Source organism: Dysgonomonadaceae bacterium zrk40, assembly GCA_016916535.1.
GTDB lineage: Bacteria > Bacteroidota > Bacteroidia > Bacteroidales > Dysgonomonadaceae > Proteiniphilum.
Window position 1 is genome coordinate 403,700 of sequence record CP070276.1, and the last position, 57,671, is coordinate 461,370.

The window sequence follows — 57,671 nt, forward strand, 5'->3', positions numbered from 1 at the left end:
ACAGCTGGAGACCTTCGAGGCGGGCGTTCTCTTCGCACAAACGGAAGGGATCATCCCAGCACCGGAGTCAACCCACGCCATCGCAGCTGCCATCCGCGAAGCCAACCAGGCAAAGGAGGAAGGCAAGCAGAAGGTGATCCTCTTCAACCTCTCCGGCCACGGACTGGTCGATATGGCCGCTTACGACCAATACCTATCAGGCGACCTCACCAACCACGAGGTGTCGGATCAGGATATTACCCGGTTTCTGAAAGAAATCTGACCGGTGATCAGCAACACGGCCGCTTGTTAAAAAACGGGGAATATGTGGCAAAGAGGTGAAAAAAAGACCGGAATATTTGGTTATTCCACTCCTGTTTCTTATCTTTGACCTACAAGTTGAATGAGTAATTGCCGCATTGGTCGATTGGGAAACTCATCAATTACATTTTAGAAACCGAGTCACGTTTTTGGTGTCAATGGCGGGCCGCAGCCCTCGGGATTCATCTTCGGATGAACAGCGGATTACAAAGATACCGAAACACTCAAATCCTGTCACAAGGAGTTTCGTCTTATTCCACCGATGCGGCTTCTTATAGAAAGCAGATCTGCAGCAGATAACACTATCGTGCAGACTGCTTTTCACTTTTTATGGGTCGTTCTATGCCAAACATCAGAAAATATGGGGAACTGTTTCTGGTCTTTTTCAAGATCGGCGCTTTCACCTTTGGTGGCGGCTATGCCATGATCCCACTCATCCGGAACCAGGTGGTAAAGAAAAAAAGATGGCTCAACGACGATGAATTCATGGATATGCTCGCCATTGCCCAGTCCATCCCGGGTCCCATTGCACTTAACACCGCCCTCTTCGTGGGCAACAAGCGGCTGGGCTTTAAAGGAAGTCTTTTCAGTGCCGCCGGCATCATCCTCCCCTCCTTCATCTTCATCCTGTTCATCGCCATCCTCTTCTCACAGTTCAGCGACAACCCCTTCGTGGAACGCATCTTCAAGGGTATTCGTCCCGCCGTGGTGGCACTCATCGCCGCCCCTTTACTGGGACTGGGACGCTCGGCAGGAGTGAGCAAAAAGAACATATGGATACCGGTGGTAGTGGCTCTTGCCGTTTGGCTGCTGAAGATCTCACCGGTATGGATCATCCTGGCGGCCATCCTGATGGGGATCACACACCTCGTTTATCTTAAAAAAGTGATGAAGAAATAAATGGAATTGATTGATCTTTATATCGCCCTCTTTCTCTCCTTCTTCAAGATCGGACTCTTTGGCTTCGGTGGCGGCTATGCCATGTTGCCGCTGATTCAGCAGGAGGTGGTAGATCTGCACGGATGGATCACTGTGTCCGATTTCACCAATATCGTGGCCATCTCACAAACCACACCGGGACCCATTGCCTTCAACTCGGCCACCTATATCGGCTACTCTGCCGTTACAGAGATGGGATTTGCGACCGGCTATGGAGTGGTGGGATCTGCAATTGCCACCCTGGCGGTAAGCCTTCCATCACTCGTATTGATGACATTGGTTAGCACCTTCTTCTTTCGACTGAAGAACAATGCCTGGATGCAGGCATCCCTTTCGGTGCTGAAACCGGCCATCATCGGGCTGATAGCCTCAGCAGCACTGATGCTGATGAACGGCTACAATTTCATCGATTACAAGAGCTGGATCATCTTTGGTGTGGTGTTGGCAGCCTCGCTGAAGAAGGTGGACCCCATCTTACTGATTCTGCTCTCCGGTGTGGCCGGACTGCTCCTCTATTCCGCTTAGCTTCGCATCCTCTTTCTTCGTTCTCCTGCCACCACGGATCAGCAACACCAACAGCAGCAGAAAGAAAAGAGCAACCAGGGACCAGAACCATATCTCCTGATAAAAGGGATCCCTGCTGTAGTCGATGCTGATGTCGAGGGAAGAAGCGATTCCCACCTCTGCTCCCCGCAACAGGAGCGTGCAACCGAAAAAGAACAATGTCAACAGGAGATGTCTCATGGCAGAAGTGATTTCTGATAGGCTAGCCGTGGGGAACCGTCGCTCACATAGATGATACCGCAATAGGTGAACCCTTGTGATGCGATGATCTGCTGCATCACCCGGTTGTCGCGATGGGTATCAACCCGAATGTTGGGGCATTGGCTGAAGCTCCATTCAAAACAGGCACGCGTGACCCCTTTCTCTTTGCCGGAAGAAGCGATGCGGTGCAACGTGCCGTAAGGCTCATCGTTGAGCCATGAACCCTCAAAGATCTGTTGATAGGTAGGATCATCACCCAAAATGAAACAGAAGGTACCGACAACCACACCCCGTTCGTTCAGGCAAACGAAACTGTGCCCGGAGGCAATCTCCTCACGGATAAACGCTTCGGAAGGATAATGATCGCCCCACTGAGTGGGATTGCCATGCTGCTGCATGAAAGCACGCGCGGCGGCGTAAACCTCCATGACTTCGGCCAACTGTTCTACTTTTGTATGACGTATCTCAGTGATCATCTAAAAGAGATTGCAATGCTGTTACACCTATTCACCTTTTGCGCTATCGCTTTTTTTGGCAGCAGTTGCTTTGGCTGTCGTACTCTTTTTTGCAGTACTCTTCTTGGTGGTGCTCTTTTTCGCACTACTCTTTTTTGTACTGCTTTTCTTAGCGCTGCTTTTGCCGGCCGCGGCTGTCGTGGCGGCTTTCTTTGCTGAAGCACCCCTGCGCCCCCTGCCGGTGGCCTTCCCTTCCTTGTCGGCCTCCTCAATGATCGTACGGCACTCCTCGAGGGTCAGCTCCTCCGGTTTCACACCTTTCGGAATCTTGTAGTTCCCCTTCTGATAGGTGATGTAAGGACCGTACCGCCCGTTAAGCACCTGCAAATCAGGCTCCTCTTCAAAACTGAGGATGAGTTTCTCCCGGTCTTTCTGCTCTTTGGCTTCAATCAAGACGATCGCCTCTTCCAGTTCAATCTCCAACGGATCAACACCCTTGGGCAGTGAGACAAACTTATTGTTGTGGCGGATATAGGGTCCGAAACGGCCCACGCCTACAACCACATCCTTTTCCCGGAAAGCACCCAGGGTGCGCGGCAGCTCAAACAGCTTCAGTGTCTCCTCCAGGGTGATGGTCTCGATCGATTGTGTCTTCTGCAGGGAGGCAAACTGCGGCTTCTCCTCGTCGTCGGTCGTGCCGATCTGAGCCATGGCACCGTAGCGCCCTATCTTCACCGACACCTGTTTACCTGTCTTGGGGTCTGTTCCCAGTACCCGTTCTCCCGCCTTGTGTTCCATACGCATCTGTGCCGTCTCCTCCACGATAGGGTGAAACAGCTTGTAGAAGGCAGCGATCTGTTCGTTCCACTGCACCTTTCCTTCGGCAATCTCGTCGAACTCCTTCTCCACCTTCGCGGTGAAGTTGTAGTCGATCACCGAGGGGAAGTACTCCACCAGGAAGTCGTTCACCACCATCCCGATGTCGGTGGGCACCAGCTTGTTCTTGTCGGCACCGGTAATCTCCTTTTTCACCGTGTCCTTAATGGCCCCCTTTTTGAGGGTGAGCACATTGTAGCTTCGCTCCTGCCCCTCCACGCTCCCTTTCTCCACATACTCGCGGTTGACGATGGTGGAGATGGTAGGGGCATAGGTAGAGGGACGACCGATGCCCAGCTCCTCCATCTTGCGTACCAGGGCAGCCTCGGTATAGCGCGGCGGTCGTTGTGTGAAACGCTCCGTGGCGGTGGTCTCCGTCATCTCAAGCTGTTCACCCTGATGCATCGGGGGCAGGATACCCTCCTCCTTCTCGCCGTTCTCATCGTCGGTACCCTCGAGGTAAACACGCAGGAAACCATCGAACTTGATCACCTCACCGTTGGCCGTGAAACGTCCCTCTGCATTGGAGATGCCGATGTTTACCGTGGTGCGCTCCAGCTCGGCATCTGCCATCTGAGAGGCGATGGTACGCTTCCAGATCAGCTCATAGAGCTTTTTCTCCTGGGAGGTACCCGACACCTCATGCTCACTCAGGTAAGTGGGTCGAATTGCCTCGTGCGCCTCCTGGGCACCCTTCGACTTGGTCGTATATTGACGTACCTTGTGGTACTTTTCACCGTAAAGATCATGAATCTCGGTCTTGGCTGTACCGATGGCAAGCCCTGAAAGGTTGACACTGTCGGTACGCATGTAGGTGATCTTACCCGCTTCATAGAGCCGCTGGGCCACCATCATGGTCTGTCCCACCGAGAAGCCCAGTTTGCGCGATGCCTCCTGTTGCAGGGTGGAGGTGGTGAAGGGCGCTGCGGGCGTTTTCTTCGCCGGCTTCGTCACCACCTCATCGATGGTGAAGGTTGATGCTTTCAACTGCTCTAGCAGGGCCAGTGCCTCCTCCTTGCTCTTGAGACGCTTGTTGTACTCAGCTCGGATCTGGTACTGCTGCCCCTCCTCCTCCTTGGTGAAGAGGGCTACGACACGATAGGCAGCTTCAGAGGTGAACTGCTGTATCTCACGCTCCCGCTCCACGATGAGCCGCACCGCGACCGACTGCACGCGACCGGCCGAAAGGGCTGGCTTGATCTTGCGCCAGAGCACCGGAGAGAGTTCAAAGCCTACGATGCGGTCCAGCACACGTCGTGCCTGCTGTGCATCCACCAGGTGCTGGTCAATCTTCCTTGGATGCTGAATCGCTTCCTGGATGGCATTTTTGGTGATCTCATGAAAAACAATCCGTTTGGTCTGCTCCTCCTTCAGCTCCAGGGCATCGAAGAGATGCCATGAGATGGCCTCCCCCTCGCGGTCCTCATCGGAGGCGAGCCATACCGTCTCGGCCTTCTTAGCCGCGGCCTTGAGCTCTGTTACCACCTTCTTTTTGTCGGCAGGAATCTCATACACGGGTATGAAGCCGTTCTCGATGTCGATGCTGAAATCCTTTTTCTTCAGATCACGGATGTGTCCGTAGCTCGACATCACATGAAAATCCTTTCCGAGAAACTTTTCGATTGTTTTTGCTTTGGCGGGTGACTCTACTATGACCAGGTTTTTTTCCATTCAGATGCTGTTTCTTTCAATATCAATGTGCAATGGTTGCTCATTTCGGGTGCAAAAGTAGTAATTTTGCCACAGGAACAACACTTTTTTTTATAATTTCCTTGTTTATTAAGGCTTTTTGATGGATCAGACCACACCTATATTGCTGTTGTTCCACAGTTTGTTCTATCCCTGCTCAGGTGATGAAACCTCCACCCCGTGCAGTAGGGAGAGTTGTTCCCGCAAACGGGCGGAGAGTGACAGGCGAATGGAAAGATCCATACGGCAGCTCTCCCTGAAATCCTGTGTCCATCGGACCGAGTCAAACTGTTTCAACACACGCATCACATCATTCAGCAACGGATATTCAAATGAGAGTGTTATAAGATCATCCACTGTTTTCTCCACGATCACTGCATTGGCTATTGCATCAGTTGCCGCCTCCTTGTATGCCCTAATCAATCCACCGGTGCCCAGCAGCGTACCACCAAAATAACGCACCACCAGGATCAGCACATCGGTCAGTTCTGCCGAATTGATCTGCCCCAGAATCGGCTTACCGGCCGTACCTGACGGCTCGCCGTCGTCGTTAGCACGAAACTCATCCCGCTCCCACCCCAGCATGTAAGCCCAGCAGACATGGCGTGCATCGTAATATTTCTTGCGATGCTCCTCAACGATCTCCTTCACCTCCTCAGCGCTCTTCACCGGAACAATGTGCGAGATAAACTTGCTCTTCTTCTCGGTGAGATACCCCTCTGCCGGATATTCAATGGTTTTGTAACTATCCTCCATACCCCAAAATTAGTAAAAAGGGTTGGAAAGGTTCTGAGATCTTCACAAAAAACTGATACAACAACCCTTCATTCGGTAAAACATTTGGTATAATCATTTTATCGCCTAATTTTTGTATGTGATGAAATAAACAAAACGGACACAATAATTACATATTTAAGACATATATTCAATATTTAATCTTTATTATTATTTATTATATTAATATTGATATGATATACCGTTCTGTTTAATATGTTTGTAGAATACTTTCAATTTTTTTTTATTCTATTCTTATACTTTTAATTTCAAAGCAATGGACTACACATCACGAGGCATTGTTAGAAAACCTCCAAAAAAAGATTGGATTTGCCTCCTAACTTTTAAAAAAACATATACCCCTCTCCTTCATCTAATATCTCAATGCTCAATTCCATGGAAAGGGAGAATGGCGCAATACTTCGTAAATTTTGCAGCAAGTCTATTTCAAAGTGCTCTTTATCGCGTTTGATCAAATGTATCACTCAAAATATTTGTGATATTTTGAGCAAGAACTAATCATGAAGGATATGATTAACGGTAAGTTTTATCAATGAAAAAAAGTAACAAGAAAAAGCGGACTCAGAACCCGCCAACTAAATGCTTGAAATCCAAAAAGATTGACAGCTAAAAAAAGCCTTCCCTCGCCAGGAAAGCGAAAACTACCAAAATGAAAGCAAGCTCACAGGAAGTATCACTAAACTAACAAAGAAAGGCGCTGCAAAGATAACAAAAACACGGTAAATTCAAACACCCACGGGTTTGGGTATAGTTAATTTTCCGGATGCCTCCGAAAGTGAAGAATAGTAACAATTATGGTGGTGCAGTTTTAACTGTATTAAAATAGAATATTATTCCATCATTTATAAAGTATAATATCATATAATGTATGAAAAAGTTTAATATAAAGAAAACGATTCTGATTGCAGCATTATCATTAATTGCTTTTGCTGCAAATGCATTTTATGTTACAACTTCATGTGGTGCAACCTATAACGTAATAGGATGTGAAACTATGGAAGATGTAATAGAGACGGTAGATGCATTGGAAAGTCTTTGCCCATAAGTTTATAAGAAAGAAGGATAAGATCCGTATATCTGGATCTTGTCCTTCTGCTTTAAGTTAAATTGTAAAATTAAAATTTATCTTGTTATGCATGAAAAAAAATTTTATCTTGTTATTGCTGTATTGGTTGTGACAAATCTGATGTCTCAAAGAGTTTTCTCTCAAACGGTAATTGATAAAGCGGTATACCGATGCCAATACAAAAATACAACATTGAAAGATACGCTTGATGCGAATTATTTCACTACAGACTTCATGAATTTGGATATAGGTGAAAACTCGGTTGTTTTTTACAGTTCGCGGAAAAAAGAAAAGGATGCATATAAAAGAAAAATGCAGGAAAGCGGGACTTTCGATATGAACAAGATTAAAGAATCTCCCAAAGGAGTGAATAACTACAAAGTGTATACGAATTATCCAAATGGAAAGATAACGTACCAGGATGAACTGGTTGGACGAAGAAACAACTATTATTACGAAGAAGATTTATTGCCCATCCAATGGACTATCACATCTGAAAAGAAATTGATCTTGAAATATAATTGCCAGAAAGCCACCTGTACTTACATGGGTCGAAATTACGAAGCTTGGTTTACAACTGAAATCCCAATTAAGTATGGACCCTATAAATTTAGAGGTTTACCAGGCCTAATCCTGAAGTTACACGATACAAATAATCATTATGTTTTTGAAGCTACAGGATTTGAAAAACTATTGACTCCTGAAGATATCATATACGACGTTAAAGGGTTCCACAAAATATCGAAAAAAGATTTTCTTAAAATTCAATATTCCTTCGTAACAGATCCTCTCAATTTTATAGCCCAAAGTCTTGGCGTTAAAATTGAAGGCATTTCTACGCCGGGGGAGAGAAGCAAGGAAGGTATTCGATCAGATGCCTATCTACCAATAGAGTTAAGTAAATAATATTTTATCTATGCCTAAATATTGGGTGCTACTCCTCCTTTTCTGTTTATCCTTTCTGAATGTATGTTTGTCCCAAACAGTTAATATTGAAGGACGGATTATTGATTCTAACACTAAAATAGGGATTAGCGGGGCATCCGTCTATATTCTTGACTTAAACGATGCAATAATAGATTATGTTTATTCTGATGAAAATGGGACTTTTAGCATTGAATTGAATAAGAAAAGCATTGTGGATGGGCATAGCATCGTATTCTCTTATCTTGGCTACATGGAGCAAAAGAACCTGTTACGTATCTTTAAATCAAATACCATTATTGAATTAACACCCACGGAAATACCATTGCCGGAAGTAGAAATAATATCGCACCCCATAAAGGAGCAGGGAGATACGCTAATCTATAACGTGGCCCGGTTTAAAATGGCTCAAGATAGGAGTATCGCCGATGTTTTACGCAACATGCCGGGTATCCGGGTCACAGATGAAGGTACTATTTATTATCAGGGAGAGCCCATCAACAAATTTTATATTGAAGGTGTAGACTTGCTTGATGAAAAATATAAACTCGCCTCCAATAATTTAAAAGCTGATTACGTGGAATATGTGCAGGTATTGCAACAGCATGAACCGGTAAAGAGCCTGAGGGGTAAAACATTTGGTGAACAGGCGGCGATAAATTTGGTGCTTAATGAAGGGGCAAAACAGCGATGGCTATTCTCGGTTGATTTTGGTGTTGGGCTGCCACTTACCCTTTGGGACAATAGGCTCATGGCTATGTCTTTTGGGAAAAGTGCTCAAAATCTAAGCATGTATAAAAACAACAGCACCGGAGAGGATATAGCATCCGAGCTATCTTCTCCGGCAACTATTTCCGAGATTATCATAGATGCACGAATGCCAAAAGTGGAGAGAGGACTGTTTCAACCGAGCATGATATCCTCTCTCCCTATGGATAAGAAAAAATATCAATTGAATGCCTCGCACCTTATCACATCCAACCAGATCTGGAAGCTTTCTGAAGACAAAAATTTAAGATATCAAATCAGTTACTTGAAAAACAAAGAAAGGCAACAGTTGGATTCGGAAGTGTCGGCTGTTCTGGATGTTGATTCTACATTGATTATTCAGGAATTAAAAAAGAGTAATAGTTACCAAAACAAGCTGGAGGGTGAGCTTTCTTACACCCACAATGCTGACAACTTTTATTTGAGTAATAAATTGTCTTCCAATATCATTTGGGCTGAACAACACAATCGAATTGTTACACATCAATATGACATTGAAGAAAAATATAATCTACCTCAACAATTGTTGCGAAACGATTTTAGGATAGTTATTCCTCGAAAAAAAGGACGTCTGGAAGCGACCTCACTTACTCAGCTCGCTACTTTATCACACTTTGCATCGTTTCAGATAGGAGATGCATCTAAAACGCATCCTTATACACAAGAATATGCATTAAAAAATATGACTACTTCCAATCAGGTATCATATACCTTTCAACTTAACAAATATCAGATAAAAAATAATATAGGAGTTGATTTTACCTCCCAGAGGTTAAACTCTCTCTCACATCCACCGGCATTAATAGATATCCTGGATCATGAAAACGATGCGGCTTTCAAAAATATCACTTCATATGTTGAGACGCAAATGGGATACAAATCCGATAAGTTGGATTATTACTTCAATTTATTACTAAAACATTCATCTGTAACGATACAAAATAAGGATTCGTTGCAAAACGGGTACACTTTCGTTCATTTTCTTCCTTCTGCCGGGTTAAAATATTATCCCTCTAATTGGTTGACGCTATCCTTAAAGGGACAAGTGACGGATAATATTGCAGACATTCGAACATTATATCCTCAAACAATATTTATCAATTATAGGATCCTGAACTCTTTCACCGGAAAACCAACACAAAGTCTTTCTCATAAATATGTATTATCTTTGATATACAGAAACCCTGTAAAAGGTTTTTTCATGGAAGGGTCAGCAGGGTATTCCATCATGAAACGTCATTTAATAAATAAAACATTCTTTATAGATGACCTTTTCCAACAAAACGAGTCACTGTTCACGAAAAATAATATTTATTCTCCCATACTGGGAATAAGTGGATCTAAAATGTTTGGCTGGTGGAACACGAAACTCTTTTTGAATGGGTTTTATAAAGAAAGTGAGTATACATATATAGTACAAAACCGGCAAACTGATTTTTCCAGTAAATCCTATTCGATAAATTTAGGTGTGACAATACAACCCCGAAAATGGTTCAATAATGAATATGAACTGAGATATATCAATAATATGCTTGCAGGGAACGATACAGGAAATAATAATTTTTCAACATCCTATTTTCAACACTCGCTATCCACTTACTTTTTTCCTTGCACCAATATACAAGTTGGTATAAAACAGGACCTTTTTCGCACGAAAAAGGTAAATTACTATTTCGCTAATTTTAATGTTTTATATAGATTTAAAAAGATGGATATCAGCTTGGAAATAAGAAATTTAACAAACCAGACGCATTATGTTTTTGAGAATGTCGTAGATTTCTATAAATCGCGCATTACACGTACCATGAGACCCCGGGAGATTATGATAAAAATGAATTTAAACTTCTAAGTTCTTTATCGGTAATAGTTTCACACCTGTTTCGATTGTAGGGAACGCCGGTCCATGGAAATTTTCAGGGCTCCCCGGATTGATAATGAGCATCCAAGACACCAAAGGGCATTACACTTTTGAAATAAGCGGCCTGGAAAATACCAGAGAACCCATAGAATATATTGAATACGGCGCCCGAAAATATACCCGTACCGACCGGATAACCTTTTTGCGCACCAACGCCAAAGCATCCAATATTGGCTGGGTTCGATATTTGGAGGCAAATTCACCCAAAAAAAATGAATCGGACTTTATACCGGCGAGCGGTGGTGCGAGATATAATTTCTTGGAAAGAGATTTTTAAACAAGTTGGTTATGAGACGTATTACCGACCTCTTTTTGTTTTTTTATGCTGTTATCTACTTCTTTAAAATCGCAAACTATGGATATAAAAGGATAGGTTAGGGATGATGCGGGCAATTTGTCGAGCGTGGTAATCACAATCACCTCTGAAGATGAAAGTGATGTGATTACCTATGCCATAACAGATAATTCAGGTAATTTCTTCCTGAAAAACGTGGATATGGCAAATGCACACTTTATTCGTGCCCGCTTGATGGGATACGCAACGCAAACAATACTGCTGGACGAGAATAAAACCGATTATTCTTTTCTTTTGGTTGAGGAGTCAATCCAATTGAATGAAGTGTTGATAAAATCAGCCAGGATATCGGGTGTGGGAGATACTACACGCTATCTTGCATCCTCATTTGCTAAAGAAAACGACATCACACTTGGCGACATCATTAAACGTATGCCCGGGTTCCACGTTCTTCGAAATGGAGTTTTCGCCTATCAGCGCAAAATCTATTGAATAAAAAAAGTTTTGTTTTCTTTCTTATACAGACATGATGTCGATAGAGCGGAGATATCAAATTCGACCATTTTCACTGTTATTTTCTGGGATAACATCATTTTAAGTGTGTCCTGATGAGGGTGCTGGCGGTGTAGCGTATCACCGAGAAAAGAAGACAGTGGTGAACCAAAAAGGGGGTTTCGATCGACACCCCCTTTTTGAATTATCGGTTTCCTCTTTTAAGGAACAGAATTGATCTTTTCACCGCTCTATAAGTGAATCATGAAGATTTTACCCGCACTTGGAAGCACCGCAGTTGCGGCATTTCAGACACCCCTCCTCGTAGACCAGCGACTCGTGCCCGCAAACGGGGCACTTCTGTCCCTTGGCTTCGGTTTCGTTGGGCAGATATTTTTTCAGTGCCCGCTCCACACCGTTCTTCCAGGTGTTGATGGTCTCGCTGTCCAGCTCAAGACCCGACACCAGCTTGATCACCTGGTCGATGGGCATGCCGTAGCGCAACACTCCTGAGATCAGTTTGGCATAATTCCAGAACTCCGGGTTGAACTTTCCGTCCAGCCCCTCGATGGTCACCTTGTAGCCCCGCCGGTTCTGGAACTGGAAGTCGTAATGCTTCCTTCCGTCGTTGTCGTAAGCCTTGATGATCTTGCCGGTGGTGACATTCTTAGGGATCATGATGCCATCATCCTCGTCGTTGATACCGGTAAAGATCTCATAGGGACGGCCGTTGAGCAATCCGATGAAGGCGATCCACTTCTCCTTGTTATTCTGGAACTTGATCACATCGGCCTCAAGTTCGATGGGTCGCGAGGTGACGATCTGGGGCATCTCGTAACAGTCGTCATCCTTCTCCTTGCCCTTCTCCTCTTTCTCCTCCTTGTCGTTCGCGATCAGCACCCCGGCGCGAGAGCCGTCACGGTATACGGTACATCCCTTGCAGCCGCTCTTCCAGGCTTCCATGTAGAGCTCGCCCACCAGCTCTTCCGTCACATCGGCAGGCAGGTTGATGGTGACGCTGATGGAGTGGTCCACCCACTTCTGCACCCGTCCCTGCATCTGCACCTTCTGCAGCCAGTCCACATCGTTCGAGGTGGCCTTGTAGTAGGGCGACTTCTCCACCATCTCCTCCACCTCCTGCTTGCTGTAGCGCCTGGTGGTGGAGTAACCGTTTGCTTCCATCCAGGTGACAAACTTGTGGTGGAACACGGTGTACTCCTCCCAGGAGTCGCCGTTCACATCCACGAAATCTATCTTCACATCCTTGTCGCTGGGGTTCACCTTGCGACGGCGCGTGTAGACCGGCAGGAAGACCGGCTCGATGCCGGAGGTGGTCTGCGACATCAGGCTGGTGGTGCCGGTGGGGGCGATGGTGAGACAGGCGATGTTGCGTCTGCCATACTTCATCATGTCTTCATACAGCTGATTGTCTGCCTCTTTCAGGCGAAGTATGAAAGGATTGTTTTTCTCCCTTTCAGCATCGAAGATCTCGAAGGCCCCCCTTTCGCGGGCCATCTCCACCGACGAACGGTAGGCGTTGAGCGCCACGGCGCGATGCACCTGCTCCGAGAAATCGTTCCCCTCGTCGCTGCCGTAACGAATGCCCAGTGCAGCCAGCATATCCCCCTCGGCAGTGATGCCCACGCCGGTACGGCGTCCTTGCAGGGTCTTTTTCCTTATCTTCAGCCAGAGGTTGCGTTCTGATGTTTTTACCTCTTCCGACTCGGGATCGGAATCGATCTTGTTCAGGATCAGTTCAATCTTCTCCGACTCCAGGTCGATGATGTCATCCATGATGCGCTGTGCCAGCTGCACATGCTTGCCAAAAAGCTCGAAATCGAACCGGGCATCTTCACGGAAGGGATTCACCACGTAGGAGTAGAGGTTGATTGCAAGCAGGCGGCAGCTGTCGTAGGGACAGAGCGGAATCTCACCGCAGGGGTTGGTAGAGACGGTCTTGAAGCCCAGGTCGGCATAACAGTCGGGCACCGATTCACGGATGATTGTATCCCAGAAGAGTACCCCCGGCTCGGCAGATCGCCAGGCGTTGTGGATGATCTTGTCCCACAATCCCTTCGCGTCAATGGTCTTCTCGTATTTCGGCTTGTCGGCATCGATGGGGTACTTCTGCAAATAAGGCTTGCCTGTGGCAGCCGCCTCCATGAAGTCATCATCGATCTTCACCGAGATGTTGGCACCGGTCACCTTCCCCTGCTCCAGCTTGGCATCGATAAAGTTCTCCGAGTCGGGGTGCTTGATCGAGACGCTGAGCATCAGTGCCCCGCGGCGACCATCCTGTGCAACCTCACGTGTGGAGTTGGAGTAACGCTCCATGAAGGGTACCAGCCCCGTGGAGGTGAGGGCCGAGTTCTTCACAGGCGATCCCTTGGGGCGGATGTGCGAGAGGTCATGCCCCACCCCGCCGCGGCGCTTCATGAGCTGCACCTGCTCCTCATCCACACGGATGATCGCTCCGTAGGAGTCGGCATTGCCATCCATCCCAATCACGAAGCAGTTGGAGAGTGATGCCACCTGGAAGTCGTTACCGATGCCGGTCATGGGGCTCCCCTGCGGAATGATATATTGGAAACGGTCGAACAGGTCGAACAGCTCCTGCTCACTCAGTGGATTGGCGTATTTCTGTTCGATGCGTGCCACCTCACTCGCCAGGCGGTGGTGCATATCAGCAGGGGTCTTCTCGTAGATCTCCCCCTGGCTGTCTTTCAGCGCGTACTTGCTCACCCATACCTTGGCGGCTAGCTCATCGCCCTTAAAATATTCCAACGAGGCCTGGTAAGCTTCGTCGAAAGTGTATCTCTTTTTTTTCATCAGCTGGTTGATTTTTGAATGTATACTGTAATATGATGATGTTTATGCTTTCCCAATTTCACAACAGATTCGGACAAAATTGTCAACGGCATCAGTTTGGTTATGCAAGTTTACAGAAACATTACAACTTTGCAAAATTATTCCACGTTTATTTATCAACAATTCAAAAAGTTTTCCACTTTATTTTTTATCTATTTGATTTTCTGTGTTTTAATTTTCTATATACGACAAAAAGTTTTCCACTTTGTCAAACTCTACTGTTTTTCAATTAGATAAACCGGCTCATTCCATCACAGTTATTGCAAGACAAATAACACAGTACCCGCCGGTCGTGACGACCGGCGGGTACTGTATTGTCCCGATTTTTGTCGCCTTTTTGTGCAACTCCATGACATGACATGGCAGGGTAATGGGAGCCTCTAGCCTTATTGTACCCTTATTGCACCCTTATACCCACTCCAATAATTATTGGAGTGGGTATAAGGGTGCAATTAACTTAGAATACAGGATGAGCTTCCCAAAACAGGCGAAAAACCAGCAAAGAGTTATTGCTTTATCCCACTCAACTGCATGAACGAGATGAATGAAATGTAGGAAATGTAGGAAATGTAGGAGTTTTACGAAAAAAAATGGATGAACAAGAACCCTCAATCAAAATTTTTGACCGCGCCCATAAAGAGGATGGCACCGGTGGAGTGTTCCCGGATCAGGTAGATGAAGGGACGATTGGCATGAAAGGTAACTTCCCGTGATGGCCCGACAGAGGTCAATTCTACCCCTACAACCGTGACGGCTGCCGCCTCAGTGCCCTCCTCGTCGGTGCTGATGTAGGTGAACTGATCGACGAATGAGATGAAAGCCTCCAGATCCGACATGCGGGAAAAATCTGCCTGACCGGGTGCGAAGGCAACCCCCATACCCATATCGGTCAGCAGGTCGTTCAGACGGATGTTGTATTCGGTCTTGAAGCGTGGCAGGTGCAGGTTCACCGTTGCCCTTCTCAGGCCACTGTTCAGGGTGCTCCAGGCGGAACCCTCGCGCAGCATGTGATTGATGTCAGTCAGTTTCTTTCCGGCTTTGGGCAGCAGCACCAGCATGCTGAAGGCCTGGTTGCCGTAGGGCAGCTCCACCATCTGCATCGTCTCATTTTCGGAATAATTGAACTCTGCCTTCTGCTGCATCATGTCCACCTGCTTCACACGTCCTTCCTCATAGGTGAAGGATGCTTTTTGGGTCTGCTTCTTGTCGAACTGAGAAGTCCAGATCCCCTTGAAGTAGATGGCATTCAGCAGGTACATCAGAGCCATAGGGTCGGTTTCATCCAGCACGTGGTCAATAAGTTGCTGCGTGTTGTCGGCAGCCCATTGGTTGATGCGCCCCACCGTGGCGGGATCGGCGAAGTCGACAGCCTCCACCGTGGAATGGAAGTAATCACGGTTGGCGGCGACAAAGGCCGGCTTGATCACGATATGTTTGTTGGTCCAGATGGAGTTGGCGATGGAGAGTTTGGTGGAGGGATCGGTCGCCAGCAACGCTTCACGCAGCTTGCTGTAGTAACTGTTGATCGCCTCTTCATCGTTAAAGGGTGTCAGTTTCAGTGTCTCCGTCATGGCAGCCTCCGTCTCGCCTTCAGCACCGTTGCGGGTCATGGCAAGCGCCATGCTCAGGCTAAGGGGAGAGATCATGAAGTTACGGTCCTGACCTATCTTCTCCGCGTCATAAACACGGGTAAAAAAATCGAATGTAAACTGCTGGTCCGCCTCCAACATTTCCACCTCTTCGCCGCGGAGCGATATCTCAATGGGATCGGGGAGCTCTCCGTTGTCGGGCAACTTTTCATTCTTATCGCACGAAGAGGAAGCAAAAAGCAGAATGGTCAACAGCGCAGATAGCAGTAAAGTGATATTTCGATTCATAAATACTAATATTTAGTCATGTTTCTTCATTGGAACGGTAGTCCACACATCTGATAAGATGATGCAGGGTGTATAAAAGTTGCACCGCTCTCATTAAAAAAAGTTATAATCTCCCATTTTCTTCAGAAAAAGTACAATTCCGGCTCATTTTCATCTCCACCTTCTCACATGAGCAAATTAATGTTTATTTTTGTAGGTTCAAGAGTTATCCATCAAAAAAAAGGTTTGCCGAAATGAGAAAATGGCGTATTGAAGATTCAGAAGAGTTGTACAACATCAACGGTTGGGGAAACGGTTACTTCTCCATCAACGACAAGGGACATGTACAGGTGACACCTCACAAGAAAGAGGGGGGCAGCGTGGACATCAGTGAGCTGATGCGCGAGCTTTACCTGCGTGATGTATCGTCGCCCGTGCTGCTGCGCTTCCCACAGATCCTGGACAACCGGATTGAGAAGATCTCCAACAGCTTTGCCATCGCCTCAAAAGAGTATGAATATGCCGCACAGCATTACATCGTCTATCCCATCAAGGTGAATCAGATGCGCCAGGTGGTTGAGGAGATCGTCTCCAGCGGCAAGCGCTTCAACATAGGCCTGGAGGCCGGCTCCAAGCCTGAGCTGCACGCCGTGCTCGCCATCAACACCGAAACAAACTCCTTCATCATCTGCAACGGATACAAGGATGAGAGCTACATCGAGCTAGCGCTGCTGGCACAGAAGATGGGCAAGCAGGTCTTCATCGTGGTGGAGAAGCTCAACGAGCTGGAGCTGACCATCAAAATCGCCAAGCGGCTCAAGGTAAAGCCCAACATCGGCATCCGCGTGAAGCTGGCCAGCAGTGGCAGCGGCAAGTGGGAGGAGTCGGGCGGCGACGGCAGCAAGTTCGGTCTCAACTCGAGCGAGCTGCTGGAAGCGCTGGAAGTGCTCAAGGCAAACAACCTCAGCGAATGCTTCCGACTGATTCACTTCCACATCGGCAGCCAGATCACCAAGATACGCCGCATCAAGACCGCCCTGCGGGAGGCGGCGCAGTTCTACGTGCAGCTGCACGCCATGGGCTTCAAGATTGAGTTCGTGGACATCGGCGGCGGACTGGGGGTCGACTATGACGGCACCCGTTCCTCCTTCACCGAGAACAGCATCAACTACTCCATCCAGGAGTATGTGAACGACTCGGTCTTTACCTTCGTCGACGCGGCCAACAAGAACGAGATTCCCCACCCCAACATCATCACCGAGTCGGGTCGCGCCCTCACGGCGCACCACTCCATACTGGTGTTCGAGGTGCTGGAGACCGCCACCCTCCCCGAGTGGGCCGAGGAGCTGGACATCCAGGAGGATGACCATGAGCTGGTGAAGGAGCTCTACAACATCTGGGAGTCGCTCACCCAGGCGCGCATGCTGGAGGCATGGCACGATGCACAGCAGATCCGGGAGGAATCGCTCGACCTCTTTAGCCTCGGCATGCTCGACCTGAAGACACGGGCACAGGTGGAACAGCTCTATTTCTCCATCGCCCGTGAGATTAACAGCACCAGCAACCGGGCCAAGCATGCCCCTGAGGAGCTGCGCCAGCTGGCTACCCTCCTCCCCGACAAATATTTCTGTAACTTCTCGCTCTTCCAGTCACTTCCCGACTCGTGGGCCATCGACCAGGTCTTCCCGATCATCCCCATCCACCGGCTGGATGAACGACCCGCCAAGACTGCCACGCTGCAGGACATCACCTGCGACTCCGACGGTAAGATTGCCAACTTCGCCTCGCAGGATGGTTTCCGCAACACCTATCTGCCGGTGCACCCCCTCAAGAAGGATGAACCCTATTACATCGGTGTCTTCCTGGTGGGTGCCTACCAGGAGATCCTGGGCGATCTGCACAACCTGTTCGGAGACACCAACGTGGTGCATGTCTCCACCAGTGAAGCGGGATATAAGATTGACCAAGTGATCGACGGCGAGTCGGTCGCCGAGGTGCTGGAGTATGCCCAATACAACGCCAAGAAGTTGGTACGAACTGTGGAAACCTGGGTGATGAGCTCGGTGAAGCAGGGCAGGATCTCAGTGGAGGAAGGAAAAGAATTTCTCTCCAACTACCGCTCCGGACTCTACGGTTACACCTACCTCGAATAAAACGTTAATAGGTTGGTATGTTCGTAAGTTGACAGGTTGGTAGATTGGCAGGTTAGTAGGTTGGGAAGTTCTTTGTTCATGGTTCATGGTTGAGGTTCTTGGTTTGGGGTTAGATGCCCAAAAGCGTTTGCTGATTACGAGCGAATATTTATCCGCTCAACTGAAAACTGAAAACTGACAACTAAACCTGACAACCCCCCGGCTCCTCAAAGAGCTCCAGTTCGATGGTGGCATGCTGTACCCCCATCTGATTGAGCGTGCCGCGTATGCGCTGCTTCAACTGCTGTTGCTCCTTCATCGTCATCTCCCCATTGACCACCACGTGGAGGGTGAGCACGTTGTACTCACCGTCGACTGACCAGGCGTGCAGGTGTTCCGCCCGGCGGACACCCTCCAGTGCGGCAACGGCTTGGGCTGCCGCTGCCAAGTCGAGTTTCTCGGGACTCCCCTGCAGGATGATGCGGAAGCTCTGCCGCATGTTGCGATAGACATTGAACAGGATGAAAAGCGTGATCGCCACCGAAAGCAGCGGATCAATCACCGGGAGATCCACGAAATGCATCACCAGGGCTCCGATGAGCACAGCCACCCATCCCAGCACATCCTCCAGCAGGTGCAGCGAGACCACACGCTCATTGAGGGAGTGCCCGCGACGCAGGCGCAACACCGCCAGACCATTGATGATCACCCCCAGCACTGCCAGCAGGATCATCCCCCCCGTATCAGGCTGCTCCGGATGCAACAGCCGCGGCACGGCGTTGAACAGGATCACCACACTGCCCACCAGCAGGATCAGGGAGTTGACGATCGCCCCCAGCAGCGAGAAACGCTTGTATCCGTAGGTATAGGCTTTGTCACCCGGCTTCTTCGAAAGCTTCTGAAAGTACCATGAGAGACCCAGCGTGACGCTGTCACCCAGGTCATGTACCGCATCGGAGAGGATTGCCATGCTGTTTGTCAGCATCCCCCCTACAAACTCGATGATGGTGAAGAGGAGGTTCAGGAAAAAAGCCACCTTGATGTTCTTCACATCGTTGTGCCGGTGATGGTGTTTGTGCATAAGTCCATTGCTGTTTAGTTATAAACAGAGGCAGAAAAAGATTGTTCATTGCAACCGATTCGACTGAAATGTCTATATTTGTACTCTTTGGAAACTTTAAAAGCCGGTCATATGAAACAGCTGAACTGGTGGCTGCCGCTGGCAGCCTTACTGATTACATTCACCTCGTGCCACGACACGAACAAACCGATCAAGACATTGAAACAATCTGACTTCCCCGCACCTCCCATGGCAGAGGTGAGGCCCGACACGTTCGTCCGGTTCGGACAGACGCGCATCGACAACTATTTCTGGTTGAAAGACAAGAACGATCCCGCGGTCATCGACTACCTCCGGGCGGAGAACAGCTACACCGACACGGTGATGGCCTCCACAAAGGAGCTCCAGGAGACCCTTTACAACGAGATCCTGGGCCGCATCAAGGAGGATGACGAGAGCTACCCCTCCTTCAGCGATGGCTACTACTATTACAGCCGCACCGAGAAGGGGAAACAGTATCGTACCTACTGTCGCCGCAAGGGGTCGATGGAAGCTCCGGAAGAGGTGATGTTCGACCTCAACGCGATGGCCGAAGGGAAGACAGCCTTCATCTTCGGCGGCTACTCGGTGAGTCCCGACAACAGCAAGGTGGCCTACCTCTTCAACGAGACCGGCTCCTATGCCGAGTATGTGATGAAGATCAGGGATCTGGCAAGCGGAGAGGAGATCGGCTTCACCGTGATCGGTGCCGCCTCGGTGGCCTGGGCCAACGACAACAACACCCTCTTCTACAGCACCATCGACGAAACGCTGCGTTCCAACCGCATCTACCGCCGTGCACTCGACGAGCGGGAAGCCACACCAGTCTACGAGGAGAGCGACACCCGCTTCTCCACCTATGTTTCCGGCAGCAAGACGAAGGAGTATATCTTTATCGGCAGCGCCAGCTCCACCACCTCCGAGGAGCGTTTCATACGTGCCGACAGGCCGCTGGATCCCTTCACCCTCTTCCTGCCCCGTGAGCAAGGCGTAGAGTACTCGGTTCACGCCCACAAGGATCAATTCTACGTACGATACAAGGACAAGGAGAAGCTAAACGGCATGATCTATGCGGTACCCCTTGAGGCGCATGCCGACAAAGTAGCGTGGAAAGAGGTGATGCCCCATCGCGACGATGCCCGCATCGAAGGAATCGATGTGCTGAAAGAACACCTTCTGGTGGAACGGCGCATCAACGGGCTGAGCGAGATCAGCATCACCCCCCTCACCGGTGGGGAGGCTACCACCATCTCCTTCCCCGAGCCGGTCTACACCGCCTCATTGAGCGGGAACCCGGAGTATGATGCCACCACCTTCCGTTACTCCTACACCTCCCTGAACAGACCCACCACCCTCTACGAATACAACATCACGAGCGGTGAGACGGTGAAGCTCAAGGAGCAGGAGATCCCCTCCGGCTTCAACCCTGACGACTATGTGGTGGAACGTCTCTGGGCTGAGGCTCCCGACGGTGTGAAGGTGCCGATGGCCATCGTCTACCGCAAGGGCCTGAAAAGGGATGGCAGCAACCCGGCACTGCTTTACTCCTACGGCAGCTATGGGCACAGCTCCGACGTCTACTTCAGCGCCGCCTTCTACAGCCTCATTGACCGCGGCTTCGTCTTCGGCATCGCTCAGATCCGCGGCGGCAGCGACCTGGGTGAACAGTGGTACGAAGATGGCAAGCTGATGAAGAAGAAAAACAGCTTCACCGACTTCATCGCCTGCAGCGAGAAGCTGATCAACGACGGCTACACCTCTTCCGACAGGCTTGCAGCCATGGGCGGCAGCGCCGGGGGACTGCTGATGGGAGCCGTGGTCAACATGCGGCCCGACCTCTACCAGACCATCGTGGCACAGGTGCCCTTCGTGGATGTGGTGACCACCATGCTCGACGAGACGCTGCCCCTCACCACGGGTGAGTATGAGGAGTGGGGCAACCCCAACGAGGAGGAGTCATTCAACTACATGCTCTCCTACTCGCCCTACGACAACGTGGAGGCGAAGGAGTACCCCAACATGCTGATTACCGGGGGCATCAACGACTCGCAGGTGCTTTTTCACGAGCCGTCCAAGTGGACCGCCAAGCTGCGTTCCCTGAAAACCGACCACAACATCCTGCTGCTGCACATGAACATGGACTCTGGGCACGGCGGTGCCACAGGTCGTTACGACGGAATCAAGGACACTGCCTTCGAGTTCGCCTTCATCCTGGATAGGGTTGGCATCAACGAGTAAACAACCACCCATGAAGAGACTCCCCCTGCACTGGCAGATCATCATCGGCATGGCAACAGGCATCCTTTTCGGGCTGCTGATGACCAACTTTGCATGGGGAGCGACCTTTGTGGGCGACTGGATCGCACCCTTTGGCACCATCTTCATCCGCCTGCTGAAGCTGATCGCCATCCCCCTCATCTTCACCTCGCTGGTGAAGGGGATCGCCGACCTGAAGGATATCACAAGCTTCCGGCACATCGGCGTGCGCACCATCCTGATCTACATGGGTACCACCGTGGCAGCCATCACCATCGGCCTGCTGCTGGTCAACACGATCCGTCCCGGCAGTGGCGTGTCGCCCGAGACCATCGAGGAGCTTACAAGCACCTACGCGCAGGATGCCTCCCTCACCTCGAACATACAAACGGCGACCCAGCAACAGCAGGGACCCCTCTCCTTCCTGGTGGAGATGGTGCCCGAGAACATCTTCGCCGCCCTTGGCAACAACGGGCTGATGCTGCAGGTGATTGTCTTCTCCATTCTCTTCGGCATCTGCATGCTGCTGATTGAACCGAAGAAAGCCAAGCCGGTGAGTCGGTTGATCGACGGGCTCAATGAGATTGTCCTCAAGATGGTGGACCTGATCATGTTCATCGCCCCCTACGCCGTTTTTGCCCTGCTGGCGCAGATCATCGTCAGCTCAGGAAACGTGGAGATCCTGCAGAAGCTGCTGATGTACGGCCTCACCGTGGTGACTGGTCTGACAGTGATGATTGCGCTCTACCTGCTCATCATCTATCTCACCTCCGGCCGCTCTCCCCGCTGGTTCCTGGGCGGCATTGCCCCGGCACAACTGCTCGCCTTCTCCACCAGCTCCAGCGCTGCCACCCTGCCGGTCACCATGGAACGGGTAACCGACCACCTGGGGGTCGACAATGAGGTCTCCAGCTTCGTACTGCCGGTGGGGGCCACCATCAACATGGACGGCACCAGCCTCTATCAGGCGGTGGCAGCGGTCTTCATCGCCCAGGCGCTCCACTTCCCCCTGGAGTTCACCGACCAGCTCACCATCATCCTCACCGCCCTGCTGGCCTCCATCGGCTCTGCCGCGGTGCCCGGTGCCGGCATGGTGATGCTGGTGATTGTCCTCGAGTCGATCGGCTTCCCGGCCGACAAGCTGGCCATCGGGCTGGCACTCATCTTCGCCATCGACCGGCCGCTTGACATGCTGCGCACCGTGGTGAACGTCACCGGCGACTCGATGGTGTCGGTGGTGGTGGCCAAGTCGATGGGCAAGCTCAAATAACCGACATTGATATGTACCAACCACCTAACATCAGAATCCTATGAAAACAACAGGCACGAAGATCACCATGATGCTGTTGCTGACACTGCTCCTCGCCAGCGGCATCTATTCCTGCAAAAACAAAAGCCTCTCCAAAACAGGTCAGGATAGAACAGCCTCCGAAAACTACCTCAACTTCTGTGCCGGATGCCACGGCGACAACCTCGAGAAATTTGCCGCAGGCAAATGGATGGAAGAGAAAGGTACCACTTCCATTGAGAAAAGCATCAAGGAGGGGATCACCGCCATGGGTATGCCTGCCTTTGCCAACACCTTCAACAATGATGAGCTGAAGGCGCTGGCGCGCTATGTGAAGAACGGCATCCCGGCCGACCGCACGCAGTTGAAACCGGCACTGACAGCCGATGGCATCGTGACCTCCGAGCTGCACGACTTCGTGATCGACACGGTGGTCACCGGCCTCGAGGTGCCCTGGGGACTTGCTTTCCTTCCCGACGGACGCCTGCTTATATCCGAACGAAGTGGAACACTCCACACCTTCGCCAACGGCGTGCTCTCGGCACCCATCGGGGGGCTGCCCCCCATCATGGCAGGGGGACAGGGTGGACTGCTCGACCTGGCTCTCCATCCCGATTACAACGACAACAAATGGATCTACTTCTCCTACTCGGCACTGGACACCACCAGCAGCGAGCGGGTCGGCGCCACCGGCATCATGCGTGCACGCCTGCAGGGTGATCGTCTCACCGACCAGCAACTGCTCTTCACCGGCAGCCCTGCCACCAACAGGAGTCACCACTGGGGCTGCAAGCTGGCCTTCGATGGCAAGGGACATCTCTTCTTTGGCGTGGGTGAACGGGGGCAACACTTCGATTTTCCGCAAGCACTGGATAACACCAACGGCAAGATTCACCGTATCAACGACGACGGCACCATCCCTGCCGACAACCCCTTTGTTGAGATTCCCGCCGCCATCGCCTCCATCTACAGCTACGGGCACCGCAACCCGCAGGGGAACGTGGTGCACCCCGTTACGGGTGAGCTGTGGGAGAGCGAACACGGTCCCATGGGGGGCGATGAGATCAACCTGATACGCCCGGGCTTGAATTATGGCTGGCCTGAGGTATCCTACGGCATCAACTACGACGGTACCATCCTTACCGAGGACAGCGTACGGGAAGGGATGGAGCAGCCCAAATATCAGTGGACACCCTCCATGGCACCCTGCGGCATGGCCTTCGTCACCGGAGACCGCTTTGAGCGTTGGCGCAACAACCTGCTGGTCGGCTCGCTCCGCTTCGACTATGTGGAACGGGTGGTGCTGGAAGGCGAGCGTGTGGTACACACCGAAAAGCTGGCAGAGGGTATCGGCAGGGTGAGGAATGTGGTGATGGGGCCCGACGGCTTGGTCTACATCGGACTTGAAGAACCGGGCATGATTGTACGCTTGGTGCCGGTGGAACAGAAATAGAACGATGAGGAGAGAAGGTTCCCTGCTGCTGATATCTCTTGTTGTTGCGATGAATACCCTGTCGCAGGAACGCAGGTACCAGGAAACAGACTCAACCATCCGGCTCAACGAGGTGATCGTCAACGCCTACCAACTCAATACGCGGCACCATCAGCTCCCCGGCAGCATTTCCCTCCTCACCACTGAGGAGATGGAGCGGGGCGACGGCAACAGCTTTGCCCATACCCTTCATGCCATGCCGGGCATCTACATGCACAGCGGCACCTATGCCACCAGTCGCATCGTCATCAGGGGCGTGGGCAGCCGCACACCCTACAACACCAACCGCATCAAAGCCTATCTGAACGATATCCCCATCACCTCCTCCGATGGCATCTCCACGCCCGAGGATATCGACCTGACGGGAATCGCACGCATGGAGGTGATCAAAGGTCCCGCCTCCGCCCTCTACGGTTCGGGGCTGGGAGGGAACATCAACCTCTACACCCCGCAGGGCGGAGGAGAGGGCGGCAGCGCCCTGCTCCAATATGGCAGCTTCAACACGATGAAAGCCGCTGCAGGAGGAAATATGCATCGCAACAACCTGCAGATAGGCGGTCAGGTGAGCCACCTCCGCTCCGACGGTCACCGCGAGCACAACCGCCTGCGCCGCACCACGCTCCTCTCATCCGGCAGCTGGCGGCAGCCCTCCTGGTCGCTCGGCTACACACTGTTGTTGATCGACATGAACGCACAGATACCCAGCTCGATAGGCAAGACGCTTTACGAGACAAGCCCCGAATCGGCCGCAGCCAACTGGAAAGCGATAGAGGGTTACAAGGAGTACCGGCGTGCAATTGCCGGCATCACCCTCACAAACCGGCTGGCAGAGAACTGGAGCAACCGCCTCACCCTTTTCGGCAACCATACCGACAGCTACGAACGACGCCCTTTCAACAACCTGGAGGATGGCACCCGCGGCGGTGGCATCCGCAACCGTCTCTCCTACCATGCCGAGCGCTTCGATGCCCTGCTGGGTATGGAGTGGATCAGCGACAGCTACCGCTGGCAGCTCGACCTGGAGGGGGAGCAGATCAACCGCAACCGGGAGCGACGCAGCCACCTCAACCTCTTCGCGATGACCTACTGGCGCCCGGCACCGGCATGGAACATCTCACTGGGAGGTGCGGTGAACAGCATCCGTTACAGGCTCACCGATCTCTTCCCGGAGAATGGCGACCAGAGCGGTAACCGCTACTTCCCGGCGATCTTCTCCCCGCGACTGGGCATTAACTACGCCCCCTCCCCGCGACTGGCCCTCTTCGCCTCGGCAGGCCACGGTTTCTCGATGCCCTCCCCCGAGGAGACACTGCTCCCGGAGGGAGAGATCAACCGTGACATCCAACCCGAACAGGGGATGCAGTATGAAACGGGAATAAGACTCAACCTCTTTAAGGGAATCACACGACTGGAGGCCACACTCTACCGGATCGACCTGCGCAACCTGCTGGTCACCAAACGCATCACGGAGGATATCTTCACCGGCATCAACGCCGGCAAGACCCGCCACAGCGGGTTGGAGCTGATGCTTCAACAGCAACTCTTCCGACTGCGATCCTTTCCGGGCAGCCTGCAGCTCAATGCCAGCTACACCCTTTCGGAGAACCGTTTCGTAGATTTTGAAGAGGAGGGGATCAACTACAACGACAAACAGCTTCCCGGCATACCGGCAGCGATGGCACAAGTCACACTGCTGTGGCAACCCACAAAGTCATGGATGTTAGAACTGCAAATGCAGCAAGTGGGAAAACAGTTTATAGACGATGCCAACAGCGTGGTGAACGACGCCTACATGCTCACGGGGATAAAAGCCACGCGGCACCTTGACCTCCGCACGACCGGCAGTGTTGCGCTCTACGCGGGGATCAACAACCTCACCAACAGCCGTTACGCACCCATGCTCACGGTCAACGCGGTGGCCTTCGGCAACAATGAGCCCCGCTATTACTACCCCGGCATGCCCCGCCACCTCTACGCCGGCATCCGCTGGTCGTTCTAACCAGCCAGGGTGTCAAGCATCTTCTCCAGGTTGAGGCTGCGGGCAGAGGCGTCGAAGATCTTACGGTACTCACCCTGCTTCGCATAGAGCGATGCATGTGTGCCCCACTCCACCATCCTGCCCTCCTTCATCACGTAGATGGTATCTGCATCCACGATCTGGGAGAGCGAGTGCGAGATGATCACCACCGTGCGATCCCTCTTGATGGCATCAAGACTCATCTTGATGTGTTCGGTGGCGATGGCATCGAGGCTGGCGGTAGGCTCATCCAAGAAGATCACCGGTGGGTTCTTCAGAAAGAGACGTGCGATGGCGATGCGCTGCTGCTGACCGCCGCTCAGCTGCTGGGCATCAGTATCATAACCCTCCGGCAGCTGTTCCACCTGCTCATGCAGCAACGCACTGCGGGCGGCGGCTACCACCTCTTCCCGTGTGGCTTCGGTATTGCCATAGAGGATGTTGTTGTAAATGCTTCCCTTGAAGATATGGTTCTTCTGCAGCACCAGTCCGATCTGGTCGCGCATTGATCCGTTCTCATAGGCCTCCAGGTCGATCCCGTCGAGGGTGATCTGTCCGCTGTCCGGTTGGTAGAACTTGGAGAGCAGGTTGATCAGCGTACTCTTGCCTGCGCCACTCAGTCCCACGATCGCGGTGGTCTTGCCCGGTTTCAGCGTCAGGCTCACCTCATGGAGCGCCTTCGTACCGTTGGGATAGGTGAAGTCCACCCCCTCCACGCGAAACGCACCCCTCACCTTCTCCGCCTTCACGCTGCCGCCGCTTTCCACTGCTTCCTCGTCCTGCAACACCCCGAAGAAGCCGTCGGCATAGATCAGCGCGTCGTTCACCTCGTCGTAGATGCGATGCAGCTGGGCGATGGGCGTGGAGACATTGCGGAAGAGCATGATGTGCATCATGATGGCACCGATGCCCATCTGCCCATCCAGCACCAGGAAGACGGTGAGGATGATGATCAGCACCACCCCTATCTGCTGGATGAATGCTTTCAGGCTCTCGTAAACATAACTGGTCTGTCGTGTCTGCAGCTGGTTGTTCAGCATATCCATCTGTACCGTGTACTGCTTCTCACCCTCCAGCTGCTCCCTCACGAAACTCTTGATCACCGTGATGGAGTCGATGATGTTGATCAGCCCGTGGTTCTTCCGCTCCCGCTGACCGCGTAGTTCGGTGCGCCACCCCTTCAGCTTCGACGCCTGCCGCTGACTCACATAGAAGTAGGCCGGCACGATCACCGTGGCCAGCAGTCCCACATAGAGATTCGCGTTGAACATCACCACCAGTGCGATGATGGCAGTGGAGAAGAGAGGCAGGATATCAAGAAAGAAGTTCTGCACCAGCCTGATCAGGCTCTCCACCCCACGGTTGATACGTGTGTGGAGCAGACCCGTCTGGTTCTCTGGGTCGGCGTAAAACGACATCCGGTAGCGCAGGATGCGCTCCACAGCCGCCTGGGAGAGATCGCTCCCCACGCGGATGCGGATCTTCTCGCCAAAGTACTTCTGCCCGAAGCGGATGGCGATGTTGAGCAGCTCATTTGCCAGCATGATCAGCGAGATCACCAGCAGCAGCCGCAGCCCATTCTCAAACGGGTTGGGCTGTCGCAGCAGGCTCTCCACACGGGTGACCGTTTCGTTCACGATCAACGGGTTCACCTGGGCGGCAAAAGAGCCCACGAGGGTGAGCAGCAACGTACCCAGAATCATCCCTTTGTAGGGTTTCACATAGGGCAGCAGGTTGCGGAAAAGGGTCTTGAAAGAGTGGTTTTCGGTTTTGCGTTGTTTCATTGGCAGTTGGACATTTCTAAATGAAGAACGTTTAATATTTCCGGCAGCATCTTTTGTCTTTTTTGTCTCAAAAAAGTATCTTTGACAGATGTTAGCACGAAAACAGATTCTACGGACAGTTACTTATCTGCTGGTGACATTTACTACTCTCTCCTGCGCACTGCAACAGGAATCATCCCAGAATGAAAATACAGAGATTCCTGAACCCTGTCAGTTAACCCAGTACGGCATCTGTGTAGACACGCTCGACGTGGCTTTTCACCAGATTGAGAAAGGCAATCATCTATCCCTAATATTGGGACAGCTGGGTTTCACAGGTACCGAAGCAGAACAGATCACCCGTGCGGTGACACCCCACTATCCACCCTCGAAGCTGCAGATCGGCGACCGATATGCGGTGATGAGTCAACGCGACACAACGGCTGCGATAGACTACCTGGTCTTCGAACCTTCCATCACCGACTACGTGGTGGTAGACCTGCGTGGCGACAGACTCTCCGCGTGGGCCTCCTCAAAGCCGGTCACCCTGCACCGCAGGTACAGTGAAGCCACCATCACCTCCTCACTATGGAACGCCATCATCGCATCGGGTGCCACCCCCATGCTGGCACTCAAGCTCTCCGACATCTACGCCTGGCAGGTCGATTTCTTCGATGTGAAGGAGGGCGATGCGTTCAGAATGATGTACGACGAGGCATGGGTCGATGATACCACCTTCGTGGAGATCACCTCCATTGAGGGTGCCACTTTCACACACCGTGGCAGGGAGTACCGGGCCATTCCCTTTGAACAGGATTCCGTGAGAGAGTACTTCGACGAGGAGGGTAACAGCCTCAGGAAGGCTTTCCTGAAGGCTCCCCTCGACTTCTTCCGCATCAGCTCCCGCTTCTCGAACGCCCGCTTTCACCCGGTGCTGAAACGCTACCGCCCCCATCACGGGGTGGACTATGCCGCACCCACCGGCACACCGGTAAAAACCATCGGCGACGGCGTGGTGATTGAGAAAGCCTATCAGCGGGGTGGCGCCGGCAACTACCTCAAGATCCGCCACAACAGCACCTACACCACCACCTACATGCACCTAAGCCGCTTTGCAAAGGGAATTCAGAAAGGGACAAGCGTCAAGCAGGGAGATGTGATCGCCTACGTGGGCTCCACAGGCCTCTCCACCGGTCCCCATCTCGACTTCCGTGTGCACAAAAACAACCAGCCCATCAACCCGCTCACCATGGAGGCTCCCCCCTCCCTGCCGGTGAAACCGGAGCTGCTGGACAGCTTCCACATGGTGCATGACCGGGTATTGCAGGAGATGGACAGCCTGCGGCTTTCCGAATCCTTTTTGGCAGAAAAAAGAGCTATGAACGAATAATTTGTTACCTTTGGGGCCTGATTCATTACTTTTTTTAAACAGACTGATGAAGAGCTCCCAAAAAAATAATGTGCTGAAAACCCTGGCCGAACTGCTCAAAAGGCAGGAGGATGAGATCATGCGTGCCAATGGTGCCGACATGGATGCTTTTCCCGACATGGATGCATCGATGCGCGACCGGCTGAAAGTGGACGGACCCAAGATCGAAGGAATGATCCGCTCCCTGGAGAAAGTGGCTACCCAGGCCGACCCGGAAGGCAAAGTTTTATACCAACACACCCGTGAAGATAGGCTGCAGATCGAAAACCGCACCGTTCCCTTCGGCACCATCCTGATCATCTACGAATCCCGTCCCGACGTCACCATCGAGGCAGCAGCAACCGCCTTCAAGGCGGGCAACCGCATCTTGCTCAAAGGGGGCAAGGAGGCTTTTCATACCAACACGCTGCTCACCCGACTCTGGCAGGAAGCCCTCACCGTCAACGGTGAAGAGATCCACTGGGTGGAGTACCTCAACCTCAACCGCGAGGAAACACAACAACTGATCCGAGAGAACAGCCGGAGGGTCGACCTTATCATCCCGCGCGGCGGGGAGGGGTTGATTCACTTCGTGCAGGAGCATGCCTCGGTGCCGGTGATCGTGAGCGGTCGCGGCAACAACTTCCTTTACATCGATGAGGATGTCGATTTTGAGATGGCCATCCGCCTGGTTGTCAACGGTAAAAAGCGAATCAGCGTCTGCAACGCCATCGACAAGGTGTTGATCCACAAGGATCTGCCACAGCTGAAAGAGAAAGTGAACCTGCTGGTCGAACGGCTTGAGGAGAAAGGGATCAGCGTGTGGGGAAACAGTACGATAGCTGCACTCTCTCCTGCAATCAGGCCGGAGAACAATGCCAACACCCTCTGTGAAGAGTACCTCGCACCCAAGCTATACCTGGCACTGGTAGAGGGGATGAGCGAAGCCATCGGGATGACCAACCGCTACTCCGGAGGCCATACCGCCGTGATTGTCACCATCAACCGGGAGAGAGCCGATCTGTTCATGCAGGAGGCGGACTGTGCAGCGGTCTACCACAATGCCTCCTCCCGTTTCACCGACGGCGGTCAGTTTGGCGTGGGCGGTGAGATAGCCATCAGCACGCAAAAGCTCCACTTCCGCGGTCCCCTGGGGGCACAGGAGCTGGTCACCAACAAATGGTTCATCTACGGGGAGGGCCAGACAAGAGAATAACAGAAACAACAGAAACCATACAGATTTAACGGGTTATCAAACAGATGAAAAAGAAACTGATCATCAAGATTGGCACATCCACCCTGACAGCCGGCACCAACCGCATCTCCTTCGCGGTGATCGAAAGCCTGGCAAGGCAGATATTGGTACTCAGGGAAAGCTACGAGGTGGTGATAGTCTCCTCGGGTGCCATCGCCACCGCCCGCCAGTTCGTGGAGATCAACGGCTACCAGCGGAACGTCGATTCGAAGCAGGCGATGGCCGCCATCGGACAGACCAAACTGATGGAACTATACGACACCATCTTCTCCACCTTCGGCCTCAACATCGCACAGATCCTGCTCACCTACCGTGACTTCGAAAACCCGGTGGCCAATGAGAACACCCGCAACACCATCAAACGGCTCTGGCAGGCAGGCTACATTCCCATCGTGAACGAGAACGACACCGTCTCCATCGAGGAGATCCTGCTGGGGGACAACGACAAACTCTCGGCACTGGTGGCAGTGATTACGGGTGCCGACCTGCTGCTGCTGGTCTCCGACATTGACGGCATCTTCGACCGCAACCCTCACCTGCATGCCGATGCACGGCTCATCAGCGAGGTGACGGATCTGGAGAGCATCCGCAGCTATATCGAAGAGAAAGAGTCCACCCTCGGCACTGGGGGTATGTCCTCCAAAGTGCATGCCGCAGAGATCTGCATGGAAAAGGGAGTGGAGATGTGGATCGTGAACGGACAGCGGGCCAACTACATCATCAGGGCCATGAATGGAGAGATACCTTGCACGCGATTCAGGAGAGAAGCTGGGAAGAGCTGACCGGCAACAGAGCTGTCGCAACATCAAAAAAGATCAACGATGAAACATGGATTTATCGGCTTCGGCAACCTTGCTCGGGCCATTTACGAAGGATTGAAAGAGGAGGAGGGGATGACATTCGCCTATTTTGCACGCAGCGACAAAGAGATGTCCATTCCTTTCCATGAGAAGCTGGAACAACTGGTTGATCGTTCAGATGTGCTTTGGCTGGCAGTAAAGCCGCAGGACCTGGCGGGAATCCTTCAGCAACTGAAGGAGTGTGACCTCACAGGCAAGACCATCGTTTCACCGGTGGCAGGCAAAAGCATTGCCTGGATTGAACGGCACCTGGGAGGGGAACAGCTCATCGTGCGCATCATGCCCAACCTGGCCATGGCCTACCGCATGTCGGTGACCGCCTTCTGCACCAACAGGCCCGACGATGAGAAAGCAACCGTTATCTTCACCCTGCTGGGCAAGCTGGGCAAGGCGGTGGAACTGGAGGAGGTGGGCTTCGACCTCTTCACCTCCGTCTTCGGCAGCGGGCCCGCTTTTATTCTCTCGTTCATTCAAATCTTTAAGCAGAAGATGCAGGAGCTCAGCCTGCCGGGAGCGTTGCTCGACGAGCTGTTGCTCGAACTCACACGGGGTACCACACGCTATTTCACCGAGAACCAGAAGGCACATAGCATTGAGGAGCTGATCCGCAACATCACCAGCAAGGGGGGCACCACTCAGGCAGGACTGGAATACTTCAAGACCCATGAAATCGGGAAACATTTTGAAGGAGTGCTCGATGCCGCCCGGAATCGGTCGGTAGAGATGAGCCGCAACGGCAACTAAGGTCAATTCAACCCTGCTGTTGCTGTTCAGCCTTCGCCTTGTAGGCGATGGCATAGAAGCGGATCTGCTTGATCACGGCGAGCAGTCCGTTTGAACGGGTGGGTGACAGATGTTCGGTGAGCCCGATCTCTTTCAGGAAGCGCAGCTCGCTGCCGATAATCTCATCGGGGGTGCGGCCGTTGAAGACACGCAGCACCAGGGCCAGCAGCCCTTTCACGATGATGGCGTCGCTCTCCGCCTGAAACCAGAGTCTCCCGTCACGGTAGTCGCTCTGCAACCATACACGGCTCTGGCACCCCTCAATGATGTTGGAGGGTGTTTTATACTGCTCATCCAGCGGTGCCAGTGCATTTCCCTGCTCGATGATCACCGCATATTTGTCCATCCAGTCATCATAAATGCTGAACTCGTCAATAATCTCCTGTTCTGTCTTATCTATTGTCTGCATAATCTAAAATTTTTCTTACCCACTCTACCACCGGGAAATCCATTTTACTTTTCGGTGTAGAGCAGTTCAAGCACCGTCTGACCGACAGCCTTCAGCGTGTTGCGGTCGATGTTGCGCATGTCGTCGTTCAGTGTATGCCAGTGAGGTCCGAAGCCGGTGCGGGTCTCTCTTTTCAGGTTGATGATGTTGATGCTGGGAGCCCTTTTCATCTCATTCACCGGCACATGATCGTCGGTGATGTACCCTCCCTGTTGCAGGGGGAAGAAGCTGCCGTACCCCATCTTGCGGGCGGTGCTCCAAACACGCTCCACCATTGCGGGCGCATGCAGCAGTGAATAGCCCTCCTTCAGGAATGTGGCACCGGCCGATCCCACCATGTCGAGCAGGATGCCATACTCGGCACTGTAATCCTCCACATGCGGTTGCTCTGCCCAGTAGCGTGAACCCATGCACCACCAGTCACCGGTCACCTGTTGTTGTTCAAACGACGGTTGTCCCCAGTCCTCCAGGTCGAAGAAGATGATATCGACACCCCGCTCCAGTGGTTGCTGTTGCAGCTGACGGGCAATCTCGAGCAGCACCCCCACCCCGCTGGCACCATCGTCGGCACCGGCAATGGGTTGTTGCCTGCGCATCGGGTCGCTCTCCTCATCGGCAAAGGGGCGTGAGTCCCAGTGTGCAAAAAGCAATACCCTCTTCTCCTTCTCCGGTGCATAGCTGCCAATGATGTTCCGGATGGGAAGCTCTTTCCCGTCGTAGTGGGTCACCATTGTACGTTGCTCAGTCACCACTGCCCCGAATGATGCCAGCTTCCCGGCAAGATAGTCGCCACATGCTTCATGTGCCGCCGTACCGGGTACACGGGGACCGAAGGCCACCTGAGCTTCCACATAACCATAGGCGCTGTCGGCAATGAACGCCGGTGACTGAGGTTGGTAAACCTCAGTCACGACGCTTTTCTTCCCGGACTGACAGGAGTTGCATGACACCGTAAGCAGCATGGCTGCCGTCAACGCTACAACGATTGAAAATATGCCTACTCTTTTCATCTCTGTATCTTTAATTCTTTTTTCAATACCCTGATTTCAAATTTTCTTTCACCTCCAACTACCTGTTGCGTTGGTAGGAAAAATTATTGATCCCCATATTGGTGTAGGTTTCACGCAAAGCATCCTCGTCGTCGGAGATCACCAGCAGCTTATCTCCGGCATAAAGAGCCGTTTGGCCCGTAGGAACAAAATACTGTTCATCACGTTTTACCATCACCACCAGCGTCTTGTCGGGCAATGGCATCTCAAGCAGGTTCTTCCCATACTTCAGTGTCTCTTCAGAGATCTCGATCTCTGTCATTGCCGACTTGATCTCCTCAGAGAACTCCACGTCGAAGTCTTCAAATGCCTTGAACTTTGAAGGTTTGTCGGCCAGCTTCAGCCACTTGGCCACCGCCGGTAGTGAGGTACCCTGCAACAGCAGGGAGACGATGGTGATCACAAAGACGATGTTGAAGATCCAGCGTGCACCCTCAATCCCTTCTGCCAGGGGCATGATGGCGAAGATGATCGGCACGGCTCCCCTGAGTCCCACCCAGGAGGTGTATAGCTTGTCCCTGAAACCGATCTTCCTGAAAGGCAGCAGCGTGAGGAAAACCGAAAGCGGACGGGCAAAAAAGATCATGAAGAGGGCGATGATCACTGCCGGCAGGAGCACCTCCAGCAGCTCTGCCGGGTTCACCAGCAGTCCGAGCGTGAGGAAGAGCAGGATCTGGCTCATCCAGGCAAATCCATCCATGAACTTCATGGAGGTACGTTTGTGTACGAACTTGGAGTTGCCAATCACCAAGCCTGCAATGTAGATGGCCAGGTAACCGTTCCCCTTCAAGAAGTAGGTGGCGGCAAATACAAAAATACCGATCATCAGCAACAGCACCGGGTAGAGAGAGGCGTTGTCCATGCGGATGCCGTTGATGAGCCGTACGGCAAGACGTCCCAACACAAAACCGATTATCGAGCCTATTGCCAACTGCAAAAGGATGCTGCCAATCACCATAAAGAAATTGGGATCTTTACCCGACTGAATGATTCCCATGAAGAGGATCGTCAACATGTAAGCCATCGGGTCGTTGCTGCCGCTCTCCATCTCCAGGAGGGGACGGAGGTTGTTCTTCAGCACCACCCCCTTTGAGCGGAGGATACCGAAAACCGAAGCCGAGTCGGTGGATGAAACTGTAGATGCGAGCAACAACGCTGTGAGCAGACCAATGCCGAGAGAGGGAAACATCAATCCTGAAATCCACCAGGTGAACAAACCGGTGATGATCGCGGTGAGGAAGACCCCCAAGGTAGCCAGCACCACCCCCGGTATGATTACCGGCCGGATGTCTGAGAAACGGGTATCAAGACCGCCGGAGAAGAGGATGATACAGAGGCAGAGGGTGCCGATGGTATGGGCGGTCTGCACGTTCTGAAACATCAACCCGAAGCCGTCGGATCCGAAGATCATTCCCACCAGCAGGAACAACAGCAGCACCGGCACGCCAAAACGATGCCCTGCCTTGCCCACCAGCATGCTGATGAAGAACAGGACTGAGCCTGCCAGCAGCAATATCTCCGTACTTATCATCATAGTCTCTTCACTCCTCTGTTATTGTGTAAAGGATATCCTGTCGTAACCTACAATCATTTCTGCCTGCATCCCCATGAGCAACGGATAGTTCTCCTTCACGTGTCCCACGGGGAAACTAAAACAGAGCGGGAAGTTGTAACCATTCACAGCATCCCGGATCGATTGCATCAGGGGAGCACTCATCTGATCATCCTCCTCGTAATCGGTAAACTGACCCACAATCATACCGCCAATCCTGTCGAAAACACCTGCAAGCTGCAGCTGTCGAATCATACGGTCCACCTTGTAGGGGTGCTCACCGATCTCTTCCAGGAAGAGGATCCCCCCTTTGGGGATCTTCGCAAATTTTGTACCAAGCAGGGAGGTGAACACCGACAGGTTGCCGCCAAAGAGTCTCCCTTTGGCCTGACCGGTACGATTCAGGGACTGGTTCTCCTTCACCGGTATCTGATAGTGTAATGCTCTGTCGAAAAGTACATCGTGCAGGTGTGACACCGCCACATCCTCTTCGTCTTCTTCGGCCAGGTGCTTTGCCATGGGAGCGTGCAACGAAGCGACACCCTGCATCTGCAGGGCGGCATGCAGGGCTGTGACATCGCTGTAGCCCACCACCCACTTGGGGTTTGCCCTGATAGCGGAGAAATCGAGTTGCGGAAGCAGGTGAACCATGCCGTAACCACCCCTGGAGCAAAGGATCAACCGCACCGAGGGGTCGTCCATCGCCTGCTGCATATCAGCCAGCCGCTCCGCCACGCTCCCGCTGTAACGACCCTGGCTGCCGAGGGCATGAGGGGCAACGATCGGTTGCAACCCCCATCGTTTCAACAGAGCTGCCGCACCGGTCACATATAGCGCATCAATCCTGCCCGCGGGTGAGAGGATCACGGCGCTGTCATGCTCTTTCAGTGCGGGTGGTCGCTTCATCTCGTCATGCAGGGGATTGGTTATGCATCAATGTTGGCGTAGGTAGCGTTCTCTTCAATGAACTCACGCCGGGGAGCCACCTCTTCGCCCATCAGCATGGTGAAGATGATATCGGCATCGGCGGCATTCTCAATGGTCACCTGCTTCAACAGCCGGTTCTCCGGGTTCATCGTGGTGTGCCACAACTGTTCGGCGTTCATTTCACCGAGACCTTTGTATCGCTGCGTGTGGATGGCATTCTCGTTGCCGTCGCCATATTTATCAATGAAATCCTTTCGCTGACGCTCGTTGTAGCAGTACTCCTCCGCTTTCCCCTTCTTACAGAGGTAAAGTGGCGGCGTGGCAATATAGACGTAACCGTTCTCAATCAACACCCGCATGTAACGGAAGAAGAAAGTGAGGATCAGGGTGTCGATGTGGCTGCCGTCGACGTCGGCGTCGGTCATCAGGATGATCTTGTGGTAACGCAGCTTGGCAATGTTGAGCTCCTTGGAGTCATCCTCGGTGCCGATTGTAACGCCCAGTGCGGTGTAGATGTTCTTGATCTCTTCGCTCTCCAGCACCTTGTGCGGCATCGCCTTCTCCACGTTGAGGATCTTGCCGCGCAGGGGCAGGATCGCCTGGAAGATACGGTTGCGGCCCTGCTTGGCTGTACCGCCGGCAGAGTCACCCTCCACCAGGAAGATCTCGCTCTCAATGGGATTCTTGCTGGAGCAGTCGGCAAGCTTACCCGGCAGTCCCGCACCCGAGAGGGGCGACTTGCGTTGCACCATTTCACGTGCCTTACGTGCTGCCTGGCGTGCCGTGGCTGCCAGGATCACCTTCTCAACGATCACCTTGGCCTCTTTGGGGTGCTCCTCCAGGTAGTACTTGAGTGCCTCCCCGATGGCCTGGTCCACCGCCCCGATCACTTCGCTGTTGCCCAGCTTGGTCTTGGTCTGTCCCTCGAACTGCGGCTCCTGCACCTTCACCGAGAGCACCGCGGTGAGACCTTCGCGGAAGTCATCACCGCTGATCTCCACCTTCACCTTCTCCAGCATCCTGGAGTCCTCGGCATACTTCTTCAGCGTGCGTGAGAGCCCCCTGCGGAAACCGGTGAGGTGGGTACCCCCCTCAATGGTGTTGATGTTGTTCACATAAGAGAAGATATTCTCGTTGTAGGTATCATTGTAGGTCAGGGCAATCTCAATCGGGATGCCATTCTTCTCGGTGGTGATGTGGATGGGATCCTGGATGAGTGAATCCTTGTTCTTGTCGATGTAGAGCACAAACTCCTCCAATCCCGTCTCAGAGTAGAACCGTTCGGTCTTGAACGTTCCATCTTCGCGGGGATGGCGCTTGTCGGTAAGCGTCAGTGTCAGTCCCGCATTCAGGAATGCCAGCTCCCGCAGTCGGGTGGCCAGCGTGTCGTAACGGTACTCCAAGACCGTGAAGATGGTGTCATCGGGCTTGAAGGTGATCACCGTGCCTGACTCATTTGAGTCTCCCGTAATCTGAACGTCAGCGTATGGCTTTCCCTTGGAGTACTCCTGTGTGTAAATCTTCCCATTCTTGTGTACCTCGGCTTTCAGATAGACCGAGAGCGCATTCACACAGGAGACACCTACACCGTGAAGTCCTCCGGAGACCTTGTAGGAGCCCTTGTCGAACTTACCTCCGGCATGAAGCACGGTGAGCACCACCTCCAGGGCCGACTTCTTCTCTTTCTCGTGATAGTCTACCGGGATACCGCGACCGTCATCCTTCACAGAGATGGAATTGTCTTCGTTGATGATGACATTGATTTCCGAACAATAGCCGGCCAGTGCTTCGTCGATAGAGTTATCCACCACCTCATAAACCAGATGATGCAACCCTTTCTCACTCACATCGCCGATGTACATGGCGGGACGCTTCCGTACCGCTTCAAGTCCCTCCAGCACCTGGATATTTTGTGCGGAATAATTACCGCTCGCCAATTTCAATTCTTCTTCTGACATATTGTTTTGCTTATTTATATCACTTTACAATTGAATGCCTTAGAGAGGCTTTCAACATTGGATTAAAAACGAACAAATATACGAAAAAAACGGCTCTCCGGCAACCGTTTTTTGTTTTTTTAGTGGCAGGCATCACCGGCAGGAAACAAAAAAAACGGACGCTCTGTCCGTTTCATGCACCAACTACATCAAACCATTGATGTTACACCTCATAATCTATCGCCGCTCTCGCCGCACGAACCTTCGAAACATACCCTCCCACCTTCAGGTGCTCGGGATGGATGGCGTAACGCTGCAGCTCTTCGAGCGAATCAAATTCACTCTCCAGGATGATGTCATAGTTCTCTGCAGATGCCGCCTCGTGGTTGATCTTTACCTCCATCCTGCGGATCTCGGGGATCACCCCCTGCAACGCCTCCAGCTTCTCCTTGATGATGCGTGCATTCTCAGCCTTTGAGTGGCCCTCTGCCTCTTCAGACAGTTGAAACATTACCAGATGTTTGATCATAACTTCAATTTTTAATTGTACAACATTGTTTTTGGTTGCAACATCATATGAAAAAAGCCGAACATTTCTGTCCGGCTCAAATATCTTCTCATTGCGAAAGGCAATCAGCTTAAGCTGTTCACGTGAGCAGCCAGCTTCGACTTCAGGTTGTTGGCCTTGTTCTGGTGAATGACATTCTTCTTCGCCAGCTTATCCAACATGGAGCAAACCGCGGGGTACTGCTCAACAGCTTCCTCTTTCGAAGTCAGGGTACGGAACTTGCGCACCTGGCTGCGAGTGGTACGGGAAGCATACCGGTTGGTTAAACGACGTACTTTGGTCTGCCTGATTCTTTTTTCTGATGATTTGTGATTTGCCATTTGATTGACGCGTATATTTAATTCTTTTTTTATTTCTTGTAGCCCATAGGGGAGTCGAACCCCTCTTTCCAGAATGAAAATCTGGCGTCCTAACCGATAGACGAATGGGCCTTTTGGCGGGCGTGAACCCAGGCGCAACAGCTTGTTGTCTCAATTGCGGGTGCAAATATAGAGCCTTTTTCTGAAAGTGCAAAACATTTCATTCATTTTTCCCAAAAAAAATTAACTCTTCAATGGTTACCGGTTCAAAATCAGCTAAAAATGTTTTTTATCCCTCTAAAATTGGTTTAATCAGTTTTTTTTTCTATTTTTGCACCCCGTAAATTCAAGAGACAACACATAAACATTGTAATATATGAAACGTACATTCCAGCCCTCAAACAGAAAGAGAAAGAACAAACACGGGTTCCGCAGCCGCATGGCTTCCAAGAACGGCAGAAAAGTGCTTGCTTCGCGCCGTGCCAAAGGACGTGCAAGATTATCGGTATCCGACGAATATTGAGATTGAACTGTTCAATCGGGATTTAAAAAGAGGCCGCCTCATGATATCACATGAGGCGGCCTTTTTTCTGTGTAAAAATTCCATTTACGATTACCCTCTTTCGGGACGAGACAGGGACTTTCATGGGGTTTGGGAAGCTCTAGCCTTATTGCACCCTTATTGCACCCTTATATCCACTCCAATAATTATGGGAGTGGATATAAAGATAGAATAAGGTTAGAATATTGAATTAGCTTCCAAAAACAGGCGAAAAGTCTGCTTTTGGAAGCTATTTTGCGTGATATCACAGCTCTCTCTTCTTTTTCCCTCCTTTACCGGCACACTGCCATTATTTTTTCCTATTTTTGCAGAAGAATTGACTTATCCGGCAAACAGATCGATCGTTATGAGCAAAAAACAATCACCCAAAAGCCTCTTCGGGGGCCACATCATCAAAAACCTGCTGATGATGGCAGCCGCTGCACTGCTGCTGGCACTGCTGGCACTGCTGTTTCTCAGCATATACACCCGGCATGGGCAACAAGTGGAGATCCCGCCACTGGAAGGATTGCAGGCTGAGGAGGCCAACAGGTTGCTGCATGCCAAAGGACTGCATGCGGAGATTGTGGACTCCGTCTATTTCCGCGACGGGGTGCCGGGAGCCATCATCGATCAAACACCCAAGGCCGGCAACAAGGTGAAGGAGGGGCGTGCCATCTACATCACCATCTACTCCCGCACCCCTCAGATGGTTTCTGTACCGGAGCTGGTCGACTTTTCCACGCGGCAGGCCACGGCGATGCTCACCTCCATGGGTTTCAACCAGATTGCAATTGAAGAGATCCCGGCAGAGTATGCCGGCCTGGTGGTAGCTGTCAAATACCTTGGCAGAACGCTGGCAGCAGAAGAGAAGATACCGGCAGCCTCACCACTCACATTGGTGGTGACGAAAGCATTCGAAAGAGACACACTGTCGATGGAGAACGATTACAACACTCCCCCAGAGCTACCAACCAACGGGCAACAAGCCCCTGGTGGCGGGGGAAGCATCGATGACACCTTTTTTTAAAGTGCCGACTTGTGACTATCAACCAATTGGATGAAAACGAATTGCTTCCCGAGGAAGAGATCTTTGACGAAGAGAACCGGGAGGATGGACAACGATACGAACACTTTCGATTCGTGGCCGACAAGGGACAAAGCCTGCTGCGAATCGACAAGTTCCTCTCGGTAAGGATCGAGGGGATCTCACGCAACCGCATACAACAGGCAGCAGATGCGGAGTGCATCCTGGTGAACGATGTGCCGGTGAAGGCCAGCTACAAGGTGAAGCCGCTCGATGTGATCTCCGTCGTGATGGATCGGCCCCGCCGCGAGCTGTCGATCCTGCCGGAAGATATCCCACTCAACATCGCCTACGAGGATGAGACCGTGATGGTGATCAACAAGCCGGCTGGCCTGGTGGTGCACCCCGGGCACGGCAACTATACCGGCACGCTGGTCAACGCGGTGGCCTTCCACCTTCACAGGGACAACATCAAGGAGTTGGATGACCCACGACTGGGACTGGTACACCGCATCGACAAGGATACATCCGGCCTTTTGCTGGTGGCCAAGACCCCCGAGGCGAAGACACACCTCTCGGCACAGTTCTTCAACAAGGAGACCAAACGGCTCTACGTGGCGCTGGTGTGGGGTAACGTGGCGGAGGATGAAGGCACCATTGAAGGGAACATCGGCCGCGACCCGAGAGACAGGATGGTGATGCGCGTCTTCCCGGAAGGAGAGCAGGGCAAGCCGGCGGTGACCCACTACAGGGTACTGGAACGTTTTGGCTACGTCACATTGGTGGAGTGTCGCCTGGAAACAGGCCGCACCCATCAGATAAGGGTTCACATGAAACAGATCGGACATCCTCTCTTCAACGACGAACGTTACGGGGGGAACGAGGTACTGAGAGGTACCCATTTTGCCAAGTACAAACAGTTCGTTTACAACTGCTTTGCCCTCTGCCCGCGGCAGTGCCTGCATGCCCGCACGCTGGGATTCATACACCCCGCCACGGGAGAGGAGATAAACCTGGAGAGCGCCATTCCTGACGACATGCAGCAGGTGATCGACCGCTGGCGCAGCTACACTGCATCGAGAGAGATTGAATAGGTTCAACAGATCATCACACCATATATAAGAGAATGAAACGTAACATTGCCATCATCTGGGGAGGGTACTCCTCCGAAAAAGTGGTCTCCGAGAAAAGCGCTGCCGGCATATACTCCTTCATGGACAAGGAGCGGTACAACATCTGGAAGGTACGCATCGACCGTAATGAGTGGGTAGCAGAGCACCAGGGAGCGTTGCTCCCGGTAGACAGAAACGATTTCAGCATCCTCACCGGCGAGGGGAAGGTACGGTTCGACTATGCATACATCACCATTCATGGTACACCGGGAGAAGATGGCACCCTGCAGGGATACTTCGACATGACAGGCATCCCCTACTCCAATTGTGGCGTATTGGCATCTGCCCTCACCTTCAACAAGTTCACCTGCAACCACTTCCTGAAGAACTTCGGCATCGACGTACCGGGATCCATCCTGCTGCGGCGGGAAGACCCGATCACCGCGGATCAGATTGCCGCATCGCTCGGGCTCCCCCTGTTTGTGAAACCCAATGTCGGGGGATCCAGCTTCGCCACCACCAAGGTGAAGGAAGCAACACAGCTGGAGAAGGCCATTGTTGAAGCGTTCAGCGAAGCATCGGAGGTGATCGTGGAACAGTTTGTTGCTGGCAGGGAGGTGACCTGCGGCTGTTATGCCTCACACCGGGGATTCACCATGCTGCCGCTTACCGAGGTGGTCACCCACAATGAGTTCTTCGACTACAATGCCAAATACAACGGCGAGGTGGAGGAGATCACACCGGCGCCCCTGCCGGAAGCCACCACACGGAACGTGCAGCAAATCACAGAGCGCATCTACCGGCTGTTGGGTGCCAGCGGAATTGTTCGTGCCGATTATATCCTGATGGATGAGCGCCCCATCCTGCTGGAGGTGAACACCACCCCCGGCATGACACCCACCAGCTTCATTCCGCAACAGGCAGCTGCTGCCGGCATCAGCATGAGTGATCTTTTCACCGAGCTCATTGAATCAGCCTTCAGGGCACAGTGAATTGCGACATCACAAAAACAAAAGCACATGGAAACTACCACACCCTCACAATTTGACGACATCCGCCCGCTGCTCGACAGCGAAGTGGAGGCAACCATTGCGGAGCTGATCGCCGACCCCTACTTCCGGCGGGTTGCCGAACCGTTCATCAAGCCCTTCACCTGGGAGCAGTTCACCGCTACCATGGGTGCCTGCAAGGAGAAAGAGACGTTCCAGCGATCCATCATCTACCCAGTCATGAAACAGCTGATCGGCAAGACCACCAGCGAGATGAAAGGCTTCGGATGGGAAGATGCCGACAAGAAGAACGGTATCCTCTACATCTCCAACCACCGCGACATCGTGCTCGACGCCGCCTTCCTCAATATCCTGATGTTCGACAAGGCGATGTCAACCACTGAGATTGCCATCGGTGACAACCTGCTCATCTATCCCTGGATCGAGAAACTGGTACGCCTCAACAAGAGCTTCATCGTGAAGAGAGGGGTCTCGGTACGTCAGATGCTCCAGGTCTCGAAGCACCTCTCAGACTACATCCACCATACGTTGACAGAACGTTCTCAATCGATATGGCTTGCACAACGGGAAGGGAGAGCGAAAGACTCTGACGACAAGACACAAGTCAGCCTGCTGAAGATGCTCACCCTCCACAACAGCAAAGAGCCGCTGGCAACGCTCAGGGAGCTGCGGATCACCCCACTGGCCATCTCCTATGAGATTGACCCCTGCGATTACCTCAAGGCAAAAGAGTATCAGCTCAAGCGCGACAATCCCGACTACCGAAAGAGTGGTGCCGATGATCTGGAAAACATGGTCACCGGCATCACCGGCAACAAGGGAAGGGTTCATTTCCGTATTGGCAACAGCATCAACAAGATGCTGGAATACATCCCTGCCGATACACCCAAGAATGAGCTGGTGGAAAAGGTAGCCACCATCATAGACCATGAGATCTACCGCAACTACAGCTTCTTTCCCTGGAACTATCTCGCCTATGACATGATGAGCGGGGAACGTCGCTTTGCCGGGGAGTACAGCAAGGAGGATCAGGAGGCATTTGAAGCCTACCTGAATGCACAGATCAGCAAGATCGACATCCCCAATCGCGACGACGCCTTCCTTCGGGAAAAGATGGTGATGATGTACGGAAATGCGGTAAGAAACAAACTACTGATACCCTAATATTGAGACGGTGATGAGAAGATCGATGATCCTGACAGCGGCATTGATGCTTTTCATGCTCCTCTCACGATGCAGTGAGGAGCCGGAGCGACTTGAGGATTACCTGGTCGATATAGCCACACGCGTCAAGGCAGATGAAGGGTGCCGCTACAGGCTGGATAACAATCGTCTGCTGATACCGCGAGAAGGGGAAGAATGCTCCGGCAGCGACAGGCAGAGGGTCATCCTGAACTACAGCTTCCTGAAAGGAGACACGATACGGGTAAACGCTGTCGGAGAGATCTTCACCGACAGCATCCGCAGCGTCGGTTATCCTGAAAAGCTGGGGACCGACCCGGTGAAGATCCAGAGCCTGTGGCTGGGAGGAGGATATCTGAATTTAATCGTTGAAACCGAATACCACAGCCAACCGCACAAGGTAGCACTCTTCCGCGACAACACCACTGGAACGACAGACCTCTGGTTCAGTCACTCCCGCGACGAAGATCCACCCGGTTACCGGAAGAAGATGTATGCCTCCTTCTCACTCGAGGCGCTACAGGGTACAAACAACGGAGATCCCATTTCTTTCCGCCTCTTCATCCAAACCGACAGCGGGATACGCACCTTTCACTTCACCCTGCCGGGATAGGCTCCTCGTCAATGGTGAAATCAATTGGCAAAAGACACTTCACGTTCACCTTCTCTCCATCGTTCTCTCCGGGAACCCAGCGCGGCATCAGTCCCAACACGCGGATAGCCTCGTTGTCGAGTTGCGGATACAACCCCTCAACCACTTCAATGTTGGAGATTGTTCCATCTTTTGCTACAATGAAAGAACAGAGGATACGTCCCTCGATGCCCTGTTGGCGTGCCTCTTTCGGGTAGCGGATGTTATGGGCGATAAACTCAGCCAACCCCTCTTCACCATACTCATATCGTGGCATCTGATCCACGATGGTGAGTATCTCGTTCTGTTCCATGATATCCGGATCGGTCTTGGCATAAGCACGTGCGGTGGCACTCTCGGAGGGACGCGTTCTGACGGGTGCCCTGCGGGCCTGCTTGTTCAGCTTGAAATACATCGGCACGTAACTCTCGGCACGCACGATCTCACCGTTGTGCCGTGCGGGCCGCCAGGGTGGCATCAGCTGGAGTATGCGCAGTGCCTCGGCATCGAGCGACGGATCGGCCCGGTGAATGATGTTGAAGTTGGAGAGCGACCCATCTTTCTCAACCACAAAGGTGTAAACCACCAGCCCCTGGATGTCGCGTTCGGCAGCCTCGGCAGGATAGCTCAACGTATTGGAGATAAAACGATGCATCTCGGCGGTGCCGCCGGTGTACAAAGGCAGAAAATCGGGGTCCTCTACCACATGGTTACTGGCAGATAATGGTGGCTCCTGGGCCATCAACATGGATTGCGTTCCCGTCATGCCGCCAGCCAGCAGGGCTATGGTCAGCAAAAGGGTCATCGAGGGTAACTTCATTGGTTCCTATTGGTCTTTTTATGTAATTCGTTATCGCAGTGCAAAGATAATCAATCCGCACGTTTTACAAAAACCAAACCAAAACTGTAGCTGGATTGCACACGATTTCAATGAAATCGGACAAAGAAACAATCCGGAGCTATATAAATATCGTTTCAAATAGCGTATCTTTGTGCCCTCAAAAGATTGTTTTATGCAAAATATCCGTAATATCGCCATCATTGCCCACGTGGATCATGGCAAGACTACCCTGGTGGACAAAATGCTCATGGCCGGTCACCTCTTCCGCGACAACCAGCAACAGGAAGATCTGTTCCTCGACAACAACGACCTGGAGCGGGAGCGTGGCATCACCATCCTCTCAAAGAACGTATCCATAAGATATAACGACACCAAGATCAACATCATCGACACACCGGGACACGCCGACTTCGGCGGGGAGGTGGAGCGGGTACTCAACATGGCCGACGGCTGCCTGCTGGTGGTCGACGCCTTCGAGGGACCGATGCCCCAGACACGGTTCGTGCTGCAGAAAGCACTCGAAATAGGGCTGAAGCCGGTGCTGGTGATCAACAAGGTGGACAAGCCAAACTGCCGCCCCGAGGAGGTGCAGGAGAAGGTGTTCGACCTGATGTTCAGTCTCGATGCCACTGAGGAACAGCTCGACTTCCCCACCATCTACGGCTCTGCGAAACAGGGGTGGATGTCGGACGACTGGAAGAAACCTTCCGACAACATCCTCCCGTTGCTCGACAGCATCATTCGTCATATCCCCGCCCCTAAGATGCGGGAGGGCACCCCCCAGCTGCTGATCACCTCACTCGACTACTCCAACTACGTAGGACGTATCGCCGTGGGACGCGTGCACCGCGGCACCCTTCTCTCCGGCAAGGATTATGCCCTCTGCAAAAGGGACGGCAGCATCAAGAAGACAAGAATCAAGGAACTGAACCTGTTCGAGGGACTGGGCCGGGCGAAGGTGGAATCGGTGAGCTCGGGCGACATCTGTGCCCTGATCGGCATTGACGGCTTCGAGATTGGCGACAGCATCACCGACCTGGAGAAGCCGGAGCCACTCGATCCGATTGCGATCGATGAACCCACCATGTCGATGCTCTTCACCATCAACAACTCACCCTTCTACGGTCAGGATGGCAAGTTTGTCACCTCCCGTCATATCTACGACCGCCTGTTGCGGGAGCTGGACAAGAACCTGGCTCTGCGGGTAGAGGAGACCGGCAATGCCGACTCCTGGATTGTCTTTGGTCGTGGCGTGCTGCACCTCTCGGTGCTAATCGAGACCATGCGTCGCGAAGGATATGAGCTGCAGGTAGGGCAGCCACAGGTAATCATCAAGCAGATCGGCGGCGAGGATTGCGAGCCGGTGGAGCAGTTGACAGTAAACCTACCGGAAGAGTCGGCCAGTAAGGTGATCGACATCATCACCCGCCGCAAAGGAGAGATGCTCTCGATGGAGAGCAAGGGAGAGCGCATGCACATGGAGTTCACCATCCCCTCACGCGGCATCATCGGTCTCAACAACTACGTGCTCACCCTCTCCGCCGGAGAGGCGATCATGGCACACCGCTTCCTGGAGTACCAGCCCTGGAAGGGGAACATCGAGAAGCGGCAGAACGGCTCCATCATTGCCGGCGAGGGGGGTAACGCCTATGCCTATGCACTCGACAAGCTGCAGGACCGCGGCCGTTTCTTCATCGAGCCCCAGACCGATGTATACCAGGGACAGGTGGTGGGTGAACACAGCAAAGAGGGCGACCTGGTGGTGAACGTTACCAAGTCGAAGAAGCTGACCAACGTACGGGCATCCGGTACAGACGACAAGGCACAGCTGGCCCCGCCTGTTGTCTTCAGCCTGGAGGAGGCTCTCGAATATATCAAGGAGGATGAATATGTGGAGGTGACCCCTCACTTCATGCGTATCCGCAAGATATTGCTCGACGAGACCGAGCGCAAGCGTGCTTCGAAGAAAGGATAAGAAAAAAGAGCATGCCGCCCGCATCTGAAATCAGATGGGCGGCATGAAAGAACAAGCGTCTGTTGCCAAGTGCAACGACGCTTTTTTATTTTATCAGGTTGATAAACTCCTCGCGGGTTTTCTGTTCCCCGAAGACACCGGTGAAGTCAGATGTGGTGGTGATGGAATGTTGCTTCTCCACACCACGCATCTGCATACACATGTGCTGTGCTTCTATCACCACCATCACCCCCATTGGGTTGAGGGTTTTCTGGATGCACTCCTTGATCTGGGTGGTGAGGCGCTCCTGTACCTGCAGGCGACGGGCAAAGACATCCACCACACGGGCAATCTTGCTCAGTCCGGTAATGTATCCATTGGGAATGTAAGCCACATGAGCCTTCCCGAAAAATGGCAGCATGTGATGCTCGCACATGGAGAAGAGATCGATATCCTTCACAATCACCATCTGCCGATAGTTCTCCCTGAAAAGGGCGGAGCGGAGGATCTCCTCCGGATCCTGCCAGTAACCCCTGGTAAGGTACTGCATTGCCTTGGCCACTCGTTGTGGCGTCTTCACCAGTCCCTCGCGATCAGTATCCTCTCCCAGCAAGGTGAGGATCTCCTGCATGTGATCCGCTATCAGGTTGCGGTTCTTTTCTATTTCTTCTGATGACATCTGATTTCTTTGTTGTAGGCTTTTCTTATTCTTCGCCCGAGGGGGTACTGTGTACCGGTATCTTAACCTCGTCCACCACGATATACATCTCCCTTCCGAAGGAGGGAAATGCCCTGCGTATCTCCTGCATCACCTCTTCAGCCTCTCCACGCTTTTCGAAGTTCCCCACCCGCAACCTCCAGAAGGGAGTATCAAACATCACCACCGTCTCATGCTGCGGAAATGCATTGTGAATCAGTTGCTGCTTGCGTGTGGCTTCGTTGCGTGAGGTGCGTTGGTTGTTGCCTGAGAAAGCCTGTATCTTGTAACCCCGCATCTTGTAATATTGCGTCGACCCGTCGGCAGAGGTATAAACAGGTCGTGTGGGTGCCATGGAGCGTCCCAGCACACCGCTGATACGTTCATCTTCGTAGACCCTCACGTGTCCCTTGCCGGGCTGATCACTGTTTAGCTCCTGAAGAATCTGATTCTTGGGAGATGTCTGTTGACCGTAGAGTGTGGTTGTCAGGAGTGACATCAACAGAAAAGAGAGGATAATGGGCAATCGCTGCATCACTTTTTTCTGCAAAGGTAAAGAATTACCACAGATTCGGTCTGAATCTGTGGTAAAAAACTGTTAACGGCTTAAAATGCCTCAATGATCGGCATGAACTTGTCTACACCCAGTGAGGCACCGCCAATAAGGCCGCCATCCACGTCGGGGTTCGAGAAGAGTTCCTTCGCATTGGAAGCATTGCAGCTGCCACCGTAAAGGATAGAGGTGTTATCTGCCACCTCAGCACCATACTTCTCGGTGAGGGTGCTGCGAATGAAGGCATGCATCTCCTGTGCCTGCGCGGCAGAGGCAGTCTTGCCGGTACCAATCGCCCATACCGGCTCATAGGCCAGCACAATCTTGCCGAAATCCTCGGCGGAGAGATCAAACAAGGAGGCTTCGATCTGTGATTTCACCACCTCAAAATGTTTTTCCGATTCTCTCTCTTCCAATACCTCACCAATGCAGAAGATGGGGGTCAGGCCGTTGGCAAGCGCCAGCAACACTTTCTCCTTGAGGATCTGCGGTGTCTCGTGGTAATAGGCGCGACGTTCGCTGTGTCCCAGGATCACATAGTTGGCACCGGTAGATGCTATCATCTCGGCCGACACCTCACCGGTATAGGCTCCGGAGGCCTTGTCGGCACAATTCTGTGCGGCAACGCCTATAGGGCTGCCGGCAACTGTTTCCACTACTCCGGCAAGGTGAATAAATGGAGTTCCTACAACCACGTCGCAGTTCAACAACTTACCCTTCAGGGCATCATTCAGTTCCTTGGCCAATGCCACTCCTTCCTGCAGGTTCTTGTTCATCTTCCAGTTTCCTGCCACAATGTTTTTTCTCATATTCTTACTTTTATCAATACTTCGGTAAATATTCAATTAACTAATTAAAATTCAATGATTTACGCAACATAGTTTAACATAAAAAAGATGGTTAAGCAGCTGATTATCAGTATCTTTATAGCTGATGAAAGCCTAATAAAGATGGATAAAACCAGCATACTTAACCAATATAGAGGTATCTGTAGTGATGTTCTTGGTGAACTAACTGCGAAGTTAAACAAAAGTTTCAAATCATTCCTTATGGAGACGCTAATTTTGTATCTGGTCATTCCCGGCAGGATTAATTTCCTACAATTGGGGAGATATGGCAAGTCGTGTGAACAGCGATTTCGCCAGAACTTCTCGAAGGATTTTGATTGGCTGGAGTTTAACTTGTCTTTGTCTGATAGGGTATTAACCGGAGATCGCAAGGCAATTGCCATTGATCCCAGTTATATAACCAAATCAGGAAAGAATACCCCTTGGATTGGTTACTTCTGGTCGGGTGCAGCCGGTCAGGCGAAAAGAGGTTTGGAAATCCTGGGAGTGGGCCTTATAGACGTCGACAACAAGGATTGTATCAGTCTACAGGCCGTTCAGACTCCGGACCGTCAAACCCTGGAGAGTCGTGATGCCAACCTGATTGACTGGTACCTGCTGGTCATTAAATCGATGCGGGATAAACTCCATCGGACAAGCCGTTACGTGGTTGCCGATGCCTACTTCGCAAAGAACAACTTTGTTACGGGTCTGCAAGAGATGAAATTTGATCTGGTCAGCCGTTTCAGGGATGATGCCGCACTTTATTATCCAACACTGCAGAAACCAACGGGCAAGAAAGGCAGGCCTAAACTCTACGACGGAAAGATTGATATGGCCAACCTGGATACAACCAGAGTGCAAAAGATCAATGTTGATAACGGTGATCTCTACACCTTGGTAGCCTATTCCAAATCACTTAAACAGATGGTCAGGCTTGTCGTCTGGTATTCCAAAGATGGGAAAAAGCCAAAACTGTTCTTCTCTACCAATCCTAAGATGAGTGGAAAAGATGTTATAGAATTTTACCGCACCCGTTTTCAGATCGAGTTTTGCTTCAGGGATGCAAAAGGCTTCACCGGACTGATGCAATCGCAGGCAAGGGATGTAGCAAAGCTATCGTTCAACTTTAATGCATCTCTTACCTCAGTCAACCTGGCAAAGGTGTTGGCAAAGGAGAGAGGCATCCCCTTTTCGATGGCATCATGTAAAACGATGATACACAACGCTTATCTGCTTGAACGATTTATTTGCGTGTCTGGCATTAAACCGAACAGAAGATTAAATGATAAACTTGTCAAAGAACTCATTGAGTTTGCAGCAATTGCTGCGTGACTCGAAACTATATTTTTAACGAACTATTGTTTTATTAAAATGTTACAAATCACAATTCTGTTTCATATCAATCACACGCTGTCCTGACTTCGTTTTCCAGCAGCAACGCTTTTTCGCTCCACTCCCTTAAGGAAGAGCAAGGGCAGCAGCAGGAGAAGTGAGATCAGCAACAGACGCATGATGTTCCTTGTTTGCATGGTGCCTTGTTGCACCATCTCAGATTCTTCCATGGAGAGACCCTTGGGCAACGGATCTGGCAAAAGGCTGTCGTCCCACTTATTGATGACAACTCCCTCCCTTAGAAGCATCAACCCCGGATTAGAGCGCACCATCGTCTTCAGTACCTTTTCATCACCGTTGGCAAACCGGAAACCGGTACGTTGCTGCTCCTCCCAGCTTGCGATGACCTCCGAAGGTGAAGAGGTGACCAGGTAAAAGGGATAACCCCTCTCTTCTGCAAATTGATGCAGGGCTTTAAACTGATCCAGGTGACGTTGTTCCATCTCCCCGAGCGAATAGGTGATCATCAGGAAGAGCCATTCCTTTTCCTGCAAAAGCTCCCGGGTCATGTCACCCCCGGCATTCATTGAGCCGTTCATCTCATCCCGCTGAATCAATGTCAGGACGAAGTCTTCGATGGCAGGCTTCGAGCCTTCACGCACCAAACGGTTGCGCATATCCACGTAGTGCCAGGTGCTATCATTCCAGGGGTAATTCTCTTCCGTGAACTCCTTCTCCACCCCATCCTTCTGGTAAATGAAGATCGTCTCATAGAGATCTGCCAGCTCCGGTTCCACCTCCATCTGCTCCGGGATGGAAGCGCCAATATGAAAAGGGCGGAAGTCGAACAGCGGCAACCGGTTAAGGTTGTGCAGTGTAAACAGCAATCCATACAGCACGATGAAACCGGCAGCGAGGGGTGCCATCCGTCGTCCGAAGAGCGGACCGATCTTCTTCTGATTGAAGAGGAGCAGCAGCAATGCTGCCGATAACACCAGGTTCTTCCAGAAGGTCTCCCAGTTGCTGATCTTGATGGCATCACCAAAGCAACCGCAATCCTCCACCGGATTGGCAAGTGCAATCCAGAGTGTCAACGGGGTGAAGAAGAGCAAAAAAAGGAGAATCAGTCGCAATGTTCCTTTGCGGTACAATCCGAGCAACAGCAACATACCCAGTGTGAACTCACCCACCACCATCACCAGGGAGAGGGGTAACGAGAGCAACATCAGCTCAGACAGTCCCATCTCAATCAGGTAATCATCTATCTTGTATGCAGTACCAAGCGGGTCCACCGCTTTGACGATACCCGAGAAGGTGAAGAGTCCCCCCACGAAAAGGCGGGCAATCATTACCAGGCTCCGATCAATCTGCTTTATGCCCCACAACAACTTCATGCCCTCTCCTCTCCGAAATGCAGTTTAATCAGCCCAAAGATGGCGTAGTTGATCATATCCATATAGTTGGCATCCACCCCTTCAGAGATGAGGGTGTGTCCCTGGTTGCTCTCAATCTCCTTGGTGCGATAGATCTTCATCAGGATCAGATCGGTGTAGGAGCTCACACGCATGCTTCTCCAGGCTTCGTCATAATCATGATTTTTGGCTCCCATCAGCTCCTTAGCCTTTCGCAGGTAATCGTCGTACAGGGCAAGCGCCCGGTCGGCCGTCACATCGATGCTGTCGGCATAGCCCAGTTGAAGCTGTATCAGTCCGATGATACCGTAGTTCACGATGCCGATGAATTCGGGGAAGATACCCTCCTGCACGCGACTCTCCCGCTTCACCTCCAGCGATCGGATCCTGTTGGCCTTGATAAAGATCTGGTCGGTGACCGATTCCGGGCGCAGTATACGCCAGGAAGCACCATAGTCGGTGAGCTTCTTCGAGAAGATCTCACGGCAGAGCGCCGTTACTTCATCAAACTGCTGATTGGTTGCATCCATCATCAAAGGGAATGAATCTGTGTAACGTAAAACAAATGTTGCCAACGGGAACTCATCTCCAGTTGCGTCGGACAAAGATAGTTAAAAAAAAGGTACAGGAAAACATCCTGTACCCTATTTCTCTTCGTTGGTGATGCTGCAACATCAGGAGACGCGGAGCGACTTACCCACACGAAGCACCGTTCGCGTGGAGATGCTGTTGATCTCACAGAGTTCACTCACCGACACCCCATATTTGCGGGCGATGGCACCCAGTGTATCTCCCTGTTTGATGCGGTGGTATTTCACATCGCCGGAGACATACTTGTTGGTATTGATGGTTGCCTCTTTGTAATTCGTTGTGGATGAAACAGTAACCTTGCTGCTGCGGGTCGTCTTTTTATAACTGGAGTTGGTGACCAGATACTCATCACGGTGAGGCACCTTGTTCTGAAAGTCGATGATGAAGTTGGGATTGATTGGTTTACCCAGGAAGCGTGTCTCAAAGTGAAGATGGGAGCCGAAAGAACGTCCCGTGTTTCCGGCCAGGCCGATGGGTTGTCCGGAACGGATAAAGTCGTTCTCATCTACCAGAAACTTGGAGAGATGCCCGTAAACAGTCTCCAGTCCGTTCACGTGGCGGATCACCAGGTAATAACCATATCCTCTTCTTTCATATTGCTTCACCCTTATTTTGCCGTCGAAAGCGGCATAAATGGTATCACCGGTCTGTGCTTTGATATCAATGCCATAATGATAACGGCGGCTGCCCCTTCTCCCGAAGTTGGAGGTCATGTGACCGCTTGCCGGCATGGTGAAGTTTTCAAGGTTGACAATGAAAGTGTCGGGCGCATTCTTCAAGCTGCCGTAAATATTGACACTGTTGTTTATCCACATTCCGCCGTAAATATCGTCGGCAGGAATCGCATTGGGATCAAACTCTTCCCGTCTCTCCTCAGCTTCCTCAAGTACAGACAAATCCAACTTCAGCTTCAACCCATCGGCAAACAAGCCTGGCTGATCGCTTAAATTGGAACTGTGTAATTGCTTGTGGCTAACCTCCGGTCTGCTGTTTTCGGGTGACTGGGGTACTGCTTGTGAAAAAGCATTTAAGGTGAAGAACATCAAGGTTGCAGGCAACAGGATGCGTGCGTGTGCAAAAAAATGACCTTTCTCCATTATACTGACTTACTTCTTGTTTTAATTACAAATCACTTCAACCTATCCCTACAGTTCATCATTCGCATATGTATAGGGAATAAGAAAATGCGGATAGTTGAAAATTTCACTCTCTGAAAAAAAACGGGCCAATTCACGGTCAGCTGTCTCGGGTGAATCAGATGCATGAACAATGTTCTCCTGAACACTGATGCTGTAATCCCCCCTGATTGTTCCCGGTTGGGCTTCTCTTCCGTTGGTGATGCCGGCAAGCTGCCGCACCACATTGACCACATCTACTCCCTTTAGCGCCATTGCCACCACCGGACTAGCCTGCATCGACTCTTTAATCCTGCCGAAAAAAGGCTTGTGTACCAATTGAGCATAATGTTCACGAACCATCTCGTCGGTCATACAAAGCATCTTCATCCCCACGATCTGTATCCCTTTTTTCTCGAAGCGTGCAATCACTTCTCCAAGGATACCCCTTTGAACGGCTGATGGTTTGAGGAGAACTACTGTAACCTGCATGGTTGACAAACTATTACTAAATGACCTTATAAATGTAGATTTTTTTCCTTATTTGAACTCAAAGTAAACTTTTTATTGTTTCTCTTCCAAATAATGAACATTCTTTTTTACAGTCATACGGAATCCAAAAATCAAGACTGAAAGACTATACCGCTGAATATCAATTAATTTAGTCATTATATGTTATAAAACATATGAAACTGATTTTAAACACATTAGACACTTTTTAACATTCTCTTAACAATGCAACCTATATTCGCTCCAATTTTCACAGACATCCCGCAACGAACAACGGCAAGAAGAAAGATTGAAAAAATTCAGCTATTTTAATAGAGTGACTGTAAAATGAAAGTGAAAAGATCTGAAAGAATGAACAGATTTCCTTATCTTTGCCCCAATTTAACATAATAGTGTAGAATTCAGGCATATGCCGATCATCACAAAGAGAAGAATGGAATGAATAAATACAAGCTAATCAACAACATTACAGGATGGATTGTGTTTGCCGTTGCTGCCCTGGTTTACTTGCTCACCATTGAGCCCACGGCCAGTTTCTGGGACTGCGGTGAGTTCATCACCTCTGCCTATAAGCTCGAAGTGGGTCATCCCCCCGGTGCACCATTCTTCATGCTTGTAGGGAACCTCTTCACCCAATTCGCGGGTGACCCCTCCCGTGTGGCGTTGATGATCAACAGCATGTCGGCACTGATGAGCGCTTTCACCATCCTCTTTCTTTTCTGGACCATCACCCACCTGACACGCAAGCTGCTGCTGAGCAGCGGCAGTGCGCTACTCAGCAAAGGGCAGATCGTTGCCGTCATTGGCAGCGGACTGGTGGGATCACTGGTCTACACCTTCTCCGACACCTTCTGGTTCTCGGCTGTAGAGGGTGAAGTCTATGCCTTCTCCTCCATGCTCACCGCACTGGTCTTCTGGCTGATCCTCAAGTGGGAAGACAATGCCGACAAGCCTCATTCCGACAAGTGGCTGGTGCTGATTGCATATATCATGGGGCTCTCTGTAGGAGTGCACCTGCTCAACCTGCTCTGTATCCCTGCCATCGTGTTGGTATACTACTACCGCAAGACTGAAACACCCACCTGGAAAGGAGGATTGCTCTCTCTGTTGCTATCCTTTGGCCTCATCGTGATCCTGATGTGGGGCATCATCCCGGGATTCACCAAGGTGGGAGGATGGTTCGAGCTCTTCTTCGTCAACAGCCTCGGCATGTCATACAACACCGGCGTCATTGCCTACCTGATCATATTGGTAGCAACCATTGCCTGGGGGCTGATCGAATCATCATCGGAGAGAAGATCTGACAAACGGGCACACCTTGCATTGTTCGTTACGCTTGGCCTTACCGGCATCCTCTTCATCGGCGGAAAGGCCTGGTTGTGGCTTATCCTGATTGCTACCGCTGCCTATTTCATCTTCAGGTACAAGAAGATGTCGAACCGTTTTGTCAACCTGGTGATGTCATCCATCATGGTGATCCTGGTAGGCTTCTCCGCCTATGCGCTGATCCCCATCCGCTCATCGGCCAACACCCCTCTCGATCTCAACTCACCGGAAGACATCTTCTCGCTGGGAAGATACCTGAACCGCGAACAATACGGTCAGACACCGCTGCTTCACGGCTCCACCTATGCCTCTCAAATTGCACGGAATGCCGACGGAACAGCCATCACGTCGGGTGAAAAAACATCCTATAACAGGGTGCTCAAAACATCACCCGATCAGAAAGACCAATATATAAAGAGTACATCCGGCAGTTACAAGTATACCAACAGCATGCTTTTCCCCCGTATGCACTCCAACCCCAACAACCCCTCCTTTCGCAACCATATCATCGGATACGAGCGCTGGGGAGGTGTCACCGACCGCAACAACAAACCCACCTTCGCCCAGAATATCAAGTTCCTGGTCAATTACCAGATCAACTACATGTATTGGCGCTACTTCATGTGGAACTTCGCCGGTCGCCAAAACGATATCCAGGGCGACGGTGGCATCACCACCGGCAACTGGATCACCGGGATCCCCTTCTTCGATGAACATGTGCTGGGATTGGGACCCCAGGACAATGTCGCTCCCGACATCGTCAACAACAAGGGACACAACAAATACTACATGCTGCCGCTGTTGCTGGGCATCATCGGCATCTTCTACCAGTTTCGCCTCAGGGAAAAGGGGCTCAGGAGTTTCTCCATCGTCTTTCTCCTCTTCTTCATGACCGGGCTGGCCATCATCCTCTACCTCAATCAGACTCCCTTCGAGCCGCGGGAACGTGACTACGCCTACTCCGGCTCCTTCTATGCCTTCTCCATCTGGGTCGGCATGGGGGTGGCCGGCATCAGCCTCTTCCTGCGTAAATATATCAGGAACACCGCAACGGCAGCGGCTGTTGCCACCGCAGCAACTCTCTTCGTGCCACTGCTGATGGTTTCCCAGAACTGGGACGACCATGATCGCTCGGGGCGCACGCTGGCACGCGACACCGGCATGAACTACCTCTGCGGTGTAGGGGAGAACGGCATCATCTTCACCAACGGTGACAACGACACCTACCCACTCTGGTACGTGCAGGAGACCGAGGGATACCGCACCGACGTGCGGGTCACCAACCTCAGCTTCCTACAGACCGAGTGGTACTTGGACCAGCTGCTGCGACAGGCATATGAGTCGGAACCCCTCCCCATCAAGTGGTCACAACCGGCCTATTACGGGGAGACGGGAACAGCCGCCTTCGTGCTTACCCGCCAGGAGATCGAGAATGTGCTGCGGCAGAACAACATCCCGCAGGTCTCCTTTGGCAGCTACTACGATGTGAATGCCTTCAGCGACTCCCTCTCACTGAAACAGACGATGGAGAACCTGCGCGAGGGGAGAAACAGTAAGATCAACAATCCCTTCAGCACCGGCAACACACAGATCATCCCCGGCAAGCTGCTGAAGTTGGATGTCGACAGTGCAATGGTTGACTGGGAAGCGTTGCATGCTAAACCGGGCAACAGCATGGTGATCAACCTGGGCGATAAATCGGCACTCTACCGCCAGGAGCTGATGATCCTGGAGATGCTCTCCAACATCAACGACGAGCAGTGGCAACGGCCCATTCACTTTGCCACCACCATCACCCCCAGCCTCTTCATGAACCTGCAGGACAGCAACTTCTCCCTCAACGGACTCACCTACCAGGTGGTGCCCGG

General features: G+C 51.8%; 49 protein-coding genes and 1 tRNA gene (2 of these 50 running past the window's edge). 26 read left to right on the plus strand and 24 right to left on the minus strand.

Going from position 1 to position 57,671, the window contains the following annotated elements; all coding sequences use genetic code 11:
• The 3 genes from JS578_01755 to JS578_01765 form a co-directional block, all read left to right on the plus strand.
• A protein-coding gene (locus tag JS578_01755; protein QRX64010.1) for a TrpB-like pyridoxal phosphate-dependent enzyme crosses the window boundary here: on the plus strand, positions 1-262 show its 3' portion. 1,094 nt of this gene lie to the left of the window's left edge; the window shows 262 of its 1,356 coding nt (coding positions 1,095-1,356); the start codon falls outside the window, past its left edge; it ends in the stop codon at positions 260-262.
• A gap of 389 nt (positions 263-651) precedes the next feature.
• Entirely contained in the window at positions 652-1,200 is a 549-nt protein-coding gene (locus JS578_01760) for a chromate transporter (GenBank protein QRX64886.1), read from the plus strand.
• The gene (locus JS578_01765) at positions 1,201-1,764 is read left to right on the plus strand and encodes a chromate transporter (protein QRX64011.1); all 564 of its coding nucleotides are present in this window, start codon (positions 1,201-1,203) and stop codon (positions 1,762-1,764) included.
• Here JS578_01765 and JS578_01770 read toward each other — a convergent pair.
• The 4 genes from JS578_01770 to JS578_01785 form a co-directional block, all read right to left on the minus strand.
• The gene (locus tag JS578_01770; protein QRX64012.1) at positions 1,714-1,983 is read right to left on the minus strand and encodes a hypothetical protein; all 270 of its coding nucleotides are present in this window, start codon (positions 1,981-1,983) and stop codon (positions 1,714-1,716) included. The two genes, JS578_01765 and JS578_01770, sit on opposite strands and share 51 nt — an antisense overlap.
• Positions 1,980-2,480 (minus strand): GNAT family N-acetyltransferase, encoded by a 501-nt coding sequence (locus JS578_01775; GenBank protein QRX64013.1) that lies wholly within the window; start codon positions 2,478-2,480, stop codon positions 1,980-1,982. The genes JS578_01770 and JS578_01775 overlap by 4 nt, the downstream gene beginning before the upstream one ends.
• Positions 2,481-2,507: 27 nt before the next feature.
• Entirely contained in the window at positions 2,508-5,006 is a 2,499-nt protein-coding gene (gene topA / locus JS578_01780) for a type I DNA topoisomerase (GenBank protein QRX64014.1), read from the minus strand.
• Positions 5,007-5,171: 165 nt separating this feature from the next.
• Positions 5,172-5,780: a YigZ family protein gene (locus JS578_01785; protein QRX64015.1), complete on the minus strand. Its 609-nt coding sequence runs from the start codon at positions 5,778-5,780 to the stop codon at positions 5,172-5,174.
• A 907-nt stretch (positions 5,781-6,687) separates the two neighbouring features.
• Between JS578_01785 and JS578_01790 the strand changes: the two genes are divergently transcribed.
• The 5 genes from JS578_01790 to JS578_01810 all read left to right on the plus strand — a co-directional run bounded on the left by JS578_01790 (position 6,688) and on the right by JS578_01810 (position 11,282).
• The gene (locus tag JS578_01790) at positions 6,688-6,864 is read left to right on the plus strand and encodes a hypothetical protein (protein QRX64016.1); all 177 of its coding nucleotides are present in this window, start codon (positions 6,688-6,690) and stop codon (positions 6,862-6,864) included.
• An 87-nt stretch (positions 6,865-6,951) separates the two neighbouring features.
• A complete protein-coding gene (locus tag JS578_01795) occupies positions 6,952-7,791 on the plus strand; it encodes a GLPGLI family protein (protein ID QRX64017.1) in 840 nt (279 codons plus the stop codon).
• 10 nt (positions 7,792-7,801) lie between these two features.
• Complete coding sequence (locus JS578_01800; protein ID QRX64018.1) at positions 7,802-10,426, plus strand: TonB-dependent receptor; 2,625 nt, start codon at positions 7,802-7,804, stop codon at positions 10,424-10,426.
• Positions 10,427-10,505: 79 nt separating this feature from the next.
• The gene (locus JS578_01805; GenBank protein QRX64019.1) at positions 10,506-10,772 is read left to right on the plus strand and encodes a hypothetical protein; all 267 of its coding nucleotides are present in this window, start codon (positions 10,506-10,508) and stop codon (positions 10,770-10,772) included.
• A 126-nt stretch (positions 10,773-10,898) separates the two neighbouring features.
• Entirely contained in the window at positions 10,899-11,282 is a 384-nt protein-coding gene (locus JS578_01810; GenBank protein QRX64020.1) for a hypothetical protein, read from the plus strand.
• A gap of 273 nt (positions 11,283-11,555) precedes the next feature.
• Here JS578_01810 and JS578_01815 read toward each other — a convergent pair whose 3' ends face one another.
• Positions 11,556-14,111: an adenosylcobalamin-dependent ribonucleoside-diphosphate reductase gene (locus tag JS578_01815; protein QRX64021.1), complete on the minus strand. Its 2,556-nt coding sequence runs from the start codon at positions 14,109-14,111 to the stop codon at positions 11,556-11,558.
• A 647-nt stretch (positions 14,112-14,758) separates the two neighbouring features.
• Positions 14,759-16,027, minus strand: a complete 1,269-nt coding sequence (locus JS578_01820) for a serpin family protein (protein ID QRX64022.1) — start codon at positions 16,025-16,027, stop codon at positions 14,759-14,761.
• Positions 16,028-16,260: 233 nt separating this feature from the next.
• On the opposite strand from JS578_01820, the gene speA reads away from it, so the two are divergent.
• The gene (gene speA / locus JS578_01825) at positions 16,261-18,159 is read left to right on the plus strand and encodes a biosynthetic arginine decarboxylase (protein ID QRX64023.1); all 1,899 of its coding nucleotides are present in this window, start codon (positions 16,261-16,263) and stop codon (positions 18,157-18,159) included.
• A 181-nt stretch (positions 18,160-18,340) separates the two neighbouring features.
• On the opposite strand, the gene JS578_01830 is transcribed toward speA, so the two are convergent.
• Positions 18,341-19,219, minus strand: a complete 879-nt coding sequence (locus JS578_01830) for a cation transporter (GenBank protein ID QRX64024.1) — start codon at positions 19,217-19,219, stop codon at positions 18,341-18,343.
• Positions 19,220-19,330: 111 nt separating this feature from the next.
• Between JS578_01830 and JS578_01835 the strand changes: the two genes are divergently transcribed.
• Genes JS578_01835 through JS578_01850 form a run of 4 tightly spaced genes read left to right on the plus strand, consistent with a single transcriptional unit; the run spans position 19,331 to position 26,272 of the window.
• Entirely contained in the window at positions 19,331-21,475 is a 2,145-nt protein-coding gene (locus JS578_01835; GenBank protein QRX64025.1) for a S9 family peptidase, read from the plus strand.
• A 10-nt stretch (positions 21,476-21,485) separates the two neighbouring features.
• A complete protein-coding gene (locus JS578_01840) occupies positions 21,486-22,763 on the plus strand; it encodes a dicarboxylate/amino acid:cation symporter (protein QRX64026.1) in 1,278 nt (425 codons plus the stop codon).
• 40 nt (positions 22,764-22,803) lie between these two features.
• Complete coding sequence (locus JS578_01845; GenBank protein QRX64027.1) at positions 22,804-24,234, plus strand: PQQ-dependent sugar dehydrogenase; 1,431 nt, start codon at positions 22,804-22,806, stop codon at positions 24,232-24,234.
• A gap of 4 nt (positions 24,235-24,238) precedes the next feature.
• Positions 24,239-26,272 (plus strand): TonB-dependent receptor, encoded by a 2,034-nt coding sequence (locus tag JS578_01850; GenBank protein QRX64028.1) that lies wholly within the window; start codon positions 24,239-24,241, stop codon positions 26,270-26,272.
• On the opposite strand, the gene JS578_01855 is transcribed toward JS578_01850, so the two are convergent.
• Positions 26,269-28,074: an ABC transporter ATP-binding protein gene (locus tag JS578_01855; protein QRX64029.1), complete on the minus strand. Its 1,806-nt coding sequence runs from the start codon at positions 28,072-28,074 to the stop codon at positions 26,269-26,271. The two genes, JS578_01850 and JS578_01855, sit on opposite strands and share 4 nt — an antisense overlap.
• 88 nt (positions 28,075-28,162) lie before the next feature.
• Between JS578_01855 and JS578_01860 the strand changes: the two genes are divergently transcribed.
• The 4 genes from JS578_01860 to JS578_01875 are packed head-to-tail and all read left to right on the plus strand — an operon-like array spanning position 28,163 to position 32,320.
• Positions 28,163-29,443: a peptidoglycan DD-metalloendopeptidase family protein gene (locus JS578_01860; protein QRX64030.1), complete on the plus strand. Its 1,281-nt coding sequence runs from the start codon at positions 28,163-28,165 to the stop codon at positions 29,441-29,443.
• Positions 29,444-29,489: 46 nt separating this feature from the next.
• Positions 29,490-30,677: a glutamate-5-semialdehyde dehydrogenase gene (locus JS578_01865; protein ID QRX64031.1), complete on the plus strand. Its 1,188-nt coding sequence runs from the start codon at positions 29,490-29,492 to the stop codon at positions 30,675-30,677.
• Positions 30,678-30,721: 44 nt separating this feature from the next.
• The gene (proB, locus tag JS578_01870; protein ID QRX64032.1) at positions 30,722-31,498 is read left to right on the plus strand and encodes a glutamate 5-kinase; all 777 of its coding nucleotides are present in this window, start codon (positions 30,722-30,724) and stop codon (positions 31,496-31,498) included.
• 39 nt (positions 31,499-31,537) lie between these two features.
• Positions 31,538-32,320 (plus strand): NAD(P)-binding domain-containing protein, encoded by a 783-nt coding sequence (locus JS578_01875; GenBank protein ID QRX64033.1) that lies wholly within the window; start codon positions 31,538-31,540, stop codon positions 32,318-32,320.
• A gap of 7 nt (positions 32,321-32,327) precedes the next feature.
• Here the strand turns inward: JS578_01875 and JS578_01880 are convergent, their stop codons facing one another.
• The 8 genes from JS578_01880 to JS578_01915 form a co-directional block, all read right to left on the minus strand.
• Positions 32,328-32,768 carry a SufE family protein gene (locus tag JS578_01880; protein ID QRX64034.1) on the minus strand — a complete coding sequence of 147 codons (441 nt, stop codon included), beginning with the start codon at positions 32,766-32,768 and terminating at the stop codon, positions 32,328-32,330.
• Positions 32,769-32,812: 44 nt separating this feature from the next.
• Complete coding sequence (locus JS578_01885; GenBank protein ID QRX64035.1) at positions 32,813-33,817, minus strand: M28 family peptidase; 1,005 nt, start codon at positions 33,815-33,817, stop codon at positions 32,813-32,815.
• Positions 33,818-33,875: 58 nt separating this feature from the next.
• Positions 33,876-35,390 (minus strand): potassium/proton antiporter, encoded by a 1,515-nt coding sequence (locus tag JS578_01890; protein ID QRX64036.1) that lies wholly within the window; start codon positions 35,388-35,390, stop codon positions 33,876-33,878.
• Between the two features lie 18 nt (positions 35,391-35,408).
• A complete protein-coding gene (locus tag JS578_01895) occupies positions 35,409-36,314 on the minus strand; it encodes an LD-carboxypeptidase (protein QRX64037.1) in 906 nt (301 codons plus the stop codon).
• Positions 36,315-36,334: 20 nt separating this feature from the next.
• A complete protein-coding gene (gene gyrB / locus JS578_01900; protein QRX64038.1) occupies positions 36,335-38,293 on the minus strand; it encodes a DNA topoisomerase (ATP-hydrolyzing) subunit B in 1,959 nt (652 codons plus the stop codon).
• Between the two features lie 202 nt (positions 38,294-38,495).
• Positions 38,496-38,801 carry a Dabb family protein gene (locus JS578_01905; GenBank protein ID QRX64039.1) on the minus strand — a complete coding sequence of 102 codons (306 nt, stop codon included), beginning with the start codon at positions 38,799-38,801 and terminating at the stop codon, positions 38,496-38,498.
• Positions 38,802-38,905: 104 nt separating this feature from the next.
• Positions 38,906-39,160 carry a 30S ribosomal protein S20 gene (locus JS578_01910; GenBank protein QRX64040.1) on the minus strand — a complete coding sequence of 85 codons (255 nt, stop codon included), beginning with the start codon at positions 39,158-39,160 and terminating at the stop codon, positions 38,906-38,908.
• Positions 39,161-39,199: 39 nt separating this feature from the next.
• Positions 39,200-39,271 (minus strand) — tRNA-Glu (locus JS578_01915).
• A 244-nt stretch (positions 39,272-39,515) separates the two neighbouring features.
• Here JS578_01915 and rpmH point away from each other — a divergent pair.
• From rpmH to JS578_01945, 6 genes are all read left to right on the plus strand, one after another.
• The gene (gene rpmH, locus JS578_01920; protein QRX64041.1) at positions 39,516-39,662 is read left to right on the plus strand and encodes a 50S ribosomal protein L34; all 147 of its coding nucleotides are present in this window, start codon (positions 39,516-39,518) and stop codon (positions 39,660-39,662) included.
• A gap of 385 nt (positions 39,663-40,047) precedes the next feature.
• Positions 40,048-40,710 (plus strand): PASTA domain-containing protein, encoded by a 663-nt coding sequence (locus JS578_01925; GenBank protein ID QRX64042.1) that lies wholly within the window; start codon positions 40,048-40,050, stop codon positions 40,708-40,710.
• Positions 40,711-40,736: 26 nt separating this feature from the next.
• A complete protein-coding gene (locus JS578_01930) occupies positions 40,737-41,801 on the plus strand; it encodes an RluA family pseudouridine synthase (GenBank protein QRX64887.1) in 1,065 nt (354 codons plus the stop codon).
• Between the two features lie 32 nt (positions 41,802-41,833).
• Positions 41,834-42,811 carry a D-alanine--D-alanine ligase gene (locus tag JS578_01935; GenBank protein ID QRX64043.1) on the plus strand — a complete coding sequence of 326 codons (978 nt, stop codon included), beginning with the start codon at positions 41,834-41,836 and terminating at the stop codon, positions 42,809-42,811.
• A 27-nt stretch (positions 42,812-42,838) separates the two neighbouring features.
• On the plus strand, positions 42,839-43,993 hold the full coding sequence (locus JS578_01940) for a 1-acyl-sn-glycerol-3-phosphate acyltransferase (protein QRX64044.1): 1,155 nt from the start codon (positions 42,839-42,841) through the stop codon (positions 43,991-43,993).
• Positions 43,994-44,006: 13 nt separating this feature from the next.
• Positions 44,007-44,624: a hypothetical protein gene (locus JS578_01945; GenBank protein QRX64045.1), complete on the plus strand. Its 618-nt coding sequence runs from the start codon at positions 44,007-44,009 to the stop codon at positions 44,622-44,624.
• Here JS578_01945 and JS578_01950 read toward each other — a convergent pair.
• Positions 44,608-45,462 (minus strand): energy transducer TonB, encoded by an 855-nt coding sequence (locus JS578_01950; protein QRX64046.1) that lies wholly within the window; start codon positions 45,460-45,462, stop codon positions 44,608-44,610. The genes JS578_01945 and JS578_01950 overlap by 17 nt on opposite strands.
• A 193-nt stretch (positions 45,463-45,655) precedes the next feature.
• Here JS578_01950 and typA point away from each other — a divergent pair, with 193 nt between their 5' ends.
• Complete coding sequence (typA, locus tag JS578_01955) at positions 45,656-47,458, plus strand: translational GTPase TypA (GenBank protein QRX64047.1); 1,803 nt, start codon at positions 45,656-45,658, stop codon at positions 47,456-47,458.
• Positions 47,459-47,543: 85 nt separating this feature from the next.
• Here typA and folE read toward each other — a convergent pair whose 3' ends face one another.
• The 3 genes from folE to JS578_01970 all read right to left on the minus strand — a co-directional run bounded on the left by folE (position 47,544) and on the right by JS578_01970 (position 49,496).
• Positions 47,544-48,116, minus strand: coding sequence for a GTP cyclohydrolase I FolE (folE, locus tag JS578_01960; protein QRX64048.1), 573 nt, complete (start codon positions 48,114-48,116; stop codon positions 47,544-47,546).
• Positions 48,117-48,141: 25 nt separating this feature from the next.
• Positions 48,142-48,669: an SPOR domain-containing protein gene (locus tag JS578_01965; protein QRX64049.1), complete on the minus strand. Its 528-nt coding sequence runs from the start codon at positions 48,667-48,669 to the stop codon at positions 48,142-48,144.
• A gap of 71 nt (positions 48,670-48,740) precedes the next feature.
• On the minus strand, positions 48,741-49,496 hold the full coding sequence (locus JS578_01970; GenBank protein ID QRX64050.1) for a triose-phosphate isomerase: 756 nt from the start codon (positions 49,494-49,496) through the stop codon (positions 48,741-48,743).
• Positions 49,497-49,637: 141 nt separating this feature from the next.
• On the opposite strand from JS578_01970, the gene JS578_01975 reads away from it, so the two are divergent.
• Complete coding sequence (locus JS578_01975; protein ID QRX64051.1) at positions 49,638-50,849, plus strand: transposase; 1,212 nt, start codon at positions 49,638-49,640, stop codon at positions 50,847-50,849.
• Between the two features lie 71 nt (positions 50,850-50,920).
• Here the strand turns inward: JS578_01975 and JS578_01980 are convergent, their stop codons facing one another.
• From JS578_01980 to ndk, 4 genes are all read right to left on the minus strand, one after another.
• Complete coding sequence (locus JS578_01980; protein QRX64052.1) at positions 50,921-52,243, minus strand: hypothetical protein; 1,323 nt, start codon at positions 52,241-52,243, stop codon at positions 50,921-50,923.
• Positions 52,240-52,791, minus strand: a complete 552-nt coding sequence (locus JS578_01985) for a DUF1599 domain-containing protein (protein ID QRX64888.1) — start codon at positions 52,789-52,791, stop codon at positions 52,240-52,242. Before JS578_01985 ends, JS578_01980 begins: the two co-directional genes overlap by 4 nt.
• 144 nt (positions 52,792-52,935) lie before the next feature.
• A complete protein-coding gene (locus tag JS578_01990; GenBank protein QRX64053.1) occupies positions 52,936-53,949 on the minus strand; it encodes a peptidoglycan DD-metalloendopeptidase family protein in 1,014 nt (337 codons plus the stop codon).
• A 48-nt stretch (positions 53,950-53,997) separates the two neighbouring features.
• Positions 53,998-54,459: a nucleoside-diphosphate kinase gene (ndk, locus tag JS578_01995; GenBank protein ID QRX64054.1), complete on the minus strand. Its 462-nt coding sequence runs from the start codon at positions 54,457-54,459 to the stop codon at positions 53,998-54,000.
• A gap of 456 nt (positions 54,460-54,915) precedes the next feature.
• Here ndk and JS578_02000 point away from each other — a divergent pair, with 456 nt between their 5' ends.
• On the plus strand, positions 54,916-57,671 hold the 5' portion of the coding sequence (locus tag JS578_02000; GenBank protein ID QRX64055.1) for a DUF2723 domain-containing protein. It continues 715 nt past the right edge of the window; 2,756 of the gene's 3,471 nt are visible here — the first part of the coding sequence; its start codon is at positions 54,916-54,918; its stop codon lies beyond the right edge, outside the window.

Bases quoted from the DNA above. Each gene is read 5' to 3' on its own strand.
- JS578_01765 (QRX64011.1), top strand. From the start codon at position 1,201: ATGGAATTGATTGATCTTTATATCGCCCTCTTTCTCTCCTTCTTCAAG.
- JS578_01770 (QRX64012.1), bottom strand. From the start codon at position 1,983: ATGAGACATCTCCTGTTGACATTGTTCTTTTTCGGTTGCACGCTCCTG.
- JS578_01775 (QRX64013.1), bottom strand. From the start codon at position 2,480: ATGATCACTGAGATACGTCATACAAAAGTAGAACAGTTGGCCGAAGTC.
- topA (QRX64014.1), bottom strand. From the start codon at position 5,006: ATGGAAAAAAACCTGGTCATAGTAGAGTCACCCGCCAAAGCAAAAACA.
- JS578_01785 (QRX64015.1), bottom strand. From the start codon at position 5,780: ATGGAGGATAGTTACAAAACCATTGAATATCCGGCAGAGGGGTATCTC.
- JS578_01790 (QRX64016.1), top strand. From the start codon at position 6,688: ATGAAAAAGTTTAATATAAAGAAAACGATTCTGATTGCAGCATTATCA.
- JS578_01795 (QRX64017.1), top strand. From the start codon at position 6,952: ATGCATGAAAAAAAATTTTATCTTGTTATTGCTGTATTGGTTGTGACA.
- JS578_01800 (QRX64018.1), top strand. From the start codon at position 7,802: ATGCCTAAATATTGGGTGCTACTCCTCCTTTTCTGTTTATCCTTTCTG.
- JS578_01815 (QRX64021.1), bottom strand. From the start codon at position 14,111: ATGAAAAAAAAGAGATACACTTTCGACGAAGCTTACCAGGCCTCGTTG.
- JS578_01820 (QRX64022.1), bottom strand. From the start codon at position 16,027: ATGAATCGAAATATCACTTTACTGCTATCTGCGCTGTTGACCATTCTG.
- speA (QRX64023.1), top strand. From the start codon at position 16,261: ATGAGAAAATGGCGTATTGAAGATTCAGAAGAGTTGTACAACATCAAC.
- JS578_01830 (QRX64024.1), bottom strand. From the start codon at position 19,219: ATGCACAAACACCATCACCGGCACAACGATGTGAAGAACATCAAGGTG.
- JS578_01835 (QRX64025.1), top strand. From the start codon at position 19,331: ATGAAACAGCTGAACTGGTGGCTGCCGCTGGCAGCCTTACTGATTACA.
- JS578_01840 (QRX64026.1), top strand. From the start codon at position 21,486: ATGAAGAGACTCCCCCTGCACTGGCAGATCATCATCGGCATGGCAACA.
- JS578_01845 (QRX64027.1), top strand. From the start codon at position 22,804: ATGAAAACAACAGGCACGAAGATCACCATGATGCTGTTGCTGACACTG.
- JS578_01850 (QRX64028.1), top strand. From the start codon at position 24,239: ATGAGGAGAGAAGGTTCCCTGCTGCTGATATCTCTTGTTGTTGCGATG.
- JS578_01855 (QRX64029.1), bottom strand. From the start codon at position 28,074: ATGAAACAACGCAAAACCGAAAACCACTCTTTCAAGACCCTTTTCCGC.
- JS578_01860 (QRX64030.1), top strand. From the start codon at position 28,163: ATGTTAGCACGAAAACAGATTCTACGGACAGTTACTTATCTGCTGGTG.
- JS578_01865 (QRX64031.1), top strand. From the start codon at position 29,490: ATGAAGAGCTCCCAAAAAAATAATGTGCTGAAAACCCTGGCCGAACTG.
- proB (QRX64032.1), top strand. From the start codon at position 30,722: ATGAAAAAGAAACTGATCATCAAGATTGGCACATCCACCCTGACAGCC.
- JS578_01875 (QRX64033.1), top strand. From the start codon at position 31,538: ATGAAACATGGATTTATCGGCTTCGGCAACCTTGCTCGGGCCATTTAC.
- JS578_01880 (QRX64034.1), bottom strand. From the start codon at position 32,768: ATGCAGACAATAGATAAGACAGAACAGGAGATTATTGACGAGTTCAGC.
- JS578_01885 (QRX64035.1), bottom strand. From the start codon at position 33,817: ATGAAAAGAGTAGGCATATTTTCAATCGTTGTAGCGTTGACGGCAGCC.
- JS578_01890 (QRX64036.1), bottom strand. From the start codon at position 35,390: ATGATGATAAGTACGGAGATATTGCTGCTGGCAGGCTCAGTCCTGTTC.
- JS578_01895 (QRX64037.1), bottom strand. From the start codon at position 36,314: ATGAAGCGACCACCCGCACTGAAAGAGCATGACAGCGCCGTGATCCTC.
- gyrB (QRX64038.1), bottom strand. From the start codon at position 38,293: ATGTCAGAAGAAGAATTGAAATTGGCGAGCGGTAATTATTCCGCACAA.
- JS578_01905 (QRX64039.1), bottom strand. From the start codon at position 38,801: ATGATCAAACATCTGGTAATGTTTCAACTGTCTGAAGAGGCAGAGGGC.
- JS578_01910 (QRX64040.1), bottom strand. From the start codon at position 39,160: ATGGCAAATCACAAATCATCAGAAAAAAGAATCAGGCAGACCAAAGTA.
- rpmH (QRX64041.1), top strand. From the start codon at position 39,516: ATGAAACGTACATTCCAGCCCTCAAACAGAAAGAGAAAGAACAAACAC.
- JS578_01925 (QRX64042.1), top strand. From the start codon at position 40,048: ATGAGCAAAAAACAATCACCCAAAAGCCTCTTCGGGGGCCACATCATC.
- JS578_01935 (QRX64043.1), top strand. From the start codon at position 41,834: ATGAAACGTAACATTGCCATCATCTGGGGAGGGTACTCCTCCGAAAAA.
- JS578_01940 (QRX64044.1), top strand. From the start codon at position 42,839: ATGGAAACTACCACACCCTCACAATTTGACGACATCCGCCCGCTGCTC.
- JS578_01945 (QRX64045.1), top strand. From the start codon at position 44,007: ATGAGAAGATCGATGATCCTGACAGCGGCATTGATGCTTTTCATGCTC.
- JS578_01950 (QRX64046.1), bottom strand. From the start codon at position 45,462: ATGAAGTTACCCTCGATGACCCTTTTGCTGACCATAGCCCTGCTGGCT.
- typA (QRX64047.1), top strand. From the start codon at position 45,656: ATGCAAAATATCCGTAATATCGCCATCATTGCCCACGTGGATCATGGC.
- folE (QRX64048.1), bottom strand. From the start codon at position 48,116: ATGTCATCAGAAGAAATAGAAAAGAACCGCAACCTGATAGCGGATCAC.
- JS578_01965 (QRX64049.1), bottom strand. From the start codon at position 48,669: ATGCAGCGATTGCCCATTATCCTCTCTTTTCTGTTGATGTCACTCCTG.
- JS578_01970 (QRX64050.1), bottom strand. From the start codon at position 49,496: ATGAGAAAAAACATTGTGGCAGGAAACTGGAAGATGAACAAGAACCTG.
- JS578_01975 (QRX64051.1), top strand. From the start codon at position 49,638: ATGGATAAAACCAGCATACTTAACCAATATAGAGGTATCTGTAGTGAT.
- JS578_01980 (QRX64052.1), bottom strand. From the start codon at position 52,243: ATGAAGTTGTTGTGGGGCATAAAGCAGATTGATCGGAGCCTGGTAATG.
- JS578_01985 (QRX64888.1), bottom strand. From the start codon at position 52,791: ATGGATGCAACCAATCAGCAGTTTGATGAAGTAACGGCGCTCTGCCGT.
- JS578_01990 (QRX64053.1), bottom strand. From the start codon at position 53,949: ATGGAGAAAGGTCATTTTTTTGCACACGCACGCATCCTGTTGCCTGCA.
- ndk (QRX64054.1), bottom strand. From the start codon at position 54,459: ATGCAGGTTACAGTAGTTCTCCTCAAACCATCAGCCGTTCAAAGGGGT.